General features: G+C 46.8%; 60 protein-coding genes and 1 pseudogene (1 of these 61 running past the window's edge). 34 read left to right on the top strand and 27 right to left on the bottom strand.

Annotated features, from left to right (window positions below; genetic code table 11):
* From FOT42_RS13190 to FOT42_RS13180, 3 genes are all read right to left on the bottom strand, one after another.
* Window positions 1–155: the 5' portion of an MFS transporter gene (locus tag FOT42_RS13190; protein ID WP_151891019.1), read on the bottom strand. Its footprint begins 994 nt before the window's first position; only the first 155 of its 1,149 coding nucleotides appear in the window; its start codon is at window positions 153–155; its stop codon lies beyond the left edge, outside the window.
* Window positions 156–198: 43 nt separating this feature from the next.
* Window positions 199–1,467, bottom strand: a complete 1,269-nt coding sequence (kynU, locus tag FOT42_RS13185; RefSeq protein ID WP_151891018.1) for a kynureninase — start codon at window positions 1,465–1,467, stop codon at window positions 199–201.
* Between the two features lie 241 nt (window positions 1,468–1,708).
* The gene (locus FOT42_RS13180) at window positions 1,709–2,170 is read right to left on the bottom strand and encodes a GNAT family N-acetyltransferase (protein ID WP_151891017.1); all 462 of its coding nucleotides are present in this window, start codon (window positions 2,168–2,170) and stop codon (window positions 1,709–1,711) included.
* 67 nt (window positions 2,171–2,237) lie between these two features.
* On the opposite strand from FOT42_RS13180, the gene FOT42_RS13175 reads away from it, so the two are divergent.
* The gene (locus tag FOT42_RS13175; RefSeq protein WP_151891016.1) at window positions 2,238–2,879 is read left to right on the top strand and encodes an O-methyltransferase; all 642 of its coding nucleotides are present in this window, start codon (window positions 2,238–2,240) and stop codon (window positions 2,877–2,879) included.
* Here the strand turns inward: FOT42_RS13175 and FOT42_RS13170 are convergent.
* From FOT42_RS13170 to FOT42_RS13145, 6 genes are all read right to left on the bottom strand, one after another.
* The gene (locus FOT42_RS13170; RefSeq protein ID WP_151891015.1) at window positions 2,845–3,417 is read right to left on the bottom strand and encodes a phosphatase PAP2 family protein; all 573 of its coding nucleotides are present in this window, start codon (window positions 3,415–3,417) and stop codon (window positions 2,845–2,847) included. The two genes, FOT42_RS13175 and FOT42_RS13170, sit on opposite strands and share 35 nt — an antisense overlap.
* Window positions 3,418–3,420: 3 nt before the next feature.
* Window positions 3,421–3,699, bottom strand: coding sequence for a Sec-independent protein translocase subunit TatA/TatB (locus FOT42_RS13165; protein ID WP_108424226.1), 279 nt, complete (start codon window positions 3,697–3,699; stop codon window positions 3,421–3,423).
* An 81-nt stretch (window positions 3,700–3,780) separates the two neighbouring features.
* The gene (locus tag FOT42_RS13160) at window positions 3,781–6,096 is read right to left on the bottom strand and encodes a M1 family metallopeptidase (protein WP_151891014.1); all 2,316 of its coding nucleotides are present in this window, start codon (window positions 6,094–6,096) and stop codon (window positions 3,781–3,783) included.
* A gap of 60 nt (window positions 6,097–6,156) precedes the next feature.
* Window positions 6,157–6,672, bottom strand: a complete 516-nt coding sequence (locus FOT42_RS13155; protein ID WP_313788433.1) for a DUF6702 family protein — start codon at window positions 6,670–6,672, stop codon at window positions 6,157–6,159.
* Between the two features lie 307 nt (window positions 6,673–6,979).
* A complete protein-coding gene (locus FOT42_RS13150) occupies window positions 6,980–7,789 on the bottom strand; it encodes a carboxypeptidase-like regulatory domain-containing protein (protein ID WP_151891012.1) in 810 nt (269 codons plus the stop codon).
* A complete protein-coding gene (locus FOT42_RS13145) occupies window positions 7,786–8,526 on the bottom strand; it encodes a carboxypeptidase-like regulatory domain-containing protein (RefSeq protein WP_151891011.1) in 741 nt (246 codons plus the stop codon). The genes FOT42_RS13150 and FOT42_RS13145 overlap by 4 nt, the downstream gene beginning before the upstream one ends.
* Window positions 8,527–9,028: 502 nt before the next feature.
* Between FOT42_RS13145 and FOT42_RS13140 the strand changes: the two genes are divergently transcribed.
* From FOT42_RS13140 to FOT42_RS18460, 5 genes are all read left to right on the top strand, one after another.
* Window positions 9,029–11,554: a beta strand repeat-containing protein gene (locus tag FOT42_RS13140; RefSeq protein WP_151891010.1), complete on the top strand. Its 2,526-nt coding sequence runs from the start codon at window positions 9,029–9,031 to the stop codon at window positions 11,552–11,554.
* Window positions 11,554–12,729, top strand: coding sequence for a gliding motility-associated C-terminal domain-containing protein (locus tag FOT42_RS13135; protein WP_151891009.1), 1,176 nt, complete (start codon window positions 11,554–11,556; stop codon window positions 12,727–12,729). The genes FOT42_RS13140 and FOT42_RS13135 overlap by 1 nt, the downstream gene beginning before the upstream one ends.
* A gap of 209 nt (window positions 12,730–12,938) precedes the next feature.
* Window positions 12,939–13,673, top strand: coding sequence for a M15 family metallopeptidase (locus tag FOT42_RS13130; RefSeq protein ID WP_151891008.1), 735 nt, complete (start codon window positions 12,939–12,941; stop codon window positions 13,671–13,673).
* Window positions 13,674–13,715: 42 nt separating this feature from the next.
* A complete protein-coding gene (locus FOT42_RS13125) occupies window positions 13,716–14,480 on the top strand; it encodes a M48 family metalloprotease (RefSeq protein WP_151891007.1) in 765 nt (254 codons plus the stop codon).
* A 123-nt stretch (window positions 14,481–14,603) separates the two neighbouring features.
* Window positions 14,604–14,771 (top strand): DUF6747 family protein, encoded by a 168-nt coding sequence (locus FOT42_RS18460; protein ID WP_313777786.1) that lies wholly within the window; start codon window positions 14,604–14,606, stop codon window positions 14,769–14,771.
* A gap of 114 nt (window positions 14,772–14,885) precedes the next feature.
* On the opposite strand, the gene FOT42_RS13120 is transcribed toward FOT42_RS18460, so the two are convergent.
* On the bottom strand, window positions 14,886–15,266 hold the full coding sequence (locus FOT42_RS13120) for an ankyrin repeat domain-containing protein (RefSeq protein WP_151891006.1): 381 nt from the start codon (window positions 15,264–15,266) through the stop codon (window positions 14,886–14,888).
* Between the two features lie 371 nt (window positions 15,267–15,637).
* Between FOT42_RS13120 and gpmI the strand changes: the two genes are divergently transcribed.
* From gpmI to FOT42_RS13100, 5 genes are all read left to right on the top strand, one after another.
* On the top strand, window positions 15,638–17,155 hold the full coding sequence (gene gpmI / locus FOT42_RS13115; protein WP_151891005.1) for a 2,3-bisphosphoglycerate-independent phosphoglycerate mutase: 1,518 nt from the start codon (window positions 15,638–15,640) through the stop codon (window positions 17,153–17,155).
* Between the two features lie 44 nt (window positions 17,156–17,199).
* On the top strand, window positions 17,200–18,018 hold the full coding sequence (gene map, locus FOT42_RS13110; protein ID WP_151891004.1) for a type I methionyl aminopeptidase: 819 nt from the start codon (window positions 17,200–17,202) through the stop codon (window positions 18,016–18,018).
* Between the two features lie 61 nt (window positions 18,019–18,079).
* On the top strand, window positions 18,080–18,301 hold the full coding sequence (locus FOT42_RS18430) for a GxxExxY protein (RefSeq protein ID WP_262884015.1): 222 nt from the start codon (window positions 18,080–18,082) through the stop codon (window positions 18,299–18,301).
* 52 nt (window positions 18,302–18,353) lie between these two features.
* A complete protein-coding gene (locus FOT42_RS18495; RefSeq protein ID WP_417938336.1) occupies window positions 18,354–18,455 on the top strand; it encodes a GxxExxY protein in 102 nt (33 codons plus the stop codon).
* Between the two features lie 26 nt (window positions 18,456–18,481).
* On the top strand, window positions 18,482–19,246 hold the full coding sequence (locus tag FOT42_RS13100; protein WP_151891003.1) for a class I SAM-dependent methyltransferase: 765 nt from the start codon (window positions 18,482–18,484) through the stop codon (window positions 19,244–19,246).
* On the opposite strand, the gene FOT42_RS13095 is transcribed toward FOT42_RS13100, so the two are convergent.
* The 8 genes from FOT42_RS13095 to FOT42_RS13060 form a co-directional block, all read right to left on the bottom strand.
* Window positions 19,247–20,251: an FAD:protein FMN transferase gene (locus FOT42_RS13095; protein WP_313788431.1), complete on the bottom strand. Its 1,005-nt coding sequence runs from the start codon at window positions 20,249–20,251 to the stop codon at window positions 19,247–19,249.
* Window positions 20,252–20,611 carry a Na(+)-translocating NADH-quinone reductase subunit F gene (locus tag FOT42_RS13090; RefSeq protein WP_151891002.1) on the bottom strand — a complete coding sequence of 120 codons (360 nt, stop codon included), beginning with the start codon at window positions 20,609–20,611 and terminating at the stop codon, window positions 20,252–20,254.
* Window positions 20,612–20,725: 114 nt separating this feature from the next.
* Window positions 20,726–22,036, bottom strand: coding sequence for an NADH:ubiquinone reductase (Na(+)-transporting) subunit F (gene nqrF, locus FOT42_RS13085; protein ID WP_151891001.1), 1,311 nt, complete (start codon window positions 22,034–22,036; stop codon window positions 20,726–20,728).
* A 2-nt stretch (window positions 22,037–22,038) separates the two neighbouring features.
* On the bottom strand, window positions 22,039–22,782 hold the full coding sequence (gene nqrE / locus FOT42_RS13080; RefSeq protein ID WP_151891000.1) for an NADH:ubiquinone reductase (Na(+)-transporting) subunit E: 744 nt from the start codon (window positions 22,780–22,782) through the stop codon (window positions 22,039–22,041).
* A gap of 11 nt (window positions 22,783–22,793) precedes the next feature.
* Window positions 22,794–23,441, bottom strand: coding sequence for an NADH:ubiquinone reductase (Na(+)-transporting) subunit D (locus FOT42_RS13075; RefSeq protein WP_151890999.1), 648 nt, complete (start codon window positions 23,439–23,441; stop codon window positions 22,794–22,796).
* 1 nt (window position 23,442) lies between these two features.
* On the bottom strand, window positions 23,443–24,192 hold the full coding sequence (locus FOT42_RS13070) for a Na(+)-translocating NADH-quinone reductase subunit C (RefSeq protein ID WP_151890998.1): 750 nt from the start codon (window positions 24,190–24,192) through the stop codon (window positions 23,443–23,445).
* 5 nt (window positions 24,193–24,197) lie between these two features.
* Window positions 24,198–25,454: an NADH:ubiquinone reductase (Na(+)-transporting) subunit B gene (locus FOT42_RS13065; protein ID WP_151890997.1), complete on the bottom strand. Its 1,257-nt coding sequence runs from the start codon at window positions 25,452–25,454 to the stop codon at window positions 24,198–24,200.
* Window position 25,455: 1 nt separating this feature from the next.
* The gene (locus FOT42_RS13060; RefSeq protein ID WP_151890996.1) at window positions 25,456–26,808 is read right to left on the bottom strand and encodes a Na(+)-translocating NADH-quinone reductase subunit A; all 1,353 of its coding nucleotides are present in this window, start codon (window positions 26,806–26,808) and stop codon (window positions 25,456–25,458) included.
* Between the two features lie 151 nt (window positions 26,809–26,959).
* Here FOT42_RS13060 and FOT42_RS13055 point away from each other — a divergent pair, with 151 nt between their 5' ends.
* The 6 genes from FOT42_RS13055 (at window position 26,960) to FOT42_RS18420 (ending at window position 32,681) form a co-directional block, all read left to right on the top strand.
* On the top strand, window positions 26,960–28,204 hold the full coding sequence (locus FOT42_RS13055; RefSeq protein WP_151890995.1) for a type IX secretion system plug protein: 1,245 nt from the start codon (window positions 26,960–26,962) through the stop codon (window positions 28,202–28,204).
* Window positions 28,205–28,240: 36 nt separating this feature from the next.
* The gene (locus FOT42_RS13050; RefSeq protein WP_151890994.1) at window positions 28,241–29,491 is read left to right on the top strand and encodes a DUF3667 domain-containing protein; all 1,251 of its coding nucleotides are present in this window, start codon (window positions 28,241–28,243) and stop codon (window positions 29,489–29,491) included.
* Between the two features lie 3 nt (window positions 29,492–29,494).
* The gene (apaG, locus tag FOT42_RS13045; protein ID WP_151890993.1) at window positions 29,495–29,881 is read left to right on the top strand and encodes a Co2+/Mg2+ efflux protein ApaG; all 387 of its coding nucleotides are present in this window, start codon (window positions 29,495–29,497) and stop codon (window positions 29,879–29,881) included.
* A gap of 88 nt (window positions 29,882–29,969) precedes the next feature.
* A complete protein-coding gene (gene pruA, locus FOT42_RS13040; RefSeq protein ID WP_151890992.1) occupies window positions 29,970–31,598 on the top strand; it encodes an L-glutamate gamma-semialdehyde dehydrogenase in 1,629 nt (542 codons plus the stop codon).
* A 78-nt stretch (window positions 31,599–31,676) separates the two neighbouring features.
* Complete coding sequence (locus FOT42_RS13035) at window positions 31,677–32,441, top strand: creatininase family protein (RefSeq protein WP_151890991.1); 765 nt, start codon at window positions 31,677–31,679, stop codon at window positions 32,439–32,441.
* Window positions 32,442–32,558: 117 nt separating this feature from the next.
* Window positions 32,559–32,681 carry a hypothetical protein gene (locus FOT42_RS18420; protein ID WP_262884013.1) on the top strand — a complete coding sequence of 41 codons (123 nt, stop codon included), beginning with the start codon at window positions 32,559–32,561 and terminating at the stop codon, window positions 32,679–32,681.
* A 2-nt stretch (window positions 32,682–32,683) separates the two neighbouring features.
* Here FOT42_RS18420 and rsmG read toward each other — a convergent pair whose 3' ends face one another.
* Window positions 32,684–33,319: a 16S rRNA (guanine(527)-N(7))-methyltransferase RsmG gene (rsmG, locus tag FOT42_RS13030; protein WP_151890990.1), complete on the bottom strand. Its 636-nt coding sequence runs from the start codon at window positions 33,317–33,319 to the stop codon at window positions 32,684–32,686.
* A 114-nt stretch (window positions 33,320–33,433) separates the two neighbouring features.
* On the opposite strand from rsmG, the gene FOT42_RS13025 reads away from it, so the two are divergent.
* Entirely contained in the window at window positions 33,434–34,537 is a 1,104-nt protein-coding gene (locus FOT42_RS13025) for a fatty acid desaturase family protein (RefSeq protein ID WP_151890989.1), read from the top strand.
* 15 nt (window positions 34,538–34,552) lie between these two features.
* Entirely contained in the window at window positions 34,553–35,740 is a 1,188-nt protein-coding gene (locus FOT42_RS13020; RefSeq protein ID WP_151890988.1) for a pyridoxal phosphate-dependent aminotransferase, read from the top strand.
* Between the two features lie 148 nt (window positions 35,741–35,888).
* Here the strand turns inward: FOT42_RS13020 and FOT42_RS13015 are convergent, their stop codons facing one another.
* Window positions 35,889–37,379, bottom strand: a complete 1,491-nt coding sequence (locus FOT42_RS13015) for a TrkH family potassium uptake protein (protein WP_151890987.1) — start codon at window positions 37,377–37,379, stop codon at window positions 35,889–35,891.
* Window positions 37,379–38,728, bottom strand: a complete 1,350-nt coding sequence (gene trkA, locus FOT42_RS13010) for a Trk system potassium transporter TrkA (protein ID WP_151890986.1) — start codon at window positions 38,726–38,728, stop codon at window positions 37,379–37,381. The genes FOT42_RS13015 and trkA overlap by 1 nt, the downstream gene beginning before the upstream one ends.
* A gap of 184 nt (window positions 38,729–38,912) precedes the next feature.
* Between trkA and ubiE the strand changes: the two genes are divergently transcribed.
* Window positions 38,913–39,641, top strand: a complete 729-nt coding sequence (gene ubiE / locus FOT42_RS13005; protein ID WP_151890985.1) for a bifunctional demethylmenaquinone methyltransferase/2-methoxy-6-polyprenyl-1,4-benzoquinol methylase UbiE — start codon at window positions 38,913–38,915, stop codon at window positions 39,639–39,641.
* A gap of 4 nt (window positions 39,642–39,645) precedes the next feature.
* Window positions 39,646–40,344: a type IX secretion/gliding motility protein PorT/SprT gene (gene porT / locus FOT42_RS13000; protein ID WP_151890984.1), complete on the top strand. Its 699-nt coding sequence runs from the start codon at window positions 39,646–39,648 to the stop codon at window positions 40,342–40,344.
* A 61-nt stretch (window positions 40,345–40,405) separates the two neighbouring features.
* Here the strand turns inward: porT and FOT42_RS12995 are convergent, their stop codons facing one another.
* Complete coding sequence (locus FOT42_RS12995) at window positions 40,406–41,122, bottom strand: TrmH family RNA methyltransferase (RefSeq protein WP_151890983.1); 717 nt, start codon at window positions 41,120–41,122, stop codon at window positions 40,406–40,408.
* A 24-nt stretch (window positions 41,123–41,146) separates the two neighbouring features.
* Between FOT42_RS12995 and tamL the strand changes: the two genes are divergently transcribed.
* The 10 genes from tamL to FOT42_RS12945 all read left to right on the top strand — a co-directional run bounded on the left by tamL (window position 41,147) and on the right by FOT42_RS12945 (window position 51,922).
* Window positions 41,147–43,738 (top strand): translocation and assembly module lipoprotein TamL, encoded by a 2,592-nt coding sequence (tamL, locus tag FOT42_RS12990; protein WP_151891089.1) that lies wholly within the window; start codon window positions 41,147–41,149, stop codon window positions 43,736–43,738.
* A gap of 54 nt (window positions 43,739–43,792) precedes the next feature.
* Window positions 43,793–44,860 (top strand): class II fructose-bisphosphate aldolase, encoded by a 1,068-nt coding sequence (gene fbaA, locus FOT42_RS12985; RefSeq protein ID WP_151890982.1) that lies wholly within the window; start codon window positions 43,793–43,795, stop codon window positions 44,858–44,860.
* Window positions 44,861–44,893: 33 nt separating this feature from the next.
* Entirely contained in the window at window positions 44,894–45,754 is an 861-nt protein-coding gene (gene accD, locus FOT42_RS12980) for an acetyl-CoA carboxylase, carboxyltransferase subunit beta (RefSeq protein WP_151890981.1), read from the top strand.
* A gap of 98 nt (window positions 45,755–45,852) precedes the next feature.
* Window positions 45,853–46,122: a 30S ribosomal protein S15 gene (gene rpsO, locus FOT42_RS12975; RefSeq protein WP_151890980.1), complete on the top strand. Its 270-nt coding sequence runs from the start codon at window positions 45,853–45,855 to the stop codon at window positions 46,120–46,122.
* Window positions 46,123–46,124: 2 nt separating this feature from the next.
* Window positions 46,125–46,325, top strand: a complete 201-nt coding sequence (locus FOT42_RS12970; protein ID WP_151890979.1) for a hypothetical protein — start codon at window positions 46,125–46,127, stop codon at window positions 46,323–46,325.
* An 18-nt stretch (window positions 46,326–46,343) separates the two neighbouring features.
* Window positions 46,344–48,587: a polyribonucleotide nucleotidyltransferase gene (locus tag FOT42_RS12965; protein WP_151890978.1), complete on the top strand. Its 2,244-nt coding sequence runs from the start codon at window positions 46,344–46,346 to the stop codon at window positions 48,585–48,587.
* Window positions 48,588–48,756: 169 nt separating this feature from the next.
* Window positions 48,757–49,620 (top strand): sigma-70 family RNA polymerase sigma factor, encoded by an 864-nt coding sequence (locus FOT42_RS12960; RefSeq protein ID WP_072878578.1) that lies wholly within the window; start codon window positions 48,757–48,759, stop codon window positions 49,618–49,620.
* 187 nt (window positions 49,621–49,807) lie between these two features.
* Window positions 49,808–50,467 carry a ribulose-phosphate 3-epimerase gene (gene rpe / locus FOT42_RS12955; RefSeq protein ID WP_151890977.1) on the top strand — a complete coding sequence of 220 codons (660 nt, stop codon included), beginning with the start codon at window positions 49,808–49,810 and terminating at the stop codon, window positions 50,465–50,467.
* Complete coding sequence (locus tag FOT42_RS12950) at window positions 50,467–51,447, top strand: YpdA family putative bacillithiol disulfide reductase (RefSeq protein ID WP_151890976.1); 981 nt, start codon at window positions 50,467–50,469, stop codon at window positions 51,445–51,447. Before rpe ends, FOT42_RS12950 begins: the two co-directional genes overlap by 1 nt.
* Window positions 51,448–51,553: 106 nt before the next feature.
* Window positions 51,554–51,922, top strand: coding sequence for a DMT family protein (locus FOT42_RS12945; protein WP_151890975.1), 369 nt, complete (start codon window positions 51,554–51,556; stop codon window positions 51,920–51,922).
* Between the two features lie 9 nt (window positions 51,923–51,931).
* Here FOT42_RS12945 and FOT42_RS12940 read toward each other — a convergent pair whose 3' ends face one another.
* The 5 genes from FOT42_RS12940 to FOT42_RS12920 all read right to left on the bottom strand — a co-directional run bounded on the left by FOT42_RS12940 (window position 51,932) and on the right by FOT42_RS12920 (window position 55,349).
* Complete coding sequence (locus FOT42_RS12940) at window positions 51,932–52,975, bottom strand: ATP-grasp domain-containing protein (RefSeq protein WP_151890974.1); 1,044 nt, start codon at window positions 52,973–52,975, stop codon at window positions 51,932–51,934.
* A gap of 3 nt (window positions 52,976–52,978) precedes the next feature.
* Complete coding sequence (locus tag FOT42_RS12935) at window positions 52,979–53,698, bottom strand: NRDE family protein (protein ID WP_151890973.1); 720 nt, start codon at window positions 53,696–53,698, stop codon at window positions 52,979–52,981.
* On the bottom strand, window positions 53,686–54,171 hold the full coding sequence (locus FOT42_RS12930; RefSeq protein ID WP_151890972.1) for a DinB family protein: 486 nt from the start codon (window positions 54,169–54,171) through the stop codon (window positions 53,686–53,688). The genes FOT42_RS12935 and FOT42_RS12930 overlap by 13 nt, the downstream gene beginning before the upstream one ends.
* A 2-nt stretch (window positions 54,172–54,173) precedes the next feature.
* Window positions 54,174–54,827, bottom strand: a complete 654-nt coding sequence (locus FOT42_RS12925) for a LysE family transporter (RefSeq protein ID WP_151890971.1) — start codon at window positions 54,825–54,827, stop codon at window positions 54,174–54,176.
* A 75-nt stretch (window positions 54,828–54,902) separates the two neighbouring features.
* Window positions 54,903–55,349, bottom strand: coding sequence for a YHS domain-containing (seleno)protein (locus FOT42_RS12920; protein WP_151890970.1), 447 nt, complete (start codon window positions 55,347–55,349; stop codon window positions 54,903–54,905).
* Window positions 55,350–55,770: 421 nt separating this feature from the next.
* Here FOT42_RS12920 and FOT42_RS18355 point away from each other — a divergent pair, with 421 nt between their 5' ends.
* The 3 genes and pseudogenes from FOT42_RS18355 to FOT42_RS12910 form a co-directional block, all read left to right on the top strand.
* A complete protein-coding gene (locus FOT42_RS18355; RefSeq protein WP_226789892.1) occupies window positions 55,771–55,977 on the top strand; it encodes a hypothetical protein in 207 nt (68 codons plus the stop codon).
* A complete protein-coding gene (locus tag FOT42_RS18350) occupies window positions 55,974–56,405 on the top strand; it encodes a hypothetical protein (RefSeq protein WP_226789891.1) in 432 nt (143 codons plus the stop codon). The genes FOT42_RS18355 and FOT42_RS18350 overlap by 4 nt, the downstream gene beginning before the upstream one ends.
* A gap of 141 nt (window positions 56,406–56,546) precedes the next feature.
* Window positions 56,547–56,732 (top strand): annotated as a pseudogene (locus tag FOT42_RS12910) (hypothetical protein); the annotation flags it as partial.

Genomic DNA, 56,732 nt, shown 5'->3' with positions numbered 1-56,732 from the left:
AAGGCAATCCCCAAATCCGCCTTATCTATGCCCAACTTTTCTTTTACGGTGGGGATATATATGGCCCAGGTACCAAACCAGATATTGATACTGGTAAAAACCCATGCCGCTCCAAAATATCTTGGATTGGACAGAATCAATTTGAGGGACTTCATAAAGGTGGACGGTTGGTTGGGTTCATATAAAGGTAGTAAACGCTTATTTGTTTTGTGTGCCTTGTTTCAAGATCTGCCCAAAACGGTACATATCTTCGTAGGAACAATAGAACGGAGCCGGAGCCAAGCGGATTACATTGGGTTCCCTCCAATCGGTGATCACCCCATTTTCCATCAGGTAATCAAAAAGGGCCCTGCCCTCACCGTGCAAAAATACGGACAGCTGGCAGCCCCTTTCCGTTGGGGTGATGATCTCAAAAGTACTGTCCACCTGCTTGTCTATCTCATGGAGAATAAATTCCAGATAGGCCACGATGGTCTTTTGCTTTTCGATCAAAGCATCCATACCCACCTCATCGAACAGTTCCAAAGAGGCCAAATAGGGGGCCAATGACAGTATGGGCGGGTTGCTCAACTGCCAGGCATCGGCCGAAGCAATGGGATCAAACTCGGGCTTCATCAAAAAACGGGTCTCCTTTTTGTTGCCCCACCATCCCTCAAAACGGGGGATATCCTTCTTGCCCAGATGTTTCTCATGGACAAAGATCCCGGAAGCATTCCCCGGACCACTGTTCATGTATTTGTAACTACACCACGAAGCAAAATCAGCGTTCCAATCGTGCAGGTTGAGTTTTACATTTCCTACGGCATGCGCCAAGTCCCAACCCACAAAGGCCCCAACGGCTTTTCCGGCTGCGGTGATGGTCTGCATGTCCAGCACTTGACCGTTATAGTAATTCACTCCGCCCATCAGCACCAGGGCCAGCTCTTCTCCTACCTCATCGATTTTTTGGATGATGTCCTCCGTGCGCCAAGCATGCTCTCCATCTCTTTTTTTCACTTCAACAATGGCTTCTTTTGGGTCCAGGCCATGAAAACGGACTTGACTTTGCAACATATATTGGTCAGATGGAAAGGCCTTTTCCTCACAGATGATCTTGAACCGTTTTGCAGTTGGCCTGTAGAAGGATACCATCAATAGGTGTAGGTTCACGGTGAGTGTGTTCATCACCGAAATTTCTTTGGGCTGTGCACCCACCACTTTGGCCAATCCTTCAGCAAGTCTTTCATGATAGTCCCACCACGGTTTTTCAGCATAAAAATGCCCCTCTACGGCCAGTTCCCTCCAATCCTTCATCACCTCGTCCACATATTTTTGTGTTCTTTTGGGTTGAAGTCCCAAGGAATTTCCAGTGAAATAGATGACATCGCTGCCATTTACCTGCGGATAGTGGAACTCTTGCTTGTATTTGGAAAGCTGGTCCGCTGCATCAAGCTGTTGTGCAAATTCCAGTGTGTTTTGGAATGTCATGTGCTTTTGGTTTGTTTCAAAAATACGATTTGAGAAAGTAATCCATGCAAAAGAAATTGTATATCCGTAATTGTACCAATGGTCAATTCAAATGTCACATCGATCCCTTCGGCTTCGCTCAGGGTAAACTAAAGTCGAGATGTCTTTGTCTACCTTTCGACTGCGCTCAAGAGGACAAAGACAGAACATTGGCACAAACCATCAAGGCAACTGGTACAATTGTGTGTAATCGATAAAAAAATCACTCCAACCGCATTTCTATGATATGTTTTTTAAACCCAACTTTTTCATAGGCCCTGATAGCAGGTAGGTTATCGCTGTAAACCGTTAACCGTATTTCCTTGAACCCTTTTTGGATCGACCATTGTTTCAGTTCATCCACAATTTTGGCGTTGATGCCCAACCCACGGTATTCCGGGTCGGTGTACATGAACCCCAAATAGGCATACCACTCGTGGTCCAAGTAGTGCCTTGCTTTCTTGGGGATGGCATAGCCAGAGGCCACAAGTTTTCCATCAATCTCGGCCACAACCACATGGGCCTCGGGATCCTGCACCATTTGGGCCAGGTCGTAATAGCTCACGTGACCTTCCTTGATGGTGATATCAAAAGGACGCTCCACCTTGACGATCTCTTGTTCAAATTGCAGCAATGTGGGTAGGTCTTCCTTTGTGGCCTGTCTTATTCCAATCTTTTTTGACATGGTCTTTTCAAATAGATGAACAAATGTCGAATGTACTTCTTTTCCCTATTTTTGCGAAAACTTGATCATGCATTTCCTCTCCCCTTTGTTGGAAAGTTATATCGCCGACCATTCGGAACCTGAACCTGAACTGTTACAGGAACTGACCCGTGAAACCCATCTGAAAGTGGTTCAACCCCGCATGATCACGGGACATTTTCAAGGAAGGGTACTCAGTATGCTGTCCAAGATCATTGCTCCAACATATATTCTGGAAATTGGTACCTACACGGGGTATTCGGCACTTTGTTTGGCCGAAGGACTGCAAAAAGAGGGACAGTTGCATACCATTGAAGTGAACGAGGAGCTCCATCAAATGCAGCGAAACTATTTTGACAGGAGTGGATTTGGGGAACAGATCGTGCAACACACAGGGGATGCCTTGAAAATCATACCCCATTTGGAGCTGGGCTTTGATCTTGTTTTTATTGATGCAAACAAGGTGAACTACGATGATTATTTTGAGGCCGTAATAAAAAAAACAAAGCAGGGCAGTGTCATTCTTTCCGACAATGTACTGTGGTCGGGCAAAGTGGTGGAACCCCTTGACAAATCCGACAAGGCCACTGCGGCACTATTGGCCTATAACCAAAAACTCAAAGAGGACCCAAGGGTGGAAACGGTGCTGTTGCCCATCAGGGACGGACTGACACTGACCCGGGTGCTATAAATCGTCCGTAAAGCAGATAGAACAAGATACCGGAAAAGATGCCCACCATCATGCCCACAATGATATCAATGGGAAAGTGGACGCCGACATAGATGCGGCTCATGGCGAAAAGTATGGGCCAAATGAAGAAAAGGAAAGCCCATTTCAATTTTGTCCGCAAAAAAAGATACATCAACATGGTAATGGAAAAGGAACTGGAGGCATGACCCGAGAAAAAACTATAATCGGTGGGGCTTTTCAGGATGCGGATCAAGGTGTTGATCTCCTCTGTGTTGTTCGGTCGTAACCGTGCCACTGAAATTTTGGTCAAATGGGTGATGACCGTCACAAAAACTACCAAACCCAACATCGTCAAGAATTTATAGTGGGCTTCCTTTTTGGGAAATTTCACATACAATAGCACCAAAAAAAGAACAAAAAGTGGTGTCCATGTGGCAATATTGGTCACAAAGGACCAAAAACCATCATATCTTTCAATGCCCAAACTGTTGAGATAGACAAAAGTATCCCGATCCCATTGGAGCAATTTTTCAAGCATGGATTATTTGGAGCTTCTTTTGATGGAGCCTGTCACTTCGTCCACATTCTTCTTCACCTCGTTCAACTCATTACGGATATCTTTGGTGAAATCCGTATCGATGCCCTGTTTCTCGGCACTTTTCTGGATCTCTCGTTTGATATCGTCCGTGGCATCCCGCAACTGGCGCATTCCCTTGCCAAGTCCCTTGGCTATTCCGGGAATTTTGTCGGCACCAAAGACCATCACCACTATAAATAGGATGAAGAATATCTCCGCGCCGCTAATGAATAGAAAATACATACAACAAATATAATGAGAACTTGGTAGGAAAATAAAAAAAGCCCCGTGAAATCACAGGGCCTCTTTTAGTTAAATTTTTCGCTATTTCTCGCCTTTGATATTTTCCTTGAACTTATCAAAGTCTGATTTTTCGTCTTTCTTGGGCCAAGAGTTGTTGGTCGTGTCAATATCAGCGGTTTCCATTTTGGGATCCACAGCTATACCTACCAATTCCTTTTGTGAAGCAATGACCCTTTTGACCTCGGCATCGTTCTTTCTCCAGATTTCTGGGGGATAGGTCACATTTTCCTTACTACCATCGGCATAGGTATACTCGACGATCAATGGCATGGGAACGCCTCCCGGTTTATCAAAAGTGATCTCATAGAAATATTTGGGCTCCTTCACCTGGGACCTTTCAGCCTCTGTCATGTTGTCCATCATAAATTCCTTCAAGTTCTTTGATGTCTCCGTTGGCGATTTTCCTTTAAGCTCCGGCATAAAGTCCTCACTTTCCTCTTCCGCCAAATATACCAATGGGGGAAGGTCGGCCTCGGTAAGGTTCCTATCGGCCATGTACTTCTCCATTTCCTTGGTGGGTTTGCTGGCCACGTAGTACTTTTTAACTCCTTTGACCCCTATATCCACATAATCGGTGGTATAGAACCAAGCTCTCCAGAACCAATCCAAATCCACTGCGGATGCATCTTCCATGGTGCGGAAGAAATCCTCGGGCGTAGGGTGCTTGAACATCCAACGCTGCGCATAGGTCTTGAAAGCATGGTCGAAGAGTTCCTTGCCCATGATGGTCTCCCTCAAGATGTTCAACCCCGTGGCAGGCTTGGCATAGGCATTGGGTCCCAATTGGTAGACGTTTTCTGGGTTGGACATGATGGGCGAGATAAAACTCTGGTCACCGCTCATGTAAGGTACAATGGCAGCTGGCTCACCCCTTTGTGAAGGATATTTTCCGTTGGGGGCGATAATGTTGGGATAGGTTTTTCCAAAATCCTGTTCTGCCAAGTATTGCATAAAGGTATCCAAACCTTCGTCCATCCATCCCCACTGTCGCTCATCGGAGTTGACGATCATCGGGAAGAAGTTGTGTCCCACCTCGTGGATGATCACACTGATCATACCGTATTTCACCCTATCGGAATAGGTACCGTCCTCATTGGGGCGTCCATAGTTCCAACAGATCATGGGATATTCCATTCCTTGGTTCTTGGCGTGTACGGAGATGGCCTTGTGGTAAGGGTAGTCAAACGTGTGCGCTGAATAGGTCTGTAAGGTCTGGACCACGGCCTTGGTGGACATGTCCTCCCACAATGGGTTTCCTTCCTTGGGATACATGGAAACGGCCATAACATCCTTTCCGCCTATTTTGACGGCCTGCATGTCCCAGATGAACTTTCGTGAAGTGGCAAAAGCGTAATCCCTGACATTGGTCGCCTTGAACTTCCATGTCTTTTTATCTGTGGCGAAGCCTTTTTCCAAAGCCTCCACTTCTTCTTGGGTCACAATGATCACCGGCTTGTCATACGACTTGGTGGCTTCTTTGTAACGCTTCATCATTTCTTTGGAGAATACATCCTCCCTGTTCTGCAATACCCCGGTCGCATCCAAAATATGGTCTGCGGGCACGGTGATGCTCACATCATAGTTTCCAAAAGGCAGGGCAAACTCGCCACTTCCCCAAAACTGATGGTTCTGCCATCCTTCCACATCGCTATAGACCGCCATCCTTGGAAAGAACTGTGCGATCACATAGGCACGGTTACCGTCCTTGGGGAAATACTCATATCCGGAACGGGCCCTGTTTACGGTATGATCGGGAATATTGTACCACCATTTGATGGAAAAGGAAATCTTCTCCCCGCTTTTTAGGGCTTGGGGAATGTTTACCCGCATCATGGTCTGGTTGATGGTGTAGGACAATGGCTTGCCGCTGGCATCCTTCACCCACTCAATGTTGAAACCTCCGTCAAAAGGCTCACTGATGTAGGTTTCGGCAAAATTGCCGGCAGTATAGGCGATGTTCACGCCATTACCGTCCCTCAGTGGGGATTTGGAATCCTTGGCACGGACGTTCTGGTCCAATTGTACCCAAAGGAATTCTAGATTGTCCGGTGAATTGTTGTGGTAGGTGATGGTTTCCTCACCATAAAGTTTGGCATTCTTGTCGTCCAGCTCCACGTTCATCACATAATCTGCCTGCTGCTGATAGTAGTCTGGTCCAGGGGCACCGGAAGCCGACCGATACGTGTTCGGAGTAGCGAACTCCTCGTACATTTGTTTGAACCTGCTTTGGTTGTAGTGTCCTGGCTCCCGCTCTTTTTTGGCCTCTCCTTCCTGTGCCATGGCCACGGCACCAAAAAGAAAGAGCAGGGCAGCTACGTAGTGTTTGATTCTGTTCATTTTCAATTTGATTTTATGAGGGTGTAAAGTAACGCATTTTAACCAATTGTTAACAAAGCGTTATAAGTTTAACATTCCTTTATTATTACTCTTCATCAGCACAAAACTCTTTTTTTTTCCCTTCCATTTCACATGGACCACGTTCTGCTGTTCATCGAACAGGTCGGTGAGCACATCGTTCTCCACGGTCATGGTCTTGATACTGGATAGTTTCACCTTCGGAATTTCCAGATAGCAGATGACCACATCCTTATCGTACCGCTTTCCCAAAAAGGTATACTGGGCCGGTTCCCCGTTGAATAGGACCAGGAATTTGGCCCGAAGGTATTTTTCAATGTATTCATCGGCCACCTTGGTCTCATCAGGGGTGGCCAACTTGGCCTTGATCCCATAGCGTTCGGCCAAAAGGGCATCCAAGTCGTCTATAAAAATACGGGAGGTGATCTGAAATGCTTCCTCATCCTCTGCATAGAACATGTTGGTGACGCTCACATAGAATTTATGCGCGGTGGTGAAGGACAAAAAAAGGGCCATTGCCAAAGGCAAGACCAATACTTTTGCAATTTTCCGCTTCATCATGGTTTATTTGACGTTATTTCTGTGGCAATGTTACAGTTTTATAGGGTTATCTGCAATTTGTTTGCCAAAACGACTTTTTCCAGACGTAAGATTTGAGACATAAGATACTAGACCAAATACTGCTCGTAAAAAACTTTGTTACCGGGTCATTGGTTTATTGGAATTTGACATTTTGGAACTTGAACTTGGACTTGGGTTTCCTGCCGCTTCGACTTGCTTCGGCTACGCTCAGCAACCAACCCTCAGAGTGACAGTTCAAGACAACAGTTCAACATCCGATTTCTGACTTCCAACTTCCCAACCTTCAATCCAAATTATTGTTCTTCCGATAGACTCGGCTCTTTTCCACCATAAAGTCCCAAATCTTTAGCTTGTCGTGGGTATCGACCGTTTCTTGGAACGCTTCGTCCACTTCGCAGAAGTACATAAAGTCATCCAATTTTTCCGAAGGGATCTTCAGGGTCACCACAAACAGGGAGTCCACATAAAAATCCTGTACACGTTGGGTCCTGGCGTAGGTATTGTCCACTTTCACCCGGTTCTTCAGCATTTTGGTGCGCCCCGTGATGGCATTGATGATGGGGTTGAGCGACATTCCGCCGCCTGCCCCGCCAACACCGCCGCCCGCCGTCATGGTCATGGACGATGCTTCCCGAAGCAGCCGTTCACTTTGGGTCAGGGGCTTCACATCCGCATTGGGCAGGCCCAAGGCCGATGCACTGACATCCTTTTCCAAAGTCAGTTTGCCCAAATCCTGGCTCAGGTCCCCCGAAAGGTTATAGGGTCGCACCACCACTTCCTTCAGTTCGTTCACGAACTCTTCCATGGGCACTTCCACAAAACTGGTCTTGTACAGCACTTCGGTGACGGGCACCATTTTTCTTTGGTAATGGACCGCCGAAAAGACCAGTGTGTCCCCCAATTGCACATTGATGGCAAAGTTCCCGTCCATATCGGTGATCACCGCCTCTTCCAAACTGATGTTCTGCACCACTACCCCTACCACATCCTTATCGGCACTGGTGACCCTTCCCCGTAATGTTTTGACGGGCGTATCCTGGGCAGTGGCAAAAAAAGCCGTGAAGCACAGCAAGGGAAGAAAAAAATGTTTCATTCCTCATTCAAGGTTTCCAAATATTCCTTGCTCTGTGTGACCAGAAAGTCGATCAGTTGGAACTCGTTGTCCTTTCTGAGCAAGGTCTGTGAAGGTATCTTGTCATCACAATAGATCAAAAAGGCATCTATTTTGTCCTGCGGAAGCTTCAGGTCCAGCACAAAAAACTCATCGTCGTAGACATGCCTGAGCACTTCGCTCACTTTGAGCGGCTCCCGTTCCTGCCCATCCACTTCGCGGGATTTGAAAAGGGCCTTGAAAATGTTCTTGATGTTGAGTCCGTTCTGCATGCCGCGAACGGTTTGGGATTCCGCCACGTTCACCACCTCGGTGCCCCGGTCTATTTCGTAGTCGAACTGTTTGAAGTCCTCGTTCTTTACCCGAAGAAAACCTTCTTGGTTCTCTGGGGTCACGATCACTTCGTCCAGCTCCGTCACCTTTTCGTTGACCTCGACCACCAATCGGTTGTTCGCCAGAATTTCCGGGGTGATCTTCACCACCATCAATTGGTAGTTCACCGCCGTGAACACCAACTCGTCACCCTCTTTTACCACAATGGCAAACTCCCCATCATTGTTGGTGATCGTGGCCTCGCCCGAAGTGGAATTGATCACGTTCTCATTGGGCACGTTCGTACTTCGGTAAAGCACTTTTCCCCGTAGCAATTGACCACCGTCCTGCGCCAGTGACGCAGCGGAAATCAATAGGGAGAAAAGGACCAAAAGTATATTTTTCATGGTGTGGGTTTTTAGTGTGATGCCCTTCTGGGCCAGAACAAATGCTTATCGCCACAGGCCATAAGATAGGGACCCCAAAGTTCCCGACCACACCTGCATGACAAGTATGCCAACCGTTTCTTATCAAGAAAACATTAGCACAAGTTAAAGAAAACCTTTGAAGCGCATATAAAAAAATATAGGGGTTCTAAACTTTTGTTAATTCTATTTGTCCAGTAGGCAGATTACAGTGGGCGGTACGCAGTTTAGCTCTCATGGTCACAAGGTTTCAGGTTTCAGGTTTCAAGTTTCAGGTTTCAGGTTTGAGGTTTCGCGTTTCTTGCCTCTTGTCTGATGTTTCTTGTCTCTCGTCTATTATCTATCGTCCATCGTCTTTTGTCCCAACTCGAAACCCGCAACCCGTTCACCCCTGAACTTCGCATTTGGACGGGAAATGACATAAAAATGGATCGATAAGGTTAGTTTTGTGGATTACGTTAGGAAAACCTCAAATACTGACACCGTGAAAACGTACATTAGCTACTTGGTCATTGCCCTACTGATGACCCACACCCTGACCGCGCAGGTCAAGATAGGGGACAATCCCCAAACATTGAATCCTTCTTCTATTCTGGAATTGGAAAGCACCTCAAGTGTGCTGGTGATCACAAGGGTGACCGATGTCCAAATGAACGCCATCACCCCCTTGCGCGGTGCATTGGTCTACAACACGAACCAAAACTGTTTGCACTATTACAACGGGGACGAATGGATCAACATTTGCGAATCACTGGACAATTCGTTCACCGTGAGCACGTTGGCAGAACACATGAGACCCATCAACCCCAATGCGCTGGACGACACTGTGGTGATCACGGAAACACCCAACCCGGATGGCAGCATCAACTATAACTTTGAAGTGGGCATCCTTAACGGGGCCAACATTGCCCCCTCCGCGATAAACGGGGACAAGATCCAAAACGGGACCGTGGGCAGCCAAGATTTGGCCCCTCGCTCGGTGGGGCTCTCCCATTTGCAGGATGGAGGTGCCAATGGCGACCTTTTCCAATGGAATGGAAGCGCATGGACGCTGATCAACCAAGCGGATATTAGTATCACCGAAGTGGATGGTATCATTGGAAACGAAGTGGTAGATGCTACTGACGGTACCTTGACCCGAACAGGTAATGGGATTGATATTCCCTATACCCTAGGTGTTTCTCCTTTAGGAATTGGCACCAATGAGTTGGCCGATGATTCAGTGACCAATGAAAAAATAAATGCAAATGTTGCAGGCAACGGCCTCAACCAAGCGGCGGACGGTTCGCTGGAAGTTGTGGTTTCCGATCTTGTAGGAGATGGGTCCCTATCTTCTCCTGCAAGCACCATTGCCCTTACGGGAACCCCAAGTGGCTCACTTTTGGAAAATGTGGGCATTGATGTGGCGGATAATGCCATCACCTCAGCCAAAATACTGGATGGCACCATTGCTACAGCCGATATTGCTGATGGGGCCATAACCACGAATAAGATTTCCAACAATGCCATTAACTCTGGAAGGATTATAAATGGGACTATCATCGCTGCGGATTTATCAGATGGTGCAGTCACATCAGCAAAAATACTGGATGGCACCATTGCCACAATTGATATAGTCGACAATGCTATCAACTCGGCAAAAATTGCTGACGGGGCCATTGTTGCTGCTGATCTAGCGGATGGCGCAGTCACATCAGCTAAAATACTGGATGGCACCATTGCCACAATTGATATTGCAGACAATGCGGTAAACATTGACAAAATTGGAACCCTTGGCGCGGCTGATGCCAATAGGGTACTCACCACGAATGCAACTGGAGACCCCTTGTGGGAGGACAGGGCCAACTTCGCCTCCTCTACCCTTAACAATGGTCAGATATTCGTAGGAAATGGGTCCAATGTTGCAAGTGGGGTTCCTATGACAGGTGATGTCAACATTGACAACCTTGGCGTGACAACCATACAGGCGGATGCGGTGACAACCGATAAAATAGCAACCGGGGCAGTGGGGTCAACGGACATTGCAGCCGATGCCGTCAATGCGGCCACCATAAATATCGATGTGGCTGGAAACGGATTGATCCAGAATGGAAGTGGAGCACTTGATGTTGATGTGGATAATGTGACTCTTGAAGTAGAAGCTACAAACGGAATACAGATAATTGACGGTGGTGTATCAACTGATAAAATTGCAGATGGGGCAGTCATGACGGACAAGATAGCCGATGCAAACGTCACCCTTGCGAAACTTGCCGATGGGACCGTCGACAATAATATCATAAGATGGAATGCCTTAACCACCACATGGGAAGAGGCCTCACTTGTCACAGGACTTGGACAAAATGTTGTATCAACTGATGGATCTATCTCGGGTGTACAAAACAATGCTGCTCTAGTGTCAATGGATCTTCAAGTCAATGTAGACAATAATACACTTGAAGTAGATGCCGCCAATGGGGTTCAGATAACCGATGGTGGTGTTTCAAGTGATAAAATTGCAGATGGCGCAGTTATCACTAACAAGATAGCCGATGCAAATGTCACCCCAGCAAAAATAGAACCTTCCTCTTCTCCAACAGATGGCGATGTACTTACCACCATAGGTGGTATTGTTAGTTGGCAAGCTCCAGCAGTTGTGGCCATGGGCAAGGTAAATAGCGATGCAAGTATAGTTAACGCAAATGGCGCAAGTGTAATCCAAAACAGTACTGGAAGTTATACTGTAACCTTTGATACTGCTAGACCAGATGCAGAATACATCATTCAACTAACCTTGTTCAATTCATCAACAGGTTCCACTATTCAAGTCACCTCTCAATCTACAACTCAGTTTACAGTTTCCATTTCCGAACCTGTGATCAATACAGTACCGATATCACCATTGCTTATTACAGATCCTGGAGGTGCCGATAGCCATACTCATACTGGGACTGTGAATTCATTTACAGTACCTGACATAACTTATTCAAATGCTGACGCTGGTTGGTTCTTTACTATTACAGATTTTTAATGAAACCCCTCCACCTCATAGCATTTCTCTTGTTCGCCCAAGGCGTTTCTGCCCAGAGCGCACTGCACCATGCCGGCAACATGCAGGTACATAATGGCGGCCCCAACCGCGGGCTGGGCCTGCACACCAACTTTATCAACAATGCCGTCTTTGATCAGTCCGAGGGGCTGGTAGGCTTCTATGGCAATACCACGATCGAAGTATCGGGCAACACACCCGCCCATCTGTGGGACACCGAAATCATGATCCTCGACCGGGTTTTTCTGCAGAACACGCTCCACGTAAAGAACAATGTCAACTTTGTGGATGGCAATTTCCTGAGCCCAAAGGACAACCAGGCCGTTTTCCTCAACTTTATGGACCAAGGGTTCTTTACCGGTGAAAACGATCAATCCAAGGTCACGGGCTTTGCCGCCATCAACAACCGCAGCTTTTTTTCGTTTCCCGTTGGGGATAACGCCTTGTTGAGACCCTTGACCTTTGAGTCCGAAGGGGCAACACCTTTGGCCATTTGCGCCTATTTTGATGAAAACCCAGCTACCCCCTCGTTTCTTCCACAAAGCTTGGATACCGATCGGAAAGTAAGGGACATCGGCACCATATCCGAGCGCGAATTTTGGATATTTCAAAGCGATGTGCCCGCAAAGGTCACGATAAGCTGGAATGTGGGCAGCGGACTGGCCCTTATCCCCAATGCCACGGCCGAATCGGTCATCGTGGTGGGTTGGCTAAAGTCTTCCAAACAATGGGTCGTCCTTGGCAACACGGCCTTCAGCGGTGATATCAACCAAGGGTTCGTTACGTCCGACACTTTTCTGCCCAGCGATTATGCGGCCATTACCTTTGGCACCATTCCACTCCCCACGGACACCTTTGCGGTGAACAACCCTACCTTGGGCAACTATTTTCTCAGTCCCAACGGTGATGGGGTGAACGATTTTCTGATGATCGACAACATGGACGAATCACCCAACAACAGCCTGCGCATTTTTAATCGGTTTGGCCAAAAGGTCTTTGAGAAGATCAACTACACCAACGAGTTCCGGGGCGATTCCAATACCGGGAGCCTTATCATGAGCCAGGACATTGGCTTGCCCGAAGGGGTCTACTATTACCTTGTTACCCTGGACGACCTGAACCTGCAATACACTGGCTATCTCTTCTTGGACCGCTGATCGGGAAAACATCGCACAGTGTATCGAGCTGTCACCCTGAACGCAGTCGAAGGGGCCAACGAAGGGAAGGTCGAAGATTCGAAAAATCCGCCTTCATCCGCAAATGCACAATGGATAAATTTTGATCTCTTTTTGGCTTCATTGACAGATTATTGCGATTTTTACGTTGTTTGATGGACGAAGATCTAATAACCGAATAACGAGCTACGATGAAAAGAAGGACTTTTTTAAAAACCACCTCCGTATCGGGCCTGGCCTGTGCCCTGCCCCCATTTTTTACTTTCCCCACCAAAGATGAATACACGACCGAAGAGTTGATGGGAAAAGCCAAAGTGGAGCTTTTTGGAGAGGGCATCAACTTGAGAAAAGCAGCACACGATGCCTTTTTGGAAATGAAAAAGGCCGCCTATTCGGACGGGTTCGACATCAAGATCGTGTCCAGCTATCGGGATTTCTACCGGCAGGAGGGCATTTGGGAACGCAAATACCTCAGCTACACCGAAGATGAGCGCATGTCTCCCCTGGATGCCATCGACAAGATCATAGAGTATTCCACCATTCCCGGTACCAGCAGGCACCACTGGGGCACGGACATCGATATCATAGACGGTTATCCCAAAGCATCGGGAGATGTGTTGGTCCCTGGAAAATTTGAAAGTGGCGGGCCTTACGAAGGGCTAAAACTTTGGCTGGACGAAAACTCGGAAAAGTTCGGCTTTTATCTGGTCTACACGAACGATCCCCGACGACGTGGTTTCAAATATGAGCCTTGGCACTATAGCTATGCGCCCATTTCCATCCCCATGCTCACGGCATACCGAAAGCTGAACGTTCTGAAACTGATGCAGGAAGAAGAGTTTTTGGGCATTGAGCACTTTACGGCCGGCTTTGTGCGGACCTATGTCCAGGACCATATTTTGGACATCAATCCCAAACTTTTGTAGTCCCTTTTTTCGTATCTTCCATTATCGGTAAACACGAACACCATGAGAAGAGGAAGTTGGAGGATCCGAATCCTGATAGGCCTTGCCATTGTGGCCTTTGCCTTTATCCGCCGTTGCAGCAACCAAGAGGAGAACCCTTACACCGGCAGGGTGCAGAACATTGACATGACCACCGAGCAGGAAATCGCCATTGGGCTGCAGAGCGCCCCGGAAATGGCGCAACAGCACGGAGGACTGTATCCCGATGAGCGTTTGCAGAACTTGGTGGACCAAGTGGGGAGCCGACTTGTACAGAACAGCATTGCCAGCGAGACCCCTTATAAGTATGATTTCCATTTGTTGGCGGACGACCGCACTATAAACGCCTTTGCCCTTCCGGGTGGACAGATCTTCATTACCTACGCCCTGTTCTCCCAACTCAACGAGGCCCAATTGGCCGGCGTGCTTGGGCACGAGATCGGCCACGTCATCGGTAGGCACTCCGCAGAACGGATTGCCGAGAGCGGATTTTGGCAGACCTTGGCCACTGGCGCATCCGTGGGTGGCGACATGGGAAGTGTGGTGAGCGGCATTGGACAGAACACCTTGTTGAAAAATGGACGTGGTGACGAACTGGAGAGCGATGACCTTGGCGTACTGTTCATGATCGAATCCGGTTACGACCCCCAAGAAATGATTACAGTAATGGAAATTTTGAAGGCCGCCGCTAGTCCAAATCGGGTCCCTGAATTCCAGAGCACCCACCCCGACCCAGAAAATAGAATAGAAAAAATAAGGGAGGCCATCGAAAAATATTCAGGTCGATAGAATCGGCACGTTCATCGATAAAAGGACCCAAGTCATTAGATTTCACTATCTTTGGAATGACCCCAAATCGTAAACCATCCATTTGCTTGCCCATTTGTGCTATCCAAAACGAGAGAACACATTATGGGAACACTATTACACTTTAAGCACCTCTATTTTGAGGCATTCGACGATTGTAAACCAAGCTTTGTGGTACTTTTTTTGAAGGGGTACTCCATCTTTTGTGCGGTTATGCTGTTCATGGCGGTATATGCATTTTTGTACAGGGCTTTTACTGGCTTTGAATTCTAGGCCACGATGACATACTCTTTTGCTAGGACACTATAAATAGGTAAAATGAGGCAAAAAAAAGGCCCATCCTTAAGGATGGGCCTTTTTGTTTGGACGAATAAACTCCTTTTCTTTTTACATAGCGGTTTCCAAAACAGCAAGTACATCGGTGGCATTGGACAACTCGGCATGTTTTTTTACCGAATAGCCCTTGTCACAGCGCTGTTTCAAATCGGCTCCATTGTCAATCAGCACTTGCAACACTTCAGCTTTGTTGTAACGTGCCGCAAAATGTATGGGGGCCATACCCAAAGATTTTTGGTTCACGTCCTCTCCAAGTTCGATAAGTTTTTTTACGGTCTCCACATCGCCCTGCATCACAGCCTTACAAAAGCTGCTAAGTTCGGGAACCGATGTAATAAGGTTCGGATTTTCGTTGGAAGGAAGTTCGTTGGCGGAAACGCCGGTCACTGCTAGCATGCAAAATGCAGCTACTGCAAAAATTGTTTTTTTCATGATGATTGTTTTTTGATTAATGAATTAAAACTTCTATAAAAGTAGACTCCCCAAAAAGCAAGATGTTACATGATTAACACTTAAATAACTAAACTTTAACAACCCTTCAATATTAACATAAAATAATTAACAATTTCGCAATCAGAAAAATAGCGAATCCCTAGGGCATCCAAGCAGATCATTTTAATTTTGTGGATTGCCCAGATTTTATCAAAAACAAAACTTTTATCAGCCTGAACTCGTTTCAAGTTCTCATTGGATTACTGATTTTCTATGTTATGGGATTCCGAAACAAATTCGGAATGACGAGAAAAAGAGATCGTTACGTATAAACGGATATTCAATATTTTTGAAAACATAATTTCCATCACATGAACAAGAAGGTCATTTTAATGATTTTGGACGGTTGGGGAAAATCCCCAGACCCCAAAGTTTCTGCCATTGCTCAGGCAAATACCCCATTTGTGGACTCCCTATACGCCCAATACCCCAATGCAGACCTGCTCACCGACGGGATGAACGTAGGCCTGCCCGAGGGACAAATGGGCAATAGCGAAGTTGGGCACATGAACCTTGGGGCCGGTAGGATCGTCTATCAGGACCTGGCCAAGATCAACAAGGCCGTAAAGGAAGATACCCTGAAAAACGAAAAGGTGATCCAGGAGGCCTTTGCCTTTGCCAAGGGCAGCAACAAGGCCGTACACTTTCTTGGCCTGGTGAGCGATGGTGGCGTGCATAGTCACATAGACCACCTAAAAGCACTGATCAAGGCCGCCGATGAAAGCGGTGTCAAGAACGCATTCGTACATGCCTTTACCGATGGCAGGGACGTAGATCCGAAAAGCGGTAAAGGCTTTTTGGTGGACCTAACGAATTTCTGTTCCGACAAAAGCACCAAACTGGCCACAGTGATCGGCAGGTACTATGCCATGGACCGGGACAAACGATGGGAACGGGTAAAATTGGCCTATGATGTGGTGGTGAACGCCGAGGGCGAAAAAATTCAGGACATCGGCAAGGCCATGCAGGAAAGCTATGACGAAGGGGTCACCGACGAGTTCATCAAACCTTTGGTCTTGACGGACAGCAATGCGCAACCCTTGGCCAAAATACAGCCCGGGGACGTGGTCATCTTCTTCAACTTCAGGACCGATCGTGGAAGGGAGCTTACCCAAGCGTTGAGCCAGCAGGACTTCCACGAGCAAAACATGCACAAAATGGACCTGTACTATGTCACCATGACCAACTATGACGAATCCTTCAAGGGGGTCAAGGTAATCTATGACAAGGACAACATCAAGGAAACCTTGGGAGAAGTGCTCGCCAAAAATGGAAAGAAGCAGATCCGGATCGCGGAAACGGAGAAATATCCGCACGTGACCTTTTTCTTCAATGGTGGACGGGAAGAACCTTTTGAAGGGGAACAACGCATCCTGTGTCCATCACCAAAGGTGGCCACCTACGACCTCCAGCCCGAAATGAGTGCCTACGAAATACGCGACGCCATCATCCCCGAACTTCAAAAAGGAGAAGTTGATTTTGTCTGCCTCAATTTTGCCAACCCTGACATGGTTGGCCACACCGGGGTGATGTCAGCAGCCATCAAAGCCTGTGAAACGGTGGACGAATGTGCCAAGGATGTGATTACTGCTGGACTGGAAAATGGATACACCACCATTGTCATTGCCGATCATGGCAACTGTGACACCATGGTCAATCCGGATGGCAGCCCCAATACGGCACACACCACCAACCCCGTCCCTTTGATCTTGGTGGACAAGGATCTGAAACAGATAAAAAGTGGAGTTCTTGGGGACATTGCCCCGACCATATTAAAACTGATGGGAGTGGCACAGCCTGAAGCAATGACCCAAAAACCACTCGTTTAGACAAACATGGCCAAAATCCATAGAATCAATTTATCTTTGCAACTATGATTCAAGTCAAGACAGCAGAGCAAATTGAATTGATGCGGGAAAGTGCCCTCGTGGTCTCCAGGACCTTGGGCATGTTGGCCAAGGAGATCAAACCGGGCGCCAATCCCCTGCATCTGGATAAAATGGCCGAAGAATACATCAGGGAACAGGGCGCCGTTCCCGGATTTTTGGGCATGTACGATTTTCCCAATACCCTGAACTGGAGTCCCAATGCCCAAGTGGTACACGGAATCCCGAACAACGACCCCCTTAAGGAAGGTGATATCGTGTCCGTGGATTGCGGAGCGCTCAAAAACGGCTATTACGGGGACCATGCCTACACATTTGAAGTGGGCGAGGTGGCAGAGGAGACCAGAAAACTGCTTCGGGTGACCAAGGAGTCGCTTTACATCGGTATCCGGGAATTCAAGGAAGGAAACCGAGTAGGCGATGTGGGCTATGCCATCCAAAAGTATTGTGAGGACCATGGCTATGGCGTGGTGCGCGAACTGGTGGGCCACGGTTTGGGAAAAGAACTCCATGAAGATCCCCAGATGCCCAACTATGGCAAAAGGGGACGTGGGAAAAAGTTCGTCAATGGTACAGTGGTCGCCATAGAGCCCATGATCAATATGGGGACTAGGCGCATCAAGCAGTTGAAGGACGGATGGACCATTCTGACCGCGGACGGCAAGCCCAGTGCGCACTTTGAACACGATGTGGCCTTGGTCGACGGAAAACCGGAACTGCTCTCCACTTATCAATATATCTATGAGGCCCTCGGCATTACCAGTGATGAGGAGGATGAATTCCGCAGCAAGAAATTGGTGCTTTAGGCCCCAACAGTCTTTTTGCTGACACGAATCCCACGAATTTTCACTAATTTCTCAAATTTATATGTCCCAAATCCTATATAAAAATGAGTCCTATTTTGTTGTTGGTCTGTGCATGGATATCCACAATGAATTGGGCAAGGGTTTTAGTGAGGCAGTGTATAGCGATGCATTGGAAATTGAACTGAAATCCAATGGTGTTCCTTTCAGAAAAGAAGTCAAATTTGACATTATCTATAAAGGAGAGCTGCTAAAGCACCACTACTTTGCTGATTTTTATTATTGATGATAAAATCATATTGGAACTCAAAGCAGTTGAAAATATTAGTAGTAGCCATGTGAAGCAGACTATGAATTACTTGGCTGCATCCAAAATGAAACTGGGCTTGATCATCAATTTTGGCGAGGATCAACTTACGTATAAGAGAGTTTTACTTTAAGCCATTCGTGTAAATTTGTGTAATTCGTGTCAAAACTATTTAAATACCTTCTCAATCTTATTCCAAGACCCCTTCTAATTCGATTGAGCTACTGGGTACGTCCCTTGATTGCCCTTTCCCTAAAGGGAAAAAACTTCACTGACCCCATCGATGGAAAAAGTTTCAGGAGTTTTCTTCCCTATGGCTATGAGAACCCGCGGGAAAATGTACTTTCCCCTTCCACCCTTTCCCTGGAAAGACACCGCTTGCTCTGGCTCTATCTCAAAAACGAAACGGATTTCTTTACCAAACCGCTCAAACTGCTCCACTTTGCACCCGAACAGGCCTTTTACAAAAGGTTCAGAAGGTTGAGGAACATTGCATATACCACCACCGACCTTAATTCCCCGTTAGCGGATGTAAAGGCCGATATCTGCAATTTGCCTTTTGAAGACAATGCTTTTGATGTGATCTTGTGCAACCATGTGCTGGAGCATATCCCAAATGACACCAAAGCCATGCAGGAGCTTTACCGAGTGATGAAACCGGGCGGATGGGGCATTTTCCAGATTCCACAGGACTTAAAAAGGGAAAACACCTTTGAGGACGACACCATCACCGATAAAAAGGAACGGGCCAAAATCTTTGGACAATACGACCATGTGCGTATTTACGGAAGGGACTATTTTGACAAACTCCGCAGCATGGGATTCACCGTCGAGGAAGTGGATTACACTTCCGTTCTTCCAAAGGAAGATGTGGAAAAATACCGATTGGCGAAAGGGGAGATCATTCCTTTGGTGAGAAAATAATCACTGCTTTACCAATGCTTTGAACCCGGGGGTCATAAATTCAGTGGTATTTCCCTCTTCATCCAGATAAATGATATAGGCCTCCAATTCCTCATGTTCCCCCAGCAGTTTTTGGGATTCTTCCAAATCCATGGCCATAAAAGTGGTGGCAAAGGCGTCGGCCAAGGCACAGGTGTTCGCAACGACACTGGTGGCCAACACATTGGAACTTTTGGTATATCCCGTCTTTGGGTTGATGGTGTGCACATACTTTTTCCCCGTTTCAGGGTCCACCCTAAATTTTCGGTAGTTGCCCGATGAGGCCATGGCCCTATCCTTAAGTGAAACAATCTGCTTGAGTTGGCGGCCTTCCTCCACTTGTGGGTCATCGATACCCACCGTCCATTGTTTTTCTGAAACCAGATTGGTGCCCTTTGCGAGCACTTCTCCGCCCACTTCCACCAAATAGTTCTTTATGCCCTTGGCGTCCAGCATGGCTCCCAAGCGGTCTATGGCGTAGCCTTTGGCCACGGCATTAAAGTCAAAACGGATGGCCGGGTGTGCCTTGAATATTGTATTGTCCTTATTGATGGCCACTTTGTCCCATCCCACATAGGCCAAGAGGCTATCTACCCTCAGGCTATCGAGCTCCATCTGTTCCCCAGGGCCAAATCCCCATGCATTGGCCAAAACGCCCACAGTGGGGTCAAAATAGCCGTTTGAGGCCTTGTGTACCTTGTTCGAGATATCAAAGACCTCTCTGAACATATCGTCCACAACAATGGTGGAGTCACCTGCATTGATCTTGGAGATGTCCGATGTGGGGATGTAGGTGGACATGGATTGGTTCACCACTTGAAAAACAGAATCGATCTCTTGTTGATAATCCAGTTCCCTATCCGAAATGTAAATGATGGAATAGGTGGTTCCGAGTGCATTGCCCCAGTTTTGGTTTTTGGTCCATTGCCCTTTGCCACAACCCAAAAACAGCAGGGCCGCTCCTAATAAAAATGCTTTTTTCATCATCTAGATCTCTATTAAGCCTTGATAGTCCACAATATATTCTTCATCCAGATACAATGGAAGCCCCCTGTCCGAAGCATTGGAAAGCCCTACTCCGGCATAAAACGTCCTTGCCTCGAATTTGAGGGCATGGTCCTTTACGGTCTGCATCAATTCAGCATCATATTCCCTTGGATCCAAAGGGAACCCCACATTGCGCACCACAATAAAATGCAGCAATTTTTCCTTGAGGCACACATACTGGGGGTTTTTCTTCAATTTACTGTTGATGGCCATAAACTCAAAACCATCGGCCTCCAGTTCGCGTCCCACAATGTTCATGGCCAGGTTGTGCAGTTCCTGTTCTGTCAATTCTCTTCCCATAAGCAACAAAAAACCGATGCTTTGGGCATCGGTCGGTTTTATATATTCTCCTCGTTGACCGCCCCGAAACCAAGTTCGGGGCAAGCCCTTGAGGTCAAGTCTTTAACTTTTGGTCTATCCTCCAAAGTCATCGAACCTGATATTCTCATCTGGAATACCAAAATCCTGGCCCATTTTCTCTACCGCCTTGTTCATCAACGGTGGTCCACAGAAATAGAGCTCAATATCCTCAGGAGCATCATGGTGGTTCAAATAATTTTCGATGACACAATTGTGGATGAACCCAACAAAACCATCACCTGCTTCGTCATTGATATCTTTCTTCACCTTCCAGTTGTCCTCTTCCAAGGGCTCCGAAAGAGCCATATAGAACTTAAAGTTGGGGAATTCATTCTCCAATTGCTTGAAGTGGTCGATGTAAAACAACTCCCTCTTGGAACGTCCACCATACCAATAGGTCACCTTTCTGTTGGTCCGTAGGGTCTTGAACAAGTGGTACAAATGCGAACGCATCGGTGCCATACCTGCACCACCACCAACATAAAGCATTTCGGATTCGGATTCGTTGATGAAGAATTCACCGAACGGACCTGAAATCACGACTGGGTCACCTGGTTTCAACCCAAAGATGTATGAAGAGGCGATCCCAGGATTCACATCCATCCATCCATTTTTGGAACGGTCCCATGGTGGCGTCGCGATACGTACGTTCAACATGATCTCCCTTCCTTCGGCAGGGTAAGAGGCCATGGAATAGGCACGCTCTACCGTTTCAGGGTTTTTCATGACCAAGGGCCACAGGTTGAACTTGTCCCATTCGTTCTTGAACTTGTCCGGGGTTTCATGTTCCTCTGGGTGGGCGGTAATATCGATATCCGAATATTTCACTTCACACGGAGGTATCTCAATTTGGATATAGCCCCCTGCTTTGTAGTTCATTTCTTCGGGAATCTCTACCACAAACTCTTTGATGAAAGAGGCCACGTTGTAGTTCCTGACCACTTTGGCATTCCATTTCTTGATCCCGAATACCTCTTCAGGAATGGTGATCTCCATATCCTGTTTTACCTTCACCTGGCAGGCCAATCTGGCCCCATGTTGCAATTCTTTTTTGGAGAAATGGGGAGTTTCGGTAGGCAATGCCTCACCTCCGCCCGATAGCACATGGCATTCGCATTGGATACAGGTTCCACCTCCTCCACAAGCGGAAGGCAGGAATATTTTTTGGTTACCCAAGGTGGACAGAAGCGAGCTTCCGGATCCGACCTCTATCTTTTTCTCACCGTTGATCGTAATGGTAACTGGACCTGAAGGAGACAATTTTTCCTTTGTAAAAAGCAACAATGCCACCAACAACAACAACAAAACCAAAAAGGCTACTACGGTAATCAGAATGGTACCTCCGGTACTTGCGGCTAAAATCATCTTTACTTGTTTATAACTTCGTTATAGGAGACTGTTTTTTCCTCGTCCTCCAGTTCCTTTTTAATCTCTTTTTCTTCTTTGGCCTTCGCGGTAGTGGTAGCGGTCGGCTCTTCAGGTGGCTCATTGTCACCGGTTAGCATTCCACCAAAACTCTGGAAACCGATACCCATCAATCCTGTGATGATAAAAGTGATCCCAAGTCCACGCAATGGTGCCGGCACATTGGAATATCTGATCTTTTCACGGATAGCGGCTATGGCCAAAATGGCCAAGAACCATCCTATCCCTGAACTCACGCCATAATTCAGGGCCAGTCCCAAGTTTGGGATCTCACGGGCCTGCATGAACAGGGAACCTCCCAAGATGGCACAGTTCACAGCGATCAAGGGCAAAAAAATACCCAATGAGTTGTATAGGGAAGGTGAAAATTTCTCGACCACGATCTCCACCAATTGCACCATGGTGGCAATGGTAGCGATGAACAGGATGAACGAAAGGAAGCTGAGGTTGTAATCTGCATACTCGGGACCCAACCAAACCAAGGCGCCATCCTTCAGCAAATATTGGTCCAACAACCAGTTGAGCGGCACGGTAACACCCAAAACGAATATTACGGCTGCGCCCAAACCTACGGCGGTGGACACTTTCTTGGAAACGGCCAAATAGGAACACATTCCCAAAAAGACCGCGAACACCATATTGTCTATGAAGATCGACTTAAAAAAAAGTTCTAAATGCTCTATCATGCTTCCTCAGTTTATGCTTCTTCAATTAATGACCTGTTTCTGGAACGTTGTACCCAGATGATGATTCCCACCACGATCAATGCCGCTGGAGGGATGATCATGAAACCATTGTTCTCGTATCCGATGGAGTAAAGGCCTGTCTTGGTCACAGGATCTCCCAGTACCTTGAACCCAAACAGGGTCCCGGAACCCAAAAGTTCCCTAAAAAATCCGACGATGACCAATATGATCCCATATCCTGCGGCATTCCCCAAACCATCCAAGAAGGATTTCCACGGTCCGTTACCCAAGGCAAAGGCCTCAAAACGTCCCATGATGATACAGTTGGTAATGATCAGTCCCACAAAGACCGATAGGGTCTTGCTGAGTTCGTAGGCAAAGGCCTTGAGCACTTGGTCCACAATGATCACCAAGGTGGCCACGACCACCAATTGCACAATGATCCTGATCTTTGATGGGATAATGTTACGCATCAATGAGATGACCACATTTCCCATGGCAAGGACAAACATTACGGATACTGCCATTACCACGGAAGCCTTCAGCTCGGCGGTAATTGCCAAAGCGGAGCAGATACCCAACACCTGAATGGTAATGGGGTTATTGTCCGCCAAGGGATCCAATATCAGGTTCGCATCTTTTTTTGATAGTAGCGCCATATTACTTGGTTCTAATAGTTTCTAAATAAGGTTTGTAAAGCTTCAGGCTTTCTTTGATCATGGCGGTCACCCCATTTCCTGTAATGGTGGCCCCGGCCAAAGCATCTACTTGGTTGTCCTCTTTGTCGTTGTTCAAAGGGTCGTTGTTTCCTTTCGCAACGGTCACACCCACGTAGCTGTTCCCATCCAAAATGGTTTCCCCTTCGAAATCGTCCATAAAGAAGCGCTGCTTGATATTGGCACCCAATCCAGGGGTTTCCCCTTTATGGTCAAAGTACACTCCTTGCACTTTCATGTTCGAGTCCACGGACATAAAGCCCCAAATGGCATCCCAAAGTCCTTTACCGTACATGGGGATGATGTAGTATTCCTTACCATCTTTTTCCCCAACAAGCAAGGGCAATTCGGCACTCTGTCCGCTTTTCACCTTGGCGAGCTCCTTCTGGACATCGATCAGGTAGGCGTTATCTTTTTCCTTTGCTTCGGAACCTACGACGACCAATTGTTTTTTGATATACTTGGCAAACTCCTCCTCCACTTCGGTGGTGGGGATAAAATCAACGCTGCCGCTTCCTTCATTGTTATTGACACCCATGGCATACAGGATGTTCTGCTGTTTTTCAAAACGTACGTTCTCGTCGATCTTTGGTTTAAGACCTGATGCGAAAAAAGCCAGGACAGAACCCACAATGATTACCATGATCACCGCGAAAATCACGGTATAGCTATTTTTATCTGTGTTGATGGCCATAATACTTAAGCTGTTTCCGTTTTTAATGAATCAACCTCATCGGAAGTTTTTGGATATATGGTGGCTGTCTTCAACCTTTTCAATCTCTTTTTGATGTTGCCCCTTACCACATAGTGGTCAATGGTCGGCGCGAACACGTTCATCAGCAAAATGGCCAAGAAAACACCTTCTGGATATCCTGGATTGAACACCCTTATCATCACAGACAGGAGCCCTATAAAGAATCCATAGAACCATTTGCCCCTATTGGTCTGGGAACCGGTCACGGGATCCGTGGCCATAAAGACAATACCGAAGGCCAATCCGCCCACTAATAGGTGTTTCCAGAAGTCAAAGCTCATCAATTCGTAGAACTTACTGTATTCGGGCAACCAACCTGCTTCCACAACACCATTGAAAATCAATCCCATGGTCAAAGCCCCGATCACGGCACTCACCATGATGCGCCAAGAGGCTATTTTGGAAAATATCAGGAACAGGGCTCCCAAAAGGATCAACAGTTTGGAGGTTTCCCCAACAGACCCCGGAATGAATCCATAGAACATATCCGACAGGGTATAGCTGATCTCCGAAGCGTTTCCTTGCGCCAAGAAGCCCAATACGGTCTCCCCGGAAATGGCATCCGCCGTACCGGCCCTTTCCACGGCCCCGTGTACCCAAACCTTGTCCCCACTCATCCAGGTCGGATAGGCGAAGAACAAAAAGGCACGAATGGTCAATGCCGGGTTGAGGATGTTCATCCCTGTACCTCCGAACACTTCTTTTCCGATGACCACACCGAATGCGACGGCAATCGCCAACATCCAAAGCGGGGTATCCACAGGCACGATCAACGGCACCAACATTCCGGTCACCAAGTAACCCTCTTCCACTTCGTGGCCCTTGATCACAGCGAACAAGAACTCAATGGCAAGACCCACACCATAGGATACGATTACCAAAGGAAGTACGGTGACCAACCCCAACCAGAAGTTGTCCCAAGTGAGGAAATGCTCAAAAAGGTCAAAATTTTCCGGAAATCCGTTGATGGCCGAGTAATGCTGGTATCCCGCATTGAACATACCGAACAGCAAACAGGGCACCAAGGCCATGATCACGGTGTTCATGGTACGCTTCAAATCGTCGGCTGCCCGAACATGCGCACCGCTATGCGTGGTCTCGTTAGGTGTATAAAGAAAGGTATGCAGGGCATTGAAGGCAGGCGCCATCTTTTTGCCCTGATACTTTAACTTAAGCTGATGTAATTTTTCTTTCATGCCCATATTATCCAAGTTCTTTTTGCAACAAATCCAAGCCTTCCCTGATGATCTGTTGGTGTGGTTGTTTTGAAATACAGATAAATTCGGTCAACGAGAAATCCTCCGGGGCCACTTCGTAGAGTCCCAATTGTTCCATCTCGTCCAAATCCTTCACCATGCATGCCTTCAGCAATTGGAGTGGGTAAATATCCATAGGAAACACCTCTTCATATTGGCCAGTCACCACAAAAGCCCTGTGTTCACCGTTGGTATTGGTGTCCAGGTCATATTTCTTTTTGGGCATCAACCATGAAAAGGTCAAGGCCCTGGTGTTCGAAATTTTATTGAAGATCGGCTTGTTCCATCCAAAGAAATCGTAATCATCTCCCTCGGGAATGGCAGTGACAGTATTGTTATAGAAGCCCAAATAACCTTCCGTATGGGTCTTTGAACCAGTCAGCACGTCTCCATTGATCAACCTGAACCTATCTTCCTTCACCCCACTGGCATACAAAAAAGTGGAAATTTCGGCACCTATCTTCGTGGTGTAATATTTAGGGGATTTGATAACAGATCCTGCAAGGGCGATAGTCCTTTCCGCATTGAATTTCCCGGTCAAGAGCAATTCACCAAGGATCAACAGATCCTGGGGGGATATGGTCCACACCATTTCTCCTTTATTGACGGGGTCGATCTGGTTGATCTGCGTGCCCACCAATCCAGCCGGATGGGGACCCGAAACCTTGTGAAGCTCAATCCCATTGATGTTCCGGAAGGGAGATCGGTTCGACCTTCCCACGGACACGTGTACCTTTCCTGGGGTCAACTTGCCCAAGGCAGTGACAGCAACCTGAAGTTCCTGCTCCTTGTCCTTCAACACATAATCCACATCGGCCGCCAAAGGCGCCGTTGCATAGGCTGAGATAAAAATGGCCTTGGGGGTCACATCAGGATCTGCAATCACGTCATAGGGACGCTGCTTGATGAACGGCCAACCACCACATTGCAATAAAAAATTCTTGATTGCAGGAGCCTCGGCAGTGTCCAGATCGGGCACTTTGTTGATTACATAATCCTGCGTTTTGTCCGCAAGGATCTTGAGGGTTAAAATTTTTCTTCTTGCACCACGCACAATCTCCACCAATTCACCGCTCACAGGGGACACAAAGTGCATTTCCTCTTTGTTCTTGTTGTAAAAGAGGGGCTCGCCCGCTTTCACTTCTTCCCCTTGTTTCAACAACATTTTTGGCGTGATTCCGTGGAAATCATCTAGGTTTAGGGCATAAACGTTACTGGTAACGGCTTTGGAAGTAGTCTGCTCTGCTGCCCCGATGAGGTTGATATCCAACCCCTTTCTAATCCGGATGTCTTTAGACATATTGTTGTAGACCTTTTGTTATCAAAATCGGTCGCAAATTTAGCACTTAAAGGATTGTTTTCATAATAATTGTCCATAAAAATGGGATTATGTCGAGCTAAATTCCCCAGACCCACTTTTTGTTTAACTTTACCCAAAATTCTGGCCCCAAATGCGCATTTTGATCAAACTATTTTTCCTGCTTTTTTTGGTAGATGGCATTTTTGCCCAAGTGCAGGAAGAGGTAAACCCTCCCGAGAACATCAAGACCATCATTTTCAAGGGTCCCACCGAGGACCAGTTTCCCGTGGTGCAATTGGGGGAAACGATGACCTTGGAGTTTGATGACCTTACCGCCAGCGAACAGGACTATTACTACACGATCATTCATTGCGACTATGATTGGACCCCATCCCAGTTGCTGAAGTCACAATACCTATCAGGGGCCGACAACCAGCGTATCATCGACTACGAGAACAGCTACACGACCCTGCAGCCCTACTCCAACTACCGATTGACCATCCCTAATGAAAATGTAGGCCTTAAAGTTACCGGCAATTATGTGCTCGAGATCCATAACAGCTATGGGGAACTTCAGTTTTCCAGAAGGTTCGTGGTGTACCGCGATGCCGTTACCGTGGCAGGCGTGGTCAAGCGCTCCAGGGACTTCAACTTTTTGAACGAAAAACAAGTGGTCCAGTTCACCATCAACACGGGAGGTTTCCCAGTGGTGAACCCCAAGAACGAGGTAAAGGTGGCCATTCTCCAAAATCATTTTTGGCCCACGGCCCTCTTCAACATAAAGCCCCAATTCACCATTGGCACGGAGCTGGTCTATAAATATGATAAGGAAACCGCTTTTTTTGGTGGCAACGAGTTCCTGAACTTTGACACCAAGGATCTTCGCTCGCCCACCTTTGCGATATCGAGGATAGAAATGGGCCAAGTGTACAATCACTACCTGTTCACCAACGAATACCGTAACGACAGGCCCTACACTTATTTCCCCGACATCAATGGCGATTTTGTGGTGCGCACCCTGCAGGGTGACGATGTTTCCAGGGAGGCCGAATATTCCAAGGTGCATTTTAGCCTGCCCTACTCCAACCAAATTGGGCTGGACAACGTGTATGTTACGGGAAAGTTCAACAACTATGCCCTGGAAGAGGAAAACAGAATGACCTACAACGAAGAAAGCGGCAAGTTTGAACTCACGCTCATGATCAAACAGGGCTTTTACAATTACAGGTACGAGGTGGAGCGCCAAGATGGCACAGTGGAGCCCAACTTTGTGAGTGGAAATTTCCACTTTACGGAGAACAATTACCTCATCTTGGTCTATTACAGGGATTTTGGCGACATGTATGACAGTATAATAGGTATAGGCTCCGTCAATTCCGCAACTATCAGCAATTAACTATCTTTAGTACCAAAATCCAACCACAAACCAAACATGGACAAAAAAGGCAGCTTGATCAGCAAAGGCCGGTACGAACTCAGGTTCCGGGGCGTTGAATGCCTGAATTGCGGCCACCCACTGGACATGAGCGACAAGTATTGCCCCAATTGTTCACAGGCCAACAGCACCAAAAAACTGACCCTGAAGGACTTTTTCAACGAGTTCATGTCCAGCCTGTTCAATTACGATTCCAAGCTGTTCAAGACACTTTCCATATTGCTGTTGAGACCCGGGAACATCACTAGGGACTACATCAATGGCAAAAGGGTCACCTATACCAACCCCTTTCGGTTTTTGTTGAGCTTGGCTTTCATCTACTTTTTGATGTTCACCTTCGACAATCAATTTTCAGACCTCGATAAGGCCGCCAAATCATTTGATGGGAACATTAACGGGGGCACCCCAGTTTCTTATAATGTAAAATCAGGCGATGTGACGGTGGACAGTCTAAAGTTGAAACAGCAGGCCGAGACCGTATTGAAATCCCTGGATTCCATTGAGCAATCCAACTCCAACATTACTTTTGGGTTGAAAAAGTTTGATTCGATACGGAACTCCGACCCCGAAGTGGCGCGTTCTTTCAGTATGTTGGATTCCCTCTCCCACTTGAAGAACCTAAAACCAAGAGTGAACAAGGATTCGTTGATGGAAGCAGACCCTTCCCATTATTTTGACAGCATCAGCAAGCGAAAGGGCATGAATGCCTTTTCGGACAAGGTGGAATTTTTTGTGCACATGATCAAAAAGGACACCCTGTTCTCCTTTGACCAAGCCAAAGAGAAGTACACTATTGAAAGTACCTTGTCCAACAAAATGGCCTTCAATTCCTCCAATAATATTTTGACCATTATGCAACGGCCGAGCATCTTCGTGAAGAACACCATTTCCAAACTGCCGTTCGTCATCTTCTTCTTCATGCCGCTGTTCACCATCTTTATTTGGCTGGTGTACATCAGAAAAAAATACACCTACACCGATCATCTTATTTTTAGCTTCCACAATCAGTCATTGTTGTTTATCTTGCTCATCCTTAGCCTGCTGATCGACATGGCTTTCAATATATCGAGTGCATGGTTTTTTGTATTGGTATTCAGTATTTACCTCTACAAGGCAATGCGTCGGTTTTATGGGCAAGGAAGGTTTAAAACTATTGTGAAATATCTCTTTCTGAACACTACATTCATGATATTGGCATTGTTCATGGCGGTATTGTTGTTCACGGGAAGCGTTTTTATCTATAACTAACTTATGTTCACTCAAGTCACCAAAGGGATAAAGGTATCGGTACAGACGAGTTTTGAGGGCACGTTCTTCAAAAATTATAGGATGCACTATGCCTTCGGGTACACCATAACCATAGAAAACCTAAGCAAGGACACGGTGCAACTCACCGCAAGGCACTGGGACATCTTTGATGCCTTAAAAGACCCTGAGACAGTGGACGGCGAGGGAGTTATCGGCCGAAAGCCGGTGATAAAGCCCGGAAAGTCCCATACCTATAGCTCAGGTTGTTTGCTGGCATCACCCATTGGGGCCATGAAGGGCCATTACCACATGGTGAATTTCACCAATGCCGAGGAGTTTGAAGTGGAGATCCCAACGTTCAAGTTCTCCGCCCCTTTTGCCATAAACTAGGCCGCACTTCCTTTCCAAATCGATTTTGCTTTTAGTAACTTTGTTGCCACTGTGTAATAAATATTCTAACAAAAATTAAAAGCAAAACATGGGAAAAGGATTTTTTCAAGTTCCAACCGCAGTCAACGAGCCGGTAAAAAGTTACGCCCCGGGCAGTCCGGAGCGCGAAGAAGTATTAAAACAGTACGAGGCCTATTATAATGGAAAGGTTGAGGTTCCTCTTTATATTGGCAGTGAAGAGATCAAGACCGGAAACACCAGACCCATGTCCCCTCCGCACGAGCACAAGCATGTTGTGGGCCACTATCATTTGGCCGAAAAAAAACATGTGGAACAGGCCATCTCCAACTGTTTGGAGGCCAGAAAGGCCTGGGCAGACCTCACATGGGAACAGCGTGCCGCCATCTTCCTGAAGGCAGCCGAACTCATTGCAGGCCCCTACCGCGCCAAAATGAACGCCGCGACCATGTTGGCACAATCAAAGAACATCTATCAGGCAGAAATTGATTCCGCCTGCGAGCTCGTGGACTTCTTGAGGTTCAATGTGGAATATATGGCCCAGATCTATTCCGAGCAGCCCGAATCCTCCGAAGGGATTTGGAACCGTGTGGAATATAGGCCACTGGAAGGCTTTGTGTACGCCATCACCCCGTTCAACTTTACCGCTATCGCCGGAAACCTTCCGGCCAGTGCCGCGATGATGGGCAACGTGGTGGTTTGGAAGCCCAGTGACAGCCAAGTGTTTTCCGCCAAGGTCATCGTTGACGTTTTCAAGGAGGCAGGACTTCCCGATGGCGTCATCAATGTGATCTATGGCGACCCGGTGATGATTTCCGACACCTTGCTGGCCAGTCCAGATTTTGCCGGGATACACTTTACAGGATCCACCCATGTCTTCAAGGAACTTTGGAAACAGATCGGGAACAACATCCACACGTATAAAACGTATCCGAGGATCGTTGGCGAGACCGGAGGAAAGGATTTTATCATAGCCCACCCTACCGCAAAGCCCCAACAAGTGGCCACGGCCATTACACGAGGTGCCTTTGAGTTCCAAGGACAAAAATGTAGTGCGGCTTCTAGGGTCTATCTGCCCAAATCCACCGCGAACGAAATCTTGGATTTGGTGAAAGCCGATGTGAATTCTTTCAACAAACCGGGCTCTCCTGCCGATATGAGCAACTTCATCACCGCGGTGATCCACGAGGGTTCTTTTGACAAATTGGCCAAGTACATCGATCAGGCCAAGGCAGACAAGGATGCAGAGATCATTGTAGGTGGTGGATACGACAAATCTGTGGGATACTTTGTGGAGCCTACCGTGATTTTGACCAGCAACCCCAAATACACCACCATGTGCACCGAACTTTTCGGTCCTGTTGTGACCGTCTATGTTTATGAGGACAAGGATTGGAGCAAAACATTGGAACTGGTGGACGGCACATCCGAATATGGATTGACCGGGGCCGTGTTGGCCAAAGACCGCTACGCCATTGACGAGGCCACTAAGGCTTTGCAAAACTGCGCCGGAAACTTCTACATCAACGACAAGCCGACAGGGGCAGTTGTGGGCCAACAGCCATTTGGCGGCGCAAGGGCATCAGGCACCAACGACAAGGCAGGTTCCATGCAGAACTTGCTTCGTTGGGTTTCCCCTAGGTTGATCAAGGAGACTTTTGTGACCCCTGAAAATTATCGTTACCCATTTTTGGGATAGATTAAAAGCTTATTCATTAAATTCATGGCCATTATTCCAAGGGAATAGTGGCCTTTTTCATTCTTTAAACCCAACAAAATGCCCAGACCCTTTATTTTGGCAGAGACCAACTGGAAACATTTGAAAGACGAATCCTTTGATTTGGCCGTCCTCCCTTGGGCCGCCACGGAAGCGCACAACTACCATCTTCCCTATGCCACGGACACCATTGAGGGCACTGCAATCGCCGAGGAATCGGCTAGACTGGCTTGGGAACATGGCAGCAAGGTCGTGGTGCTCCCCACCATTCCTTTTGGGGTGAACACGGGGCAATCCGATATTTATTTGGACATGAACCTCAACCCCAGCACCCAATTGGCCATTTTGAAGGACATTGTCAGTGTTTTGGACAGACAGGGCATCCATAAGTTCATGATCCTCAACAGTCATGGTGGCAACAATTGGGAAGCATTGGTACGGGAATTGGGGCTACTCTTCCCCAAAATGTTCATCTGTGTGACCAATTGGTTCAAAATGGTGGAAAAAAAGGACATTTTTGAAAACCCCGGTGACCATGCCGATGAAATGGAAACCAGTCTCATCCTCCATTTAGCGCCAGAATTGGTGCTTCCCAAGGAACATTGGGGCGATGGAAAAGAATTCAAGAACAAGATCAAGGCTTTCTCCGAAGGTTGGGCCTGGACCGAGCGCCCTTGGTCCAAAATAAGCACTGATACCGGTGTCGGCGACCCATCCAAAGCGACTGCCGAGAAGGGAAAAATGTTTTTTGATGCCATTTGCACAAAAATGGCAAAGCTGTTCATCGATATTGCCGAAGCGGACATGGAAAATCTCTATGAATGACGGTTGTTTTACTATAGATCATCAAAGCGCCCTAATAATTTAAATGTAAAATTAACGTTAAGTAATTGTAAATTGAATGTAACTTCAGTAACTTAACGCTTTCAAATCATTGTAGTCATGAGAGAACGAATCAATGCATGGGGAAATTTGATGATCAAGAAATATGACCGTATGTGGCAATATGCCAAGGAATATTCAAGAAAATGTAGGCTGGTCTATCAACGGATGTACAGCATCTAATATTATCCCTTGAATTTTTGCGGTAGATAGACCACTTTCTTGGTCTCAAAAAAATCCTCTTCAAAATACTCCTTCAGATCAAAGGTCTGGATGGTGGTGTAATCTTTTAGTTCTTCGGCAAGGTCTCCACCTTTGAGATAGAGTATGCCATTTTTTCGCTCGTGCGATGAATCCTTTTTGATCTTGCCCTTGGTCCAGTGCACAAAGGTGGGCATGGCGGCCACTGCACGGCTCACGATAAAATCATATTGGCCCGGCAAATCCTCGACCCTGGTATGGACGGCAGTAACGTTCTCAAGTTTCAGTCCGTCTACCACTTCCTGCACCACTTTTACTTTTTTTCCAATGGCATCCACCAAGGTGAACTCCACATTCGGAAACAAAATGGCCAACGGTATCCCAGGGAATCCCCCTCCGGTACCCACGTCCAATATTTGGCTTCCTTCATTGAAGGTCTGGATACGGGCAATGCCCAAGGAATGGAGCACATGGCGAAGGTACAGCTCGTCAATGTCCTTCCGGGAAACCACATTGATCTTGGTGTTCCAGTCCTTGTACAATACCTCCAACTCCTTAAAATGTTTCTTTTGTGAGTCGGTGAGCGTCGTAAAATATTTGAAAACAAGGTCTGCATTCATGCCTTTAGTGTTAATTTAGGTAAAATTAATACTTTTAAAGACCTTAACACCGTTCTAACAGGTAGTTGTTGCCTTTAACGGGCAATAATAGTTACCTTTGTAAAAATTTTTTTTATGGATAAGAATACCATCCGGTTTTCAAGAAAGGATTCAGCACAGTTTTTTAAGACACTGAACAAAAGAGTGAACGAATACTTCAATGAAAATGATCTCAAAAAAACCGGAAACTGGAAACTTCACCTCAAGACCATAGTGATGTTTGCCGTTTTTTTGACCCCCTATTTTTTAATGTTGACCTTGAACCTGCCTTTTTGGGCCTATCTTTTACTTTCCATCACCATGGGAGTAGGTATGGCCGGAGTGGGCATGAACGTGATGCACGATGGCAACCATGGCTCCTATTCCAACAAGAAATGGGTGAACAAGATCATGGGAAGCAGCATCTATATCTTGGCAGGTAACGTGTACAACTGGCAGGTACAGCACAACGTACTGCACCACACCTACACCAACATCCACGAACATGACGAGGATATGGAAGCCGGAAGAATATTAAGGTTCTCCAAGCATGCGGAATGGAGAAAACACCATAAGTTCCAACATTACTATTCCATTCTGCTTTATGGATTATTGACCTTCAACTGGGCCATTACCACGGATTTCCAGCAGATGTACCGCTACATGAAGCGCAAACTGAGCTACGGCAAACTTCCAAACCCCGTGATCAACTGGAGTACACTGGTCATCACCAAAGTGCTCTACATCACCATTTGGATAGTCCTTCCTCTGATTTTTGCCGATATTGCCTGGTGGCAAGTGCTTCTTGGGTTCTTCATCATGCACTATGTGGCCGGTGTGATCCTGAGTGTGGTTTTCCAATTGGCGCACATTGTGGACCATGCGGACCAACCTCTTCCCGATGAAGAGGGCAACATGAAGAATACCTGGGCCATCCACCAACTGTTCACCACCGTAAACTTTGGCACGAAGAACAAGATAGTGAACTGGTTCACGGGAGGTTTGAACCATCAAGTGGAGCATCACATTTTCCCCAACATCAGCCATATCCACTACACAAAAATTTCCAAAATTGTGAAACAGACGGCCAAGGAGTTTAATTTGCCCTACAACGAATATAAAACTACCAGAAAAGCTATAATTTCGCACTTCAAACATTTGAAGGAACTGGGCAAAAACCCAGAGCTTCAGTACCAGTAAAAACAAGCATATCACATGAGCAACCATCTATCTGACAGGATACAGAACATGTCCACGTCAGCAACTTTGGCCATGGCGGCCAAGGCCAGGGAGTTACGGAATGAAGGCAAGGATATCATAGGGTTGAGCTTGGGAGAGCCCGACTTCAATATCCCCGATTTCATAAAAGAGGCCGCAAAACAGGCCATTGATGAAAATTATAGCAGCTATACCCCAGTGGATGGGTATCCCGAGCTGAAGAAGGCCATCACCCTCAAATTCAAAAGGGACAATAACCTGGACTATGGACCCAACCAGATCGTGGTTTCCACAGGGGCAAAACAATCCCTGTACAATGTAGCCATGGTAGTGTTGAACCCAGGTGATGAAGTGATACTTCCCGCTCCTTATTGGGTGAGCTATAGCGATATCGTGAAATTGGCCGAAGGGATTCCCGTTGAAGTACCAACTGGCATCGAAACCGATTTCAAAATGACGCCAGAGCAATTGGAAGCTGCCATTACCCCAAAAACGCGTATGTTCTGGTTCAGTTCACCTTGCAACCCCAGTGGTTCGGTGTACAGCAAAGCGGAATTGGAAGGTTTGGCCGAGGTCTTGAAAAAATACCCGGACATCTATGTGGTCTCCGACGAAATCTACGAACATATCAACTTCACCAAAGGTGGACACGTGAGCATTGCCGGAATCGATGGAATGTATGATAGAACGGTGACCGTGAACGGTGTTTCCAAGGCCTTCGCGATGACCGGATGGCGAATTGGATATATTGGAGCCCCGGAGTGGATCGCCAAGGGCTGTAACAAACTTCAGGGACAGGTGACCAGTGGAGCCAATTCCATTGCACAACGTGCCGTGATCACCGCTTTGGAAGCGCCAGTGAGCAAAATCCAGTACATGATCGATGAGTTCCACAAAAGAAGAGACCTTGTACTCGAATTGTTGGGTGAGATCGATGGGTTCAAACTCAATGTACCCGAAGGTGCTTTCTATGTGTTCCCTGATATTTCCGCATTCTTCGGAAAAACATTGAAAGGGACCACCATCAATAGCGCTGAGGATTTTGCGTTGTATTTGTTGGAACACGCCAATGTGGCCACGGTAACAGGTGAAGCATTTGGAAACCCCAACTGCATCCGTATTTCCTATGCGGCTTCGGAAAAGGAATTAAGGGAAGCCATTGCCCGTATCAAGGCAGTGGTGTAATAACTTTCGCATATCAAATCACTTGTCAATTCGAGTGATTTTTGTAAAACAAAAAGTGGGTATCGAGAATGGTAAATTCCTAAAGGAAATACTTGTTCTCGATACTTTTTTCTTTGAAAAAAACTTGAACTGACAGCATCTTAGCCAATCAGGTCTTTCTCCAAAAATATGGGGTAAGTAAAATCAATACGGTGAATAGTTCCAAACGGCCCAACAACATCAAAAAACCGCACCACCATTTTCCTGCCGGGGGAAGACTGTTGTAGTTGCTCACAGGGTTCAAATCCCCAAAAGCAGGGCCCACATTGCCCAATGAAGAGGCTGCTCCGCCCACTGCGGAGATAAAGTCAAGGCCCAAAAAGCCCAGTACCAGTGACCCTATGATGAAAAGCAACATGTAGAGCACAAAAAAAGCGATCACATTGTACACGATGTGCTCTGTCACCGTCTTTTCATTGTAACGCACAGGGATGATCGCATTGGGGTGCAAGGTCCGTTTGAACTCCAGAACACCATTTTTGATGATGATCAAGTGACGCATCACCTTGATGCCCCCTGCCGTGGAGCCTGCCGAGCCTCCCAAGAACATCAATCCAAAAAAGAGAACGGTCAAAAAGGGTGTCCAAGCCGTGAAATCGGCAGACACAAAACCCGTTGTGGTGATGACCGAGACGACTTGAAAAAGTGCATGCCTAAAGGCACTTTCTGCCTCGCCCCAGATCATAGGATGGTACTCAGAAATGGCAACATCAGCCTTAAAATAAATTCCAAATGCCGATAAAATACTGAAGATCAATATAAACCAAAGGTAATATTTGAATTCCTCATCTTTCAAAATGCGCTGCACCCTTCCTGTTAACGCAAAATAGCTCAATACAAAATTGCTACCTGCCAAGAACATGAAGAGAATGGTGATGTATTGGATGATGGGTTGGTGGTTCCAATAGGCCAAACTGGCATTTTTAGTAGAAAAACCACCTGTGGACATGGTCGCCAAAGAATGGTTGATCGCATCAAAAAAGGTCATACCCGCCAATTTCAACAATAGTGTCTCCAATACCGTATATCCAAAATAGATGAGCCAAAGTCGTTTGGCCGTGTCCGTGATCCTTGGATGTAGTTTGTCACCTCCCGGGCCGGGTGCTTCCGCCGCGAACAACTGCATGCCCCCGATACCCAACAATGGCAAAATGGCTATGGCCAGCACAATGATCCCCATACCTCCTATCCAGTGGGTAAGGCTCCGCCAAAGCAAGATTCCTTCGGGAAGTACCTCAATATCATCCAAAATGGAGGCCCCGGTAGTGGTATAGCCCGAAATGGTCTCAAAAAAGGCATCGGTAATGGAAGGGATGGACGCTGAAAAAAGATAGGGCAACATCCCGGAAATGGACATCACGATCCATCCGAAGGTCACCACGATATACCCTTCTTTTCGCTTCACTTCCTTTTTATGCCCTCGGGTATAGAACATGGCCATGATCCCAAAAAGCATGGTAACAATGGCGGCAAGAGCAATATCCAACGTCGCCCCATCCTTATAAATGGCACTGGCAAAAGCGGCCAAAAGCATGAAAGAGCCGTTACAAAGGAGCAAAAGCCCCATAATATGGATAATGATTCGTGTGTTGAGCCTCATTACAGGAACAGCTTTTCTATCTTGGGTATGGCCTTGGGCAGGCAACAGACCACTACTTTGTCCCCTTGGGTTATTCTAAAATCTCCAAGGGCGATGATACCCTCTCCATTTCGGATTACCCCTCCTATGCTCGCTTCGCGTGGAAAGTTCAGTTCTTTGATGATCTCGCCGTTCACCAATGAGGTAGCCTTCACTTCAAACTCCAATATCTCTGCATTGAGGTTGTTGAGACGGGTCAATGCCAGCACTTCACCTTTTCGAATGTACCGGAATATGCTGTTGGCGGCCAACAGCTTTTTATTGATGAGCGTATCCACCCCAATGGAATGTGACAACTGGAAATAATCCATGTTCTCCACCAAGGCTATGGTCTTTTTTATCTTTTTGTTCTTGGCCACCAGACAGGACATGATATTGGTCTCCGAGTTTCCGGTGACGGCAATGAAGGCATCCATGGACTCGAGGCTCTCCTCCTCCAAAAGCTCCACGTTCCTACCATCCCCATTGATGACCAGCGCATGGGGAAGCTCATCGGCAATGTCGAACGCCTTTTCTTTGTTCTTTTCTATCAGTTTGACATTGAATTTTTTGCTGCAGAGGTCCCGTGCAGTCTTGAAACCGACCTTGCTCCCACCCAAGATCATCACGTTCTTGATCTCCTGCTTCTGCATGCCAGTGAGTTTGTACAGTTCCTCCACCCCTTTGTCCGAAGTGATGAAATAGACTTGATCCCCTTCCTTGAAAACGGTATCCCCGCGTGGAATGAGGGTAAATTGCGTGCCCATCCGCTGCAACGCAATGGGCATAAAGTGCAGTTCCGGGAAAATGCGGGCAGCCTCCTTGACCATTTTGCCCACAAAGGGTGCGGTCTTGGGCAGAATCACACCGAACATGGTCAACACACCGCCTTCAAATTCATAAGTGTCGTTGAAGGCCGACTGGTTCAACATCAACTGGATTTCCATGGCGGCCAAACGCTCTGGGGAGATAAGCTCATCAATTCCCAACTCTTCAAACTTGAGGATGTCCCGATTGTCCATGAATTCCGTGTTGGATATCCGGGCCATGGTCCTTTTGCAGCCCAATTGTTTGGCCAATAGGCAAAGGGTAAGGTTCGTGGTTTCCGAGGCCGTGACCCCAATCACCAAATCCGAACCGTCCACATCGGCATCCTGCAACACTTGGATGGAAGTGGCATCCCCCCTCAGGACACGTATGTCCAAATGGTTGTCCGCGTAGGACAGTTTCTCCTTGTCCGTGTCGATCAATGTAATATCCTGGGCCTCATAGGACAAAAGTTTTGCCAAATGAAAGCCTACCTCACCAGCTCCTGCAATAATGATCCTCATTGATTAGAATAAGATGTGTTTCCAAATAATTCCGCCTTGTACGCCACAAAATGGTCATTGAAGTCTAAATGACATACTATTAACATAATACGGAAAGTTTCCGCTATTCCTCGGCAAAATTACACAAATATTTTTGTCTTCCTCCCAGATGGCTAAGTTGTATATTTGCCAGCAAATAAAAGCCATGTCAGAAAAAGTGACCCCCTATAAAGAATCCGGACTGGGAAAAAAAGAGCAAGTTAGGCAAATGTTCGATAACATTTCCGAAGATTATGATGGACTGAACAGGGTGATTTCCTTTGGCACCGACATTAAATGGCGCAAGCGCATTGTTTCCTTTTTAAAGGAAAAATCCCCAAAAACCATTCTGGACATTGCAACCGGCACGGGTGACCTTGCCATAGCCCTGGCTCCCACGGGTGCGGAGAAAATCATTGGCCTGGATCTCTCCCCCGGAATGCTGGAGGTGGGAAAGGAAAAGGTTTCGAGAAAAAAACTGCAGGACACCATCGAAATGGTGGTGGGCGACAGCGAGAACCTTCCTTTTGAGGACAATTCCTTTGATGCCGTGACGGTGGCCTTCGGGGTCCGGAACTTTGAAAACCTCGAAAAAGGACTGGAAGAAATACGAAGGGTACTGAAAAAAGGGGGAAATCTGGTCATTTTAGAAACTTCGGTACCCACCAAGACCCCGTTCAAGCAAGGATATCGCATCTATACCAAATACATCCTTCCCCTGATTGGAAAGATCTTTTCCAAAGACCGCTCGGCCTACTCTTATCTATGTGAATCCGCCTCGGTTTTTCCACATGGGCAGGCCTTCAACAATATTTTGGCCAAAATTGGGTTTATAGGAATAGAGAACAAACCCCAGACGTTGGGAGTAGCCTCCATCTATGTCGCCACAAAATAGTTTGATGAAAAACGTCCTTATCCTGTTTGGGCTGCTGATCCTGACAAGTCCAAAATCCAACGCACAATTTGGGGAAGATCCCATTCTCAACCTTCAGAACGAGGACAAAAGATTTTTGAACTGGGGCTATTATCTGGGTTTTAACCAATATGATTTTCAGTTCGAGTACAAGGACGATGTGGGCCGGGACATCTTGGTCGACAAGAGTTTTGGGTTCAATGTAGGTTTGATCGGCGAGTTGCGCATCAACGAATTTCTGGATGCCCGTTTTGAACCGGGCCTCCTGTATACCGCACGCACCCTTGGATTCCCTGGCTTCACCACCCAGGCCGATGCCATTCGCGAAGTGCGCTCCACCTACATCCGCTTTCCTCTTTTGCTGAAGGCCAGCACCAAAAGGATCGGTAACTGGAAACCCTTTATCGTGGGCGGTGTTTACACTTCGATGAACCTTGGGAGCAAAGAGGACAGTTTGGACGACAACAGCAGTGGGGAGTTCCGTATGAAGAAAAACGTCTATGGCTATGAATTGGGCTTCGGCATCGATTTTTACACGGAATATTTTAAGTTCTCGCCTTCGATAAGGGGTGTTTTTGCCCTTACGGATGAACTCGTCCCTGACAACGACCCCAACAGTCCATGGACGGGGAACATCAATGCCATGCGGACGCGGGGCATCTTCATCAATTTTACGTTTGAATAAACTGGATTATTGAATATTTATACTTCTGTAAGTCCAAGAATCCAATCATCTAAAAATCCAACTACCTCCTTATTTCATTGAGAAGGATCGCAGTGGCAGTGGCCACGTTCAAGCTTTCGGCGGTGTCGCCCCCGAACTGCGGAATGGAGATCCGCTCCGTGACCCACGCACCTACCTCATCGGAAATGCCATTGGCCTCATTGCCCATCACCAAAACACCTTTGGAAGGAAGTGCTTTCCCATACACCGGTTCACCATCCATGAAAGCACCAAAAACGGGTTGATCGGCACTTTTCAAAAATTCATGAAGAGGAGTATAAACTATGTTTACCCTTGCTATGGAACCCATAGTGGCCTGAAGCACCTTCGGGTTGTAACAATCCACCGTGTCCTCCGAACATACCAATTGCCGTATCCCAAACCAGTCGCACAAGCGTATGATGGTCCCCAAGTTGCCCGGATCGCGCACGGCATCCAAGACCACTACCCAATCCGACACTTCTGTTTTTAGCAGCTTGGGCATATGAAACACCCCCAGTACCCCGTTGGGCTGTTTCAAACTGCTCATCTGTTTCAGAATGGCCCCGGAAACGAGTTCTGTTTCCCCAAGCCCACTCCCCTTCCATGTCCCATCCACTAAAATTTTGAACGGTGCCACGCCCGCCTGCAGCAACTCTTTCACCAATTTTTCACCTTCAACCACAAAGAGTCCGTGTTGAGTTCGGTACTTTTTTTGCTTTAGGTTTACAACTAGTTTAATTTGGTTTTTTGTAACCATCTAAATCGTGTATTTTTGGCGTCTATGAGGGGTTCTTTAGGTCTAATGGGCAACCGTGCAAAAATAGGGCTATTGTTGCTTATGTTGAGCACAATGGGTTGCAATACGCTCAAAAAGGTGGGGGAAGATGAATTATTGCTTACCAAAAACTCCATTTATGTGAATGAGGAGAAAGTCTCCACGAGCGAGATCAAAGGCCTCATTTCCCAAAAACCCAACAGCAGTGTCCTTGGTTATCCCCTCCGCCTGAACCTGTACAATCTCGCCAAGGAAAATCCCGATTCTTCGTTCCAAGACTGGTTGCACAGAAAGGAAAAAAGGGAAAAGCGCCTGAACAACCTCCTTTCCCAAAAACAAGTGAACCGATTGCAGGAATCCTTCATCGTAAAAGGGGCCAGTGAATTTCTGGAGCGGGTCGGCGAGCCACCGGTGGTCATCGACACCTCGCTTACCCGAAAGTCCGTTGAGCGGTTGGAAGCCTACTACAACAGCAAGGGGTATTTCAACAACAATGGTTCTTATGAAATAGTCGAGGGCAAAAAAAACAGAAAGGCCGAGGTGGAATACAACATGACCCTGAACAAACCCTACATCATTGATACCGTCCAGAAAAACATCACCTCGCCCGAACTTGATTCCATCTACAACATTTCCGCCAGACGGAGTTATGTAAAAAAAGGGGATCAGTTCGACCTGAACAACTTCACCTTGGAGCGGGAACGGTTGACCACCCTTTTTAGGAATTCGGGGGTCTATAACTTTCAGGAAAGCTCCATCAATTACGATATTTTAAGGGACACCATCAAAAGTGCCGATGACCAGCTCATGGACGTGCAACTGAACATCAAAAAGTTCAGGAGCACCACGGACAGTTCCGACACCAATGCGCCCTATAGGATAGCCCGTCTCAAAAAAATCAACATTTATGCGGATCACACCATAAATGGCGGCCCTGATTCCCTAAAAACGTTGGATTACGAAAATTACACCATTCATTATAATGATAAACTCAGGTACAGGCCCAAAGCGCTCACCGATGCCATTTTCTTTCAAAAAGACAGCATCTATAGGGACTTGGACCGGATCAGGACCTACAGACAGATTACCAACCTGAACACCTTTAAGTACCCCAACATTGAATTTATTGCAGATTCCACCCAAACGGAGCTGGTTTCCAATATCTATTTGGCCGCAAAGCCCAAATTCTCGTTGAACCTGAATTTTGATGTCACACATTCCAATATCCAACAAGTGGGAACGGCTTTCAGTACATCTGTGATCACGCGGAATGTATTTGGAGGCGCGGAGACTTTGAACATTTCGGCAAGGGGATCTATCGGTCTTTTGAGCGATGCGTCGCTCTCCAATGAAACCTTCACTTCGGAACTTGGCGGGGACATCAACATCACCTTCCCAAGGATCTGGTTCCCTTTCAATACAGAGAAAATAATCCCCGGCTATATGTTGCCACAGAGCAGGCTATTGGCCGGTACCAATTTCCAGAGGAACATTGGGCTGGACAAACAATCGCTGAATTCCATATTATCGTACAACTGGTCCCCAACGGACAGGCTGAAGAACAACCTTGAACTGTTGAACGTGGAGTTTGTGCGCAACGTGAACCCCGACAACTTCTACAATGTGTACCGCAACACCTTTTCCAACCTGGACAACATTGCGGATGATTTTCAGGACGACCCGCAATATGCAGATCTTTTTGAAATTGTTGACAATAATGTCGATTCCCTTCGCCTCACCATCCCTGAAGGTGCAAACACCTTTGTACAGGATGCCCTGGATGGGAATATCACCGGACTGTCACCCGATCAGTTGGACGAGGTGAACAGCATTGCGGAGCGCAGAAGACGATTGACGGACAACAACCTGATCTTTGCCAGTAACTTTACCCATACCAAGAACAGCAAGTCGGGCATCAATGACAACGATTTTTACCAATACCGTATCAAATTGGAAAGTGCCGGGAACGTCCTGTCGCTCATGTCCAACATTGTGCCCTATAACAAAAATGACAATGGACAACTTTTGGTGTTCGGGGTTCCGTTTTCCCAATACATCAAGTCGGAGTTCGACTATATTCGGCATTGGGAAATCGGCGATTCACAGGTGATCGCGTTCAGGAGCTTTTTGGGCATGGCGGTTCCCTATGGAAATTCGGACAACATTCCCTTTGTGAGGAGTTATTTTGCAGGGGGTTCCAACGACAACAGGGCATGGAACGCCTACGAACTTGGACCCGGGAAGACCAGCAACATCAACGATTTCAACGAGGCCAACCTGAAAATGGCCTTCAACGTGGAATATCGATTCCCCATTGCCGGGGACGTAAAAGGGGCTTTCTTTGCGGATGCGGGCAACATCTGGAACGTTTTTGACAACGAAAGTAACCCCGATGCCATATTTCAAGGAATCTCATCATTGGCAGATATAGCGCTGGGCACGGGACTGGGCCTTCGTTATGACTTCACCTATTTTGTGTTCCGTTTGGATGTCGGGTTCAAGACCTACAATCCTGCAAGAGTGGGGTCCGATCGTTGGTTCAACGAATATAACTTCAGGAATGCGGTCCTCAATATAGGGATCAATTATCCTTTCTAGAGGAAATATTTTATTACTTTTGTTCCCTATTTTAACTCGAAACCATCTTAAACTATGTCCCATAACATTAAACCCGGCGTTGCTACCGGTGATGAAGTACAGGCAATTTTCAAACACGCAAAGGAAAACGGCTACGCACTGCCCGCGGTAAACGTGATTGGATCTGACACCATCAATGCAGTAATGGAAACGGCTGCCACACTAAATTCTCCGGTCATCATCCAGTTTTCCAATGGAGGGGCACAGTTCAATGCCGGCAAGGGACTTTCCAATGAAGGTCAAAAAGCGGCCATCCTTGGAGGGATTGCCGGTGCAAAGCACGTGCACCAACTGGCCGAGGCCTATGGGGCAACCGTTATCCTTCATACCGACCACTGCGCCAAAAAATTGTTGCCTTGGATCGATGGGCTTTTGGATGCCAGCGAAGCACATTTCAAGGCCACAGGGAAACCTTTGTACAGTTCACACATGATCGATCTTTCCGAAGAACCTTTGGAAGAGAACATCGAACTCTGCAAGGAATACCTGAAGCGAATGAGCAAAATGGGCATGACCCTCGAAATCGAATTGGGTATCACCGGAGGTGAAGAGGACGGCGTGGACAACTCCGATGTGGACGATTCCAAACTCTACACCCAGCCCGAAGAAGTGGCCTATGCCTATGAAGAGCTTTCAAAAATCAGCCATAGGTTCACCATAGCGGCAGCTTTCGGCAACGTGCACGGGGTCTACAAACCTGGAAACGTAAAACTGACCCCAAAGATTTTGAGAAACTCACAAGAATATATTTCGGAAAAATACGGTGTGGAACACAACCATATCGATTTTGTTTTCCACGGTGGGTCAGGTTCCACTTTGGAAGAGATCAGGGAAGCCATCGGATATGGGGTCATCAAAATGAACATCGATACCGACCTCCAATACGCCTTTTTGGAAGGGGTAAGGGATTATGTACAGAACAAATCGGCCTACCTTCAGGCCCAGATCGGAAATCCTGAAGGAGATGACCAGCCCAATAAAAAATATTACGACCCAAGGGTTTGGTTGAGGGAAGGTGAAAAAACCTTCATTGCACGCCTGAAAAAAGCTTTTGAAGACCTGAACAACGTAAATACGCTGTAAATCTAAGTCCTCATCTAACTAAATATTGATTACATGTCGTCTTGGTTTAAAAGAAAGGAAAAAGGAATACAGACAGCAACCGAGGAGAAAAAGGACACCCCGAAAGGGCTATGGTACAAATCCCCCACAGGAAAGATCGTAGAGTCCGAGGACCTCGCCAAAAACTTCTATGTCAGTCCCGAAGACGACTACCATGTCAGGATCGGGAGCAAGGAATACTTTGAAATCCTTTTTGATGACAACAAGTTCAAGGAACTGGATGCCAACCTAAAGTCGAAGGATCCCTTAAAATTCGTGGACACCAAAAAATATTCCGAACGCCTGAAGGCCGCAGAACAAAAAACGGGCCTGAAAGATGCCGTCAGGAGTGCCGTGGGCAAGTCGATGGGAAAGGAACTGGTGGTTTCCTGTATGGACTTTGCTTTCATTGGAGGCTCCATGGGCAGTGTGGTAGGTGAAAAAATCTCACGCGCCATTGACGTGTCCATGAAGAAGAAGATCCCGTTCCTGATGATCTCCAAATCCGGGGGTGCCCGTATGATGGAAGCTGCGCTGTCCTTGATGCAGTTGGCAAAAACATCCGCTAAACTGGCCCAATTGGCCGAGGCCAAAATACCCTACATCTCCTTGTGTACGGACCCTACCACGGGTGGGACCACCGCATCCTATGCCATGTTGGGGGACATCAATATTTCTGAGCCTGGTGCCTTGATCGGATTTGCAGGACCAAGGGTGGTCAAGGATACCACAGGAAAAGACCTTCCGGATGGTTTCCAGACCGCTGAATTCCTAAAGGAACACGGATTTTTGGATTTTATCACCCATCGTAGGGATTTGAAGAAAAATGTCAACCTTTACATTGATTTGATCACCAATCAACCCATCAGGTCGTAAAAACGGGCATATTCGCTCCTTAGTCCAAAAAAAGAATTATCTTTGCGCGCTGATCGAAGGTCGATCGATACATAAAAATCATTTAAATAAATATTGGAATGTATTTAACCAAAGAAGTAAAAGCCGATATTTTCAAGAAACACGGCGGCTCTGAGAGCAACACCGGTTCTACGGAAGGGCAGATTGCACTGTTCACGCACCGTATCAACCACTTGACAGAACACCTTAAAAGGAACCACAAAGATTACAATACCGAGCGTTCCTTGGTAAGACTGGTAGGTAAAAGACGTAGTCTTTTGGACTATCTGAAGAAAAAAGATATTGAAAAGTACCGTATTCTCATCAAAGAGTTGGGTATCCGAAAATAAAAATGGAAGGGGAGGCCTTGGCTTCCCCTTTTTATTTTACTGGATTTATTCCAGTTTTTTCAAGTCCCGATCCAAAAATCGGGCAAACACAAAAAGCTACTTATAGTTTTTCATTGGTCAGTGCCCTTGGCACACAACAACAACACAACCCGACCGCCCGGATGGCGGTAGACCAAATGTTTAACGACCCGAATCATCATTGATCGGGTAAGATTATTTTTATGATTCCAAAAGTTTTTAGAGAGGTCATCGACCTTGGTGACGGTAGAACGATTTCTATCGAAACCGGAAAATTGGCAAAACAGGCCCATGGCTCTGTGGTTGTCCAATCAGGCAAATGTATGTTGCTATGTACAGTTGTCTCCAATTATCAAGCTTCGGATGTGGACTTTTTGCCACTTACCGTAGATTATCGTGAAAAATTTGCCGCCGCAGGTCGCTACCCCGGTGGTTTCTTCAAGCGTGAAGCAAGGCCCAGCGATGGTGAAGTGCTTACCATGCGATTGGTGGACAGGGTTTTGCGCCCTTTGTTCCCCAAAGATTACCATGCGGAGACCCAGGTCATGATCCAATTGATGTCGCACGACGAAGAGGTAATGCCGGATGCCATGGCAGGATTGGCCGCATCCGCAGCCATCCAATTGTCCGATATTCCCTTTGAATGCCCGATTTCCGAGGTCCGTGTAGGCCGGGTGAACGGTGAGTTCGTTATCAACCCTACCATGGCACAATTGAAGGAGTCCGACATCGACATGGTGATCGGTGCTTCCGAAGATTCCGTGATGATGGTGGAAGGCGAGATGGGAGAAATTTCCGAAGAGGAAATGGTAGAGGCCATCAAATTTGCCCACGAAGCCATCAAGGTACAATGCGCCGCACAGGTCAGATTGGCCGAAGCCGTTGGTAAAAAAGAAACCAGAGAGTACGAACAGGCCGTTGAAGACGAAGCGCTTCAGAAGAAAATCCATGACATGGCCTATGACAAGGTCTATGAAGTGGCCAAGGCCGGTTCTTCCAAAAAAGAACGCAGTGAGGCCTTTGCCAATATCAAGGAAGAAATCAAGGCCGCTTTTTCCGAAGAGGAATTGGAAGAAATTGGCGGATTGGTTTCCAAATATTATCACAAAGCTGAAAAAGAGGCTGTCAGGAACCTTACCCTGGAAGAAGGCCTTCGTTTGGATGGAAGGAAAACCACCGACATCCGCCCTATTTGGTGCGAAGTGGATTACTTGCCATCCGTGCATGGTTCGTCCATCTTCACCAGAGGGGAAACACAGGCATTGGCAACAGTGACCTTGGGAACTTCCAGAGAGGCAAATCAAATCGACATGCCCTCCTACGAAGGTGAGGAGACATTCTACCTGCACTACAACTTCCCTCCTTTCTCAACAGGGGAGGCAAGACCCATCCGAGGTACCTCCCGTAGAGAGGTTGGACACGGTAACTTGGCACAACGTGCCCTAAAGGGCATGATCCCTGCCGATTGCCCATACACCGTTCGTGTGGTTTCCGAAGTATTGGAATCCAACGGTTCCTCTTCCATGGCCACCGTTTGTTCGGGCACCATGGCATTGATGGATGCCGGTATTCAGTTGAAAAAACCCGTTTCCGGAATCGCCATGGGATTGATCACTGATACCGAAAGTGGCAAGTATGCCGTTCTTTCCGATATATTGGGTGATGAGGACCACTTGGGCGATATGGACTTTAAAGTGACCGGTACCGCAGATGGTATCACCGCTTGCCAGATGGACATCAAGGTAAAAGGACTTTCCTACGAAATCTTGGTAAAGGCTTTGATGCAGGCCAAGGATGGAAGGTTGCATATCCTGAAAGAATTGATCGACACGATCGCAGCCCCAAGGCCAGAGGTGAAACCTTACGCTCCAAAAATCATTACCCGAATCATTCCTGGTGAGTTCATCGGTGCACTGATCGGTAAAGGTGGAGAGGTGATCCAAGACCTTCAGAAGAAATCCAAGACCACGATTGTCATCAACGAAGATCCCGATACCGAAGAAGGTATTGTGGAAATTTTGGGTACCGACCAAGATGGCATCAATATGGTATTGGCCAAAATAGACTCGTTGATGTTCAAGCCTGAAGTGGGCAGCGTTTACGAAGTGAAGGTCATCAAGATGTTGGAATTTGGCGCCGTGGTGGAATACACCGAGGCTCCTGGCAACGAAGTATTGCTCCACGTGTCCGAATTGGCCTGGGAGCGTACTGAAAATGTTTCCGACGTGGTCAACATGGGAGATGTCTTTGACGTGAAATACTTAGGTATCGACCCAAGGACCAAAAAGGAAAAAGTGTCCAGAAAGGCCTTGTTGCCCAAACCGGAAGGTTATAAAGAAAGACCTCCAAGAGATGATCGTGGTGGTGACAGAAGAGGTGGCGACCGAAGAGGTGGTGACCGTGACCGCAGAGGTGGCGATCGTGACAGAAAGCCCAGAAGGGACTAAGTCAACTTTCATATTATAAGAAAAACCCTGGGGAAATATTCCCAGGGTTTTTTTCGTTTTTAGAAAACTTTCACAAAGAAATTTTACCAAAATGTAACTTTTTAAATTTTTCAACGTATAACCTAATGAGCCTCTGCTCACAAACTTAATTTGAAGGGAAAATTTTTAGATGAGACAGTTAAAGATTACAAAACAGGTTACCAATAGGGAAACCGCTTCGTTGGACAAATATTTGCAGGAAATCGGCAAGGTGGATCTGATCACCGCCGATGAGGAAGTGGAGTTGGCACAACGGATAAAGGCGGGAGACCAAGTGGCTCTGGAAAAATTGACCAAAGCCAACCTTAGGTTCGTCGTTTCCGTGGCCAAGCAATACCAAAACCAAGGACTCACCCTTCCCGATTTGATCAACGAAGGGAACTTGGGATTGATCAAGGCCGCACAGCGTTTTGACGAGACCCGTGGATTTAAATTTATTTCATACGCCGTTTGGTGGATCCGCCAGTCCATTCTTCAGGCCTTGGCAGAACAGTCCAGGATCGTACGTCTGCCCTTGAACAAAATCGGCTCCATCAACAAGATCAACAAGACCTTTGCTTTCTTGGAGCAAGCGCACGAACGTACCCCATCTGCCGAGGAAATTGCCAAAGAATTGGACATGACCGTGGAAGATGTGAAGCAATCCCTGAAAAATTCAGGCCGTCACGTATCCATGGACGCCCCTTTGATCGATGGTGAGGATTCCAACCTCTATGATGTATTGCGAAGTGGGGAGTCCCCCAACCCGGACAAGGAACTTTTGCACGAATCCCTGCGCACGGAAATCGAGCGTGCCTTGGAGACCTTGACCCCTAGGGAGGCCGATGTTATCAGGCTTTATTTCGGTTTGGCCGGACAACATTCCATGACCTTGGAAGAGATCGGTGAGACTTTTGACCTGACCAGGGAAAGGGTACGCCAGATCAAGGAAAAGGCCATCCGAAGGCTAAAACACACCTCCAGAAGTAAGATTTTAAAGACATATCTGGGATAAAGTGCTAAAAAAACACAATAAATTACAGTTAAACATACCTTAAATTGTTTTTTTGGCAGGAAAGTTGTAATTTGTGTACCTACAACAGTTAATCATGACTGTTCGTTTTTTGATTGATGAATAAACTCCGGCTGATTACCGGAGTTTTTTCATTTATAGGAACCTTGTAATTGGCTAACTTTGCACCATGGACAAGACAATAATCGCCCCTTCGTTACTGGCCTCTGATTTTGCCAATTTGCAACGTGATATCGAAATGGTGAACCAAAGTGAGGCCGATTGGTTCCATTTGGACATCATGGACGGGATGTTCGTTCCCAATATTTCCTTCGGGATGCCCGTGGTGGAAGCCATTGCCAAACATGCCAAAAAGCCATTGGACACCCATTTGATGATCATGGATCCCGACCGTTACATCAAAACCTTTGCGGAACTGGGTGTGGACCATCTTACCGTGCACTATGAGGTTTGCCCCCATTTGCACAGGACTTTGCAGGCCATAAAGGCAGAGGGCATGAAGGCCGGGGTGGCCATCAACCCGCACACGTCCATCAACCTATTGGAAGATACCATCCAAGATATCGATATTGTGCTCGTGATGAGCGTAAACCCCGGTTTTGGGGGACAATCGTTCATTGAGAACACCTATCAAAAGGTGAAAGACCTGAAGAATCTGATCCAACGAAAAAATGCAAATACCCTAATCGAGATCGACGGGGGCGTGAATGCTGCCAATGCCAAGAAACTGGTGGAACATGGCGCCGATGTTTTGGTGGCCGGCAGTTTTGTGTTCAAAAGTAAAAATCCGACAGAGACCATCAAAGATCTAAAAGAAAGAACACTATAATGCAGGATTTTGATGTTGCCATCATTGGAGGCGGACCCATTGGCATTGCCTGCGGGCTGGAGGCCAAAAAAAGAGGCCTCAGCTATATCATCATCGAGAAAGGGCCCATTGTCAACTCACTGTTCAATTACCCCATCAACATGCAATTTTTTTCCTCTTCGGAAAAATTGGAAATAGATGGTATCCCCTTTATCAGCAAGGAGGCCAAACCCAAGCGCAATGAAGCATTGGAATACTATCGGCGGATAGTCACCTCCAATAATCTGGACATCCATCTGTTTGAAAAGGTCATTTCGGTGGAAAAAGAGGGGGACTGGTTCCAATTGGACACTGACAAAGACCGGTATAGAGCCAAAAATGTGGTCTTGGCGACAGGTTTCTACGATTTGCCCAACCGGATAAACGTGCCTGGTGAAGATTTGCCCAAAGTATCCCATTATTATAAGGACCCCCATTTTTATGCCAGTCAGAAACTGGCCGTTATCGGGGCCAGCAATTCTGCCATCGATGCCGCTCTCGAATGCTGGCGGAAGGGTGCAGAGGTCACTCTTATCATTCGCGGGCCCGAAGTGGGTCCAAGGGTAAAATATTGGGTGCGTCCGGACATCATCAACCGAATCGAGGAAGGCAGCATCAAGGCGTATTACAACAGCACGGTGAAAGAGATCACTCCGAAGGAAATCATCATCGATACCCCAGAGGGAGAGACCATTTTGGAAAACGATTTTGTCCTTGCACTGACCGGCTACATGCCCAATTTTGCTTTTTTGGAAAAGCTGGGCATTGCACTTTCCGATGATGCAAAGCGAATTCCATCCTATGATCCCGAGACCATGGAGACCAATGTGCCTGGACTATTCCTGGCAGGGGTGATCTGCGGCGGGATGGAGACCCATAAATGGTTCATCGAAAATTCCCGTATCCATGCCCCCATCATTATGGATGCCATTGGAAAAAGAGGAGCATCAATCGCAAAGTAAGTGTATTCGTTTTAAGTCACTTCCAAATTAGAGATTCAAGCATGCAAAAATTCGGGCAAAGATTTACCTTAGCCTATACAATCCACATCAAACTCTGTATACTTCTATGAAAGCACTTGCCACCATCGGGCTGTTGGTTTTGAGCAATACCTTTATGGTGGTTGCTTGGTACGGTCACCTCAAATTCCACGAGTGGAAATGGTTCAACAAACTCGGTCTGATTTCCATTGTACTGATCAGTTGGGGAATTGCCCTTTTTGAATATATGTTCCAAGTACCTGCGAACAAGATCGGATTTCGGGAAAACGGCGGACCGTTCAGTCTTATTCAATTGAAAGTGATCCAGGAAGTCATCACTTTGGTGGTCTTTGCCATCTTCACCTTGGTCGTCTTCAAAACGGAGACATTTAGGGCAAACCATATCATCTCCTTTATTTTTTTGATCTTGGCGGTCTATTTTATGTTCAAGAAGTAAAACAGTCATTTAGAGGGTCTCCAGTTGTGCCTGCAATACTCCATTTTCCCGCAGCATGGCCCTTCCATCCCTGAAACTCAAATAGGAATGCCCCTTTTGATGGTTGAGCATGCTCACCTCGCACATCATGCCCCAATGCCGTGTGATCTCCTTCCACGCAAACCACAATGAATGCTTGGGGTCGTAGATGTGGGTGGCCTCTCCCCCTGCCCCATTGATCTCGATCACGCTGAAATTTTTGCCTTGGCAAAGGTCATCAAAGGTATGGTAGAGCACATCCAACCTACCGTAATGAAAATCTTCCATGGGAGTGCAGATTTCATTTATGGTCTTGGTGAGTGCATCGTTCAATTGATGGCTGATGTCCACAAATTTGGCACCCCTTGTGTGACTTCCGTAGGGAACCAGGATATACTCATCACCCTCTTCCAAAACAGTGTATAATCGCTCCCCCAATTTTTTTTCCAATCTATGCAATTGGAGATGGCTTCTCGGGTTTTTCTTGATGAGTTCCAATACTGTGCTCTTTCCGTCACCAACAACGGAAAGAAACTCCTTGGACACGATTCCAGTAACCTTTCCGAGGGCTTCTCCTGGTTTTCGGACATAAAAAACACCCACTTCGTTTCCATAGGGAATCAGTTCCTGGGCCAGATAGTGTGAAGGGGTTTTCCGTACATATTCCCTGAACTGCAGCTCATCATGTATTTTTTCCACCCCGAAGGATTTCATGCCTATGTCGGGTTTGACAATAAAGGGATAGGTTATGCCCGAAGCCCGTATCCGGCCCAAGGCCACATCAGGGGCTTCATCCTTGGAAAGAAACACCGTGTTGGGAATATATTGCCGGGGTATGAGCCCGTAGATCGACATTTTGGATTCCATGGCCATTCCCCCATTTTTCATGCTGGGATTGGCGGCATTGAAAAAGAAAAAGGAGCCTGCCTTTAGGGAATAGTATAGCCAAACTGGAAACAGAGGATAATAAATGACCCACAACGGCCAATATTCCCAGTGGGTGAGCTTGTGCCACTTCAATTTTAGGGAAACCATTCTTCAAGCGGTGAGTTGGTTCGATGAAAAAGAGACCTCAAATACCTTATCGTTCAGCAGGTCGATGTGCTTCAGCAAGTTCTGTCCTTCCTGTTCCAGTATGGCCTGGGTGACACTGAAGGTCTTCAGTCCGGTTTTGCGATCTATCACAAATCCATTCTCAAAATCCTCGTTGTTGTTGGTATGGAAATCCACCACATCCGAAGCGTCAACGGACTGGGTTCCTTTCATAAATTTATCGAACAACGAAGACCGATGCCCGATAACGGCATCATCATACAAGGTAACAGACGACCAGATATGGCTTTTGGTCTTGTCCAAGGGCCTAAAATATTTTTGCCCACCATCCCATCTGAATTCCAACAAATGGACATGGAACAACACCAGGGTGAAGGGTTCTATGTTATGAAGATCGATTTCTGAGAGCATGGCCACGGGATCTTCGGCACCAATGATGTCCAAAAGGACCAACCCCCGACTTTTCACATAATCACCAATGGACCTGTGTTTGACAAAGGCTCCGTTCAGCAACACGGCAATGGCCCCATTTTCGTTGAGGGCAAACCAAGTGCCCCCGGCCTTGGGATCTTTGGGAAAGAGCACTTTCATGGAACCTAAGGTCTCTTCCTTGGGTTCATGGGCCAACGGGCGGGAGATATGCTCATCCCTGTTGGAGGTGATCATATACTTATCCCCCGAAGGGACAAAACTTACTGTGCACATGCTTTTCTAAATTGTATGGTAGATGGCGCCACCCCGAAAGATTCTGGGAGCTGCTTTTCCGTAAAATGTTGGATGCCCACTTTGATGAGCGCATGGTGGTGGATGGTATGTTCAAGGTTGTACATCACCTCCCTGTGGTAATTGGATTCCAAACAGAGATCCTCCCCTCCCAGTTCATAATTGACCTTGATAGGCTTGTTCGGGCGCTCCAACCGGGCCTGTATCCAACTCAGTTGTTCAATGGCAAAGGGGAGCTCCTCAGCAATTTTCAGGTTGCGTTCCCTTCGATCATAGGAAACATCGGCGGCCTCGTAACCATTGATCAAACAAAGGTACAGTTCAATGATATGGCGTGTATGCTGGCCAATACTGGAGTCGGAGAGTACACTACATGACTGCGCATAGCAATCCTTCGGCAATTCCAAAAGGATGTGCTTAAACTGCTCAAGGGTATCCAAAGAAGATTTGAACATACTTACTCAATTTTATGATGAATTCGTTTTTTGATGAATAGAAACATAAGGTAGAAAGAAAATCCAAGGTACAACAACCCCATCAACAGATTTGTAATGGCATGATAGTGGCCGTAGTTGGCAAAAAGAAACTTACCCGCAACGATAAAAATCCCCAACCCGATGAGAGTCCCCAATCCAATGCCCAGCATGTAGGACACATAATGACCGTTCGAACTCTGTAAAATCCCTTTGTGGTCCAGTGCTTTGTTCCAAGTCAACCAAAAAGGAAACTGCAAGGGGTTCAGTGTGCTCAGCAGTAGGCCCAATGCAAAGGTTGACTTTATCTGGGGGGAAAAATCCGCTTTGGAACCGGTTACCGGAACGCTCTCCATTTCCATAAAACTGGACAAGGACAAATAGAGCAAAAAAACAATCCCGAATGGAAGGATATACTTCAGGGCTTTTGCTCCCAAGTGGAACCTTTCATTCCCGTAGAGGGTGATCCTGACCACTGAAAGCTCTACCAAGACCACGGCCATGGCAAACCAAATTGCCGAAATCAAACCCTGTGATGCCGCAATGTCAAAAGCCGTAAGGTTGAGCGTTCCAAAGGGCAAGGCCCCAACGAAGCTGATCAACAAACCATAAAAACAGACTTTTGCGTAGTTGGGCATATAAGGGATTAGTTGTTAATGGAATTCCAAAATGCAGGAACAAGCTGCATATTAGACTTGGATTTCTTCGGAATGTTACGGCTTCTTGATTTTTTTCCAGTTCTCGTCCGCTTTGGTTTTCAGGTCATTTGGAGATTCTTGGAGCCATAAATCCAACGTATTGGTATTGCCTGCGTTGTAGAACAGGTACAGTTTGCCTTCCCTGATCTCAAAAGTTTCCGGGTCCACCTTTACCTTTTTTCCAGATACGGCTACCGCATAGGCACAATAGCCTCCATATTCGGGCAGATATAGTTCAGGTTTGGTCTTGAACTTTTCCATATTGGATTGGCTCATAAACTTATATTTTATCCCATCATGCTCGGCCGTGTATTCCTTGCGACCTTCTTGGGCCTTGCCTGAAAAATAGGAAACCACGTCATATCCATTGGCAGCATAGCCCTTTTGGGTATTGTAATCAACGGTCTGTGCTTGGGCCAAAACCCCGATGGCCAAAAAAAGGGTGAAGAATGCTTTTTTCATGTGTGCTTGTTTTTCGTTTCATAAACCAACGAGGGAAACCCAATGGTCCATGTTTGGGTTAGTCATAAGGATATTTTATTCCTTTCACAGATTTGTCATAAAATCCAAATTGGTTCCGACGAACGTCTATTTCTTGCCCTATAAAAACCAGTTCCACTTCTCCAAACCGCACATCCGTCAACTCAAAAGGGGCATCCGTCAATTGGCCCAAAAATACTCAACACCAGTTTCTAATTTTGGTCTTAGTAAGGTATTGACACAAATCCCAATACTAATCTTTAAACCAATCTTACCCACATTATATATACACCTTATATCTTATTTATGAAAAAAACACTTATACACCTATCAAAAATGTCACTTCTCCTTTTACTGGGAATGGGTATATTCATCGTTTCCTGTTCGGGTGAAGATGGTACAGATGGAATCAACGGAGAAATGGGAATCCAAGGAGTTCAAGGGGCACAAGGGCCTCAAGGAGTACCTGGAGAACAAGGGCCTCAGGGAGAGCAAGGGGTACCTGGGGAGCAAGGCCCGCAAGGAGAACAAGGGCCTCAAGGAGAACAAGGGCCACAAGGAGAACAGGGGGCTCAAGGAAATCCGGGTCAAGATGGAAGTGCCAATGTGATTGTTTCCGATTGGATGCAAATTGTTTGGGACAGTGTAGACAACAATGTACCTCCTACCTGGGGAGAAATGGTCATCGGGGAAATACCAGGTATTAATGACATCACGACGTTCCTTGATACAGGGGGAGTCGTTCTGCTTTATTTAAGGCGTGATATCGGTTTGGCAACCTTCACAACACCACTTCCACACGAGGACGGTTCGGAACGCCTCTTTTTTTATACAGTGACCTCTAACGATCCCAACGTTTTTGTGCCCGGATTGGTCATAAGAGGTGAATCGATCAATGTATCCTCAATGGAAAATAACAATAACTATTTGATTAAGTATGTAATTGTCCCTGCCAACATTGCCCAAGCCAATGATTTGACCAACAACATGCCCGAAAGTTTTAGTGAGGCTGCAACTTTACTTGGATTTCAACAATAAGTCTTCGGTCAAATGGAAATATTGGAATTGTGTGTTTAAAATCAATTCATTGCTCTTCCAGGTTTGCTGACGAGAAGAAAAAGCCAAAATAAACCACTCATGCCAACCTCATATTCATTTTTACTAATCAATATTTACTTTATGAAAACAACTCTTATAAATGTATCAAAATTGGCCCTTTTACTTTTCTTGGGGCTCGGCATCACCTTGGTCTCCTGTTCTGGCGAAGATGGCAAGGATGGAATCAATGGTGAAATGGGACTGCAAGGACCTGCTGGGCAGGACGGCACTAACGGTCAGGACGGGAATGCCAACGTGATTGTTTCC

The sequence above is a fragment of the Flagellimonas hadalis genome (assembly GCF_007785775.2).
Classification (GTDB): domain Bacteria; phylum Bacteroidota; class Bacteroidia; order Flavobacteriales; family Flavobacteriaceae; genus Flagellimonas; species Flagellimonas hadalis.
Note: the sequence above shows the minus strand (reverse complement) of the source record. Positions and strands in the feature narration are given on the sequence as shown.

Bases quoted from the DNA above. Each gene is read 5' to 3' on its own strand.
- rsmG (WP_151890990.1), bottom strand. From the start codon at position 33,319: ATGAATGCAGACCTTGTTTTCAAATATTTTACGACGCTCACCGACTCA.
- FOT42_RS13065 (WP_151890997.1), bottom strand. From the start codon at position 25,454: ATGGGCATGAAAGAAAAATTACATCAGCTTAAGTTAAAGTATCAGGGC.
- FOT42_RS13170 (WP_151891015.1), bottom strand. From the start codon at position 3,417: ATGCTTGAAAAATTGCTCCAATGGGATCGGGATACTTTTGTCTATCTC.
- FOT42_RS13020 (WP_151890988.1), top strand. From the start codon at position 34,553: ATGAGCAACCATCTATCTGACAGGATACAGAACATGTCCACGTCAGCA.
- FOT42_RS13180 (WP_151891017.1), bottom strand. From the start codon at position 2,170: ATGTCAAAAAAGATTGGAATAAGACAGGCCACAAAGGAAGACCTACCC.
- FOT42_RS12945 (WP_151890975.1), top strand. From the start codon at position 51,554: ATGAAAGCACTTGCCACCATCGGGCTGTTGGTTTTGAGCAATACCTTT.
- nqrF (WP_151891001.1), bottom strand. From the start codon at position 22,036: ATGATTTTAGCCGCAAGTACCGGAGGTACCATTCTGATTACCGTAGTA.
- FOT42_RS13060 (WP_151890996.1), bottom strand. From the start codon at position 26,808: ATGTCTAAAGACATCCGGATTAGAAAGGGGTTGGATATCAACCTCATC.
- FOT42_RS13055 (WP_151890995.1), top strand. From the start codon at position 26,960: ATGCGCATTTTGATCAAACTATTTTTCCTGCTTTTTTTGGTAGATGGC.
- rpe (WP_151890977.1), top strand. From the start codon at position 49,808: ATGGACAAGACAATAATCGCCCCTTCGTTACTGGCCTCTGATTTTGCC.
- accD (WP_151890981.1), top strand. From the start codon at position 44,894: ATGTCGTCTTGGTTTAAAAGAAAGGAAAAAGGAATACAGACAGCAACC.
- FOT42_RS12950 (WP_151890976.1), top strand. From the start codon at position 50,467: ATGCAGGATTTTGATGTTGCCATCATTGGAGGCGGACCCATTGGCATT.
- nqrE (WP_151891000.1), bottom strand. From the start codon at position 22,782: ATGATAGAGCATTTAGAACTTTTTTTTAAGTCGATCTTCATAGACAAT.
- tamL (WP_151891089.1), top strand. From the start codon at position 41,147: ATGAGGGGTTCTTTAGGTCTAATGGGCAACCGTGCAAAAATAGGGCTA.
- FOT42_RS13165 (WP_108424226.1), bottom strand. From the start codon at position 3,699: ATGTATTTTCTATTCATTAGCGGCGCGGAGATATTCTTCATCCTATTT.
- FOT42_RS13025 (WP_151890989.1), top strand. From the start codon at position 33,434: ATGGATAAGAATACCATCCGGTTTTCAAGAAAGGATTCAGCACAGTTT.
- FOT42_RS13135 (WP_151891009.1), top strand. From the start codon at position 11,554: ATGAAACCCCTCCACCTCATAGCATTTCTCTTGTTCGCCCAAGGCGTT.
- FOT42_RS13015 (WP_151890987.1), bottom strand. From the start codon at position 37,379: ATGAGGCTCAACACACGAATCATTATCCATATTATGGGGCTTTTGCTC.
- FOT42_RS18460 (WP_313777786.1), top strand. From the start codon at position 14,604: ATGGGAACACTATTACACTTTAAGCACCTCTATTTTGAGGCATTCGAC.
- FOT42_RS12970 (WP_151890979.1), top strand. From the start codon at position 46,125: ATGGAAGGGGAGGCCTTGGCTTCCCCTTTTTATTTTACTGGATTTATT.
- FOT42_RS13035 (WP_151890991.1), top strand. From the start codon at position 31,677: ATGCCCAGACCCTTTATTTTGGCAGAGACCAACTGGAAACATTTGAAA.
- rpsO (WP_151890980.1), top strand. From the start codon at position 45,853: ATGTATTTAACCAAAGAAGTAAAAGCCGATATTTTCAAGAAACACGGC.
- FOT42_RS18420 (WP_262884013.1), top strand. From the start codon at position 32,559: ATGAGAGAACGAATCAATGCATGGGGAAATTTGATGATCAAGAAATAT.
- FOT42_RS13090 (WP_151891002.1), bottom strand. From the start codon at position 20,611: ATGGGAAGAGAATTGACAGAACAGGAACTGCACAACCTGGCCATGAAC.
- FOT42_RS12930 (WP_151890972.1), bottom strand. From the start codon at position 54,171: ATGTTCAAATCTTCTTTGGATACCCTTGAGCAGTTTAAGCACATCCTT.
- FOT42_RS12920 (WP_151890970.1), bottom strand. From the start codon at position 55,349: ATGAAAAAAGCATTCTTCACCCTTTTTTTGGCCATCGGGGTTTTGGCC.
- FOT42_RS13175 (WP_151891016.1), top strand. From the start codon at position 2,238: ATGCATTTCCTCTCCCCTTTGTTGGAAAGTTATATCGCCGACCATTCG.
- FOT42_RS13130 (WP_151891008.1), top strand. From the start codon at position 12,939: ATGAAAAGAAGGACTTTTTTAAAAACCACCTCCGTATCGGGCCTGGCC.
- FOT42_RS12940 (WP_151890974.1), bottom strand. From the start codon at position 52,975: ATGGTTTCCCTAAAATTGAAGTGGCACAAGCTCACCCACTGGGAATAT.
- FOT42_RS13150 (WP_151891012.1), bottom strand. From the start codon at position 7,789: ATGAAACATTTTTTTCTTCCCTTGCTGTGCTTCACGGCTTTTTTTGCC.
- porT (WP_151890984.1), top strand. From the start codon at position 39,646: ATGAAAAACGTCCTTATCCTGTTTGGGCTGCTGATCCTGACAAGTCCA.
- FOT42_RS13125 (WP_151891007.1), top strand. From the start codon at position 13,716: ATGAGAAGAGGAAGTTGGAGGATCCGAATCCTGATAGGCCTTGCCATT.
- trkA (WP_151890986.1), bottom strand. From the start codon at position 38,728: ATGAGGATCATTATTGCAGGAGCTGGTGAGGTAGGCTTTCATTTGGCA.
- apaG (WP_151890993.1), top strand. From the start codon at position 29,495: ATGTTCACTCAAGTCACCAAAGGGATAAAGGTATCGGTACAGACGAGT.
- FOT42_RS13120 (WP_151891006.1), bottom strand. From the start codon at position 15,266: ATGAAAAAAACAATTTTTGCAGTAGCTGCATTTTGCATGCTAGCAGTG.
- FOT42_RS12935 (WP_151890973.1), bottom strand. From the start codon at position 53,698: ATGTGCACAGTAAGTTTTGTCCCTTCGGGGGATAAGTATATGATCACC.
- kynU (WP_151891018.1), bottom strand. From the start codon at position 1,467: ATGACATTCCAAAACACACTGGAATTTGCACAACAGCTTGATGCAGCG.
- FOT42_RS13160 (WP_151891014.1), bottom strand. From the start codon at position 6,096: ATGAACAGAATCAAACACTACGTAGCTGCCCTGCTCTTTCTTTTTGGT.
- FOT42_RS13145 (WP_151891011.1), bottom strand. From the start codon at position 8,526: ATGAAAAATATACTTTTGGTCCTTTTCTCCCTATTGATTTCCGCTGCG.
- FOT42_RS18430 (WP_262884015.1), top strand. From the start codon at position 18,080: ATGTCCCAAATCCTATATAAAAATGAGTCCTATTTTGTTGTTGGTCTG.
- pruA (WP_151890992.1), top strand. From the start codon at position 29,970: ATGGGAAAAGGATTTTTTCAAGTTCCAACCGCAGTCAACGAGCCGGTA.
- FOT42_RS12925 (WP_151890971.1), bottom strand. From the start codon at position 54,827: ATGCCCAACTACGCAAAAGTCTGTTTTTATGGTTTGTTGATCAGCTTC.
- FOT42_RS12965 (WP_151890978.1), top strand. From the start codon at position 46,344: ATGATTCCAAAAGTTTTTAGAGAGGTCATCGACCTTGGTGACGGTAGA.
- FOT42_RS13155 (WP_313788433.1), bottom strand. From the start codon at position 6,672: ATGAAGCGGAAAATTGCAAAAGTATTGGTCTTGCCTTTGGCAATGGCC.
- ubiE (WP_151890985.1), top strand. From the start codon at position 38,913: ATGTCAGAAAAAGTGACCCCCTATAAAGAATCCGGACTGGGAAAAAAA.
- FOT42_RS18355 (WP_226789892.1), top strand. From the start codon at position 55,771: ATGGAATCAACGGAGAAATGGGAATCCAAGGAGTTCAAGGGGCACAAG.
- gpmI (WP_151891005.1), top strand. From the start codon at position 15,638: ATGAACAAGAAGGTCATTTTAATGATTTTGGACGGTTGGGGAAAATCC.
- FOT42_RS12995 (WP_151890983.1), bottom strand. From the start codon at position 41,122: ATGGTTACAAAAAACCAAATTAAACTAGTTGTAAACCTAAAGCAAAAA.
- FOT42_RS13070 (WP_151890998.1), bottom strand. From the start codon at position 24,192: ATGGCCATCAACACAGATAAAAATAGCTATACCGTGATTTTCGCGGTG.
- FOT42_RS13050 (WP_151890994.1), top strand. From the start codon at position 28,241: ATGGACAAAAAAGGCAGCTTGATCAGCAAAGGCCGGTACGAACTCAGG.
- fbaA (WP_151890982.1), top strand. From the start codon at position 43,793: ATGTCCCATAACATTAAACCCGGCGTTGCTACCGGTGATGAAGTACAG.
- map (WP_151891004.1), top strand. From the start codon at position 17,200: ATGATTCAAGTCAAGACAGCAGAGCAAATTGAATTGATGCGGGAAAGT.
- FOT42_RS13075 (WP_151890999.1), bottom strand. From the start codon at position 23,441: ATGGCGCTACTATCAAAAAAAGATGCGAACCTGATATTGGATCCCTTG.
- FOT42_RS12960 (WP_072878578.1), top strand. From the start codon at position 48,757: ATGAGACAGTTAAAGATTACAAAACAGGTTACCAATAGGGAAACCGCT.
- FOT42_RS13095 (WP_313788431.1), bottom strand. From the start codon at position 20,251: ATGATGAAAAAAGCATTTTTATTAGGAGCGGCCCTGCTGTTTTTGGGT.